Genomic DNA, 57671 nt, shown 5'->3' with positions numbered 1-57671 from the left:
CGTGGCAGAACTCAAGGACTTCCAGGTGCAGTCCTGGCAGGCCATCTTTGTGCCGGCTGGCACGCCCACGCCTGTGGTCACGCGCCTGCATGACGAGATCCGCAAGATCCTGGCCCAGCCCGACATGCAGACCCGCCTGAAGGGCTTTGGCATGGAGCCCGCCGACCTCAACACCACGCAGATCGCCGCTTTCCAGAAGGCCGAGGTGGAGAAGTGGGCCCAGGTGATCAAGGCGGCAAACATCAAGGTAGATTGAAGAAGGGGGCACCCCCTGAGTCGCTTCGCGCCTTCCCCCTCTCTCGCTGCGCGGGAGGGGGACGCCCCCTGCGCGGCGGGGCGGCCCTTGCGCGGGGGGCACTGGCCTGGGCCGCGCCAGTCTCTCGGGCCACGGGCGGTGCGTGGCGGGGCGACTATTTGGAAGAGGCAGTTTCCTTGCCGTCTGCCGCTTCTGGGCCGTGCGCGCTGTCTGGCCGCTTGTTGCGTTCCAAGTGGAAATCGGGGTGCTGGCCCGTCAGCAGCAGAAACATCGCAAACACCGGCCCCTGCATGTTGCGCTCGTCGCTCATGCTCTCCAGCGCCTGCCAGGTGCGCGACTGCACGCCGCCCCGGCTGCCGGTCTGCAGCGGGTAGCCCATGAGTTCGGCCGCCTGGGCCTGGCTCAGCCCCGCGGCAGTGCGGGCGGCCTTGAGCTGATCGCCGGTGGGCACAGACATGGCGAGAGCGAGGGCAGGGCGTGGCGGCTGGGACATAGGATTGCTATAAAAGTAGGAGCTATTTGGTCTTGGTGGACGAGCGCAGAGGCCCATTTTTACCCAAAACTGCGCGCCAACATCCGGGTGTGGTGCTGGTGCGTCACTGGACAAATTGGTGGGGTGCGCCTCTGGGGCATGGCGGGGGGCCGCTCCTAGAATTCGCTCGCACTTGACGAAAGACAACACCACAACACGTCGCGCACCCAGCGGCATCCGAGGAGGGACCTGTGAGCTACACCATCCAGATCTGGGAAAAGCCCGCCGATTGGCCCTGGCCCACCACCAAGGCCGAGGCGGACGCGCAGTACGAGCGTGCGGAGGCGGGCCCCCAGGTGCCGATGAACCCCAAGTTCACGGCCTGGGCCAAGGCCGTCGAGCAGCGCTCTCCCGGGTTCTGGGACATCTACCTTGGTGGCCCTGAAATGACCGACCCCACCTGGGGCGTGGGCATCAACACCCGCGCTTCGGATTGGGGCGCTCCGTTTGATGATGGCTGGGAGCAGGCAGTGCGCCTGGGCCTGAACCTGTACGACCCGCAAAGCGGCGTGCACTACCTGGGAAACGGCGATGCGCCCGAAGAGCCCGATCTGCCCGTGCAGCGTGCGGCGCGCGCCCGCAAGGCGGGCGACGACGCCACCGCCTGGGCCGAATACCGCCACTGGGCTGCGCGCGGCAACCCCCACGCCCTCTACGCCCTGGGCCGTGCGCTGCGCTTTGGCACCATGGGCCAGCGCAGGCACTTCGACCTGGCGGCCGCGCTGCAGTTGATGGGCGTCCACGACGCAGAGACCCGCAAGGATGCCCAAGCCTTCTATGGGCGCTTTCCGGAACAAGCCAAGGAGCGTGTACAGGCACTGATGGTGCGACTGAAGGCTGCCCCTGGGGAACAATTGCTGCGCATCGTGGACGAAGAGCGCAAGGCGGTGGACGACGCTGTGGCCCGCTGCGAACAGTTGGCGCTGTACTCGCGCAGGCGCATTGAAGCCACCGACGCCCTGGAGCCCGCCGCAGCACAGGGGCATGAGGTCGCGGCTTTCCTGCACGCGCTGGATGTCGTGATCGGCTGGGAGCAGCCCAACTACGAAAACGCCCGCACCTGGTGCCAGCGTGCGGCCGAATGGGATTACGAGCCCGCCAAGCGCCTCTTGGCCGTTATGCACGAGCGCGGTTGGGGTGGGCCAGTGGACACGCAGCAGACCGCGAAGTGGAACGCCGCCGCGCAAGAGCAGCGGCAGCAGGCGCTGAAAAAGAAGCAGGCCCAGGAAGCGTCAGAATCGCCGGGTGGCCTGAGCCTTGCGCCCATGACCCCGGCCGCGCCTGCGCCGGCGCCGGTGGTGTGGACCGGCAACCCCCTGCGCGACCTGCCGGGCTGGTACGCCCGCGAGGGCGATCCGCACGCCGCGTTTCACCTGGGCACCAGCGACGAACATGGCCGCTATGGCGGCCCCGTGAACCTGGCCGAGGCCCGCGCCTGGTATGCCCAGGCGGCCGAGGCAGGCCGCGCCGACGCCACGTACAACCTGGGCACCTTCGTCGAAAGCGGCAAGGGCGGCCCCAAAGACGCAATGGTGGCCAAGGCGTTGTTCATGCTGGCCAATACGCGTGGCACCACCATGCAGATTGCCGACCTGCGCATCAAGCCACAGGACCAGGGGCCTGTGCGGGCGGTGGTGACGGCCTTGCGCGAGCCGGGGCGGCTGCGCGCCGTGCTGCAGGAGCGTGGGCTGTCGCCCAGCATCGCAGCGCCTGGCGCCTCGTCATCTGCCGCAGTGGCTGGTGCAGTTGCTGCAGGACTGTCCGCCACGGAGTGGGGGCGGGCCGATGGTGCCCCTGCAGCCCCCGTAGCGCCTGCGCGTGCCCAGCCTTCCCAGCCGCCGTCGCCCAGCCGCTGGCGCAGCCGGGTGGACGATGAGGAGGAGGAAGACGACGGGCACAGGCACGGCGCACAGTCCTCGTTTTCCCTCCACCTGGGCCATGTTGCGCTGGCCATCGGCGTCGCCAATGCCGTGCTGCTCATCGCCTTCTTCAAGCCCGGTGCGAGCTTCCGCATGGGCATGTTTGGCCTGGGACTGGTCGCAGCCTTTGGTGCCTGGCGCACAGCGCGCGACTTTGACTGGTCGCCCCTGGCGCGCGCTGTGGTGGCCGTATTGGCCGCAGTGCCGATGGTGGGCATGGCCGTATGCCTGGGCCTGCTGTTCAAGGCGGTGCGCGAGCGCGGCTAAGCGCGTTCTTGACCGGTCGTTACCTCGTGCGCCAGCATCTGCGCAAAGTACGACTCGGGCTGGATGTTGGTGTAGTTAGGAATGTCTGCCGACAGCTCGGCCATCGTCGCCTTGGCGGCCGTTTGGGCCTGCTTCAGGTCGCTGAAGAATGCGTTGGTGAGCGCCACCACCTGTCCCGGGCGCGGCTCGCCAGGGTAGAGAACACGGTCGCTCTCCAGCCGCACCAGGCCCAGCGGCTGCAATGCTGCGCGGGCGATGCGCATGTGCTCGGAGTGGTAGTAGTCGTGGTTGAAGGTGGCGCCTTCACGCCAGCGGTAAACGGCGGTGACTTTGATCATTGGTGCGATTCCATCCGGTGGTTGAAACCCGCCACCGTAGGGACAACACACCCGCCGCACAGCCGCGTGCGCGACAGCGTGTCGCCCATGTGGCTCGTATCCGTCCTCGCCGACTCAGTCTTCTTCCGATTCGCCCAGGAACCCGCCGCTCTGGTGCCCCCACAGCCGGGCGTACACGCCGCCCTGGCCCAGCAGCTGGGCGTGGGTGCCTTCTTCGACGATGCGGCCTGCGTCCATCACGATGAGGCGGTCCATGGCGGCAATGGTGGACAGGCGGTGGGCAATGGCGATCACAGTCTTGCCTTGCATCAGCCCGTCCAGGCTTTGCTGAATGGCGGCTTCGACCTCGGAGTCGAGCGCGCTGGTGGCTTCGTCCAGCAGCAGGATGGGCGCGTCCTTGAGCATCACGCGTGCAATGGCCACGCGCTGGCGCTGGCCGCCCGAGAGTTTGACGCCGCGCTCGCCCACATGTGCCTCGTAGCCGGTGCGGCCCTGCAGGTCGGTGAGCGTGGCGATGAAATCCGCCGCCTCGGCGCGCTCGGCCGCCTGGTGCAGGTCGGCCTCGCTGGCGTCGGGGCGGCCATACAGGATGTTGTCGCGCATGGAGCGGTGCAGCAGCGAGGTGTCTTGCGTGACCATGCCGATGTTGCGGCGCAGGCTGTCCTGCGTGACATGGGCGATGTCCTGCCCGTCGATCAGGATGCGGCCCGACTGCACGTCATGAAAGCGCAGCAGCAGGTTGACCAGCGTGGACTTGCCCGCGCCCGAGCGGCCAATCAGGCCGATTTTCTCGCCGGGGCGGATGGTCAGGTTGAGCCGGTCGATGACCGGGCGGGCCCCGGGGCCGCTGCCGTAGGCAAAGGTCATGTCCTCAAAATGCACTTCGCCCTGCGTCACAACGAGTGGTTTAGCGTCGGGCGCGTCCACCACGGTGCGGGGTTTGGTCAGCGTATTGATGCCATCCTGGATGGTGCCCACGCTCTCGAACAGGGTGGTCATCTCCCACATCACCCAGTGGGCGTGGCCGGACACGCGCAGGGTCATGGCGGTGACGGCGGCCACGGCACCGGCACCGACTTCGCCCGCCGACCACAGCCACAGTGCGGTGCCGCAGGCGCTGAGGATCATGGCCACCACCAGGATGTGGTTCACGATCTCGAACCGGCTCACCAGGCGCATCTGGGCATAGCCCGTGAGCTTGAACGCGTCCATGGCGGCACGCGCAAATTCAGACTCGCGCCGCGTGTGCGAGAACAGCTTGACGGTGGCGATGTTGGTGTACGCGTCGGTGATGCGCCCGGTCATTACCGAGCGCGCATCGGCCTGCGCCTTGCCCACCTTGCCCAGGCGCGGCACAAAGTACCAGCAGGCCAGGCCATAGGCCACCATCCAAGCGGCAAAAGGCGCCAGCAGCCGTGCGTCAAACCCGGCCAGCAACACGAGGATGGTGACAAGGTAGATGCCCATGCCGATCACCACGTCGGTGGTCGTGAAGATCATGTCGCGCACGGCAAGGGCCGTCTGCATGATCTTGGTGGTGATGCGGCCCGCAAACTCGTCCGCGTAGAACGCCATGCTCTGGCCCAGCATCAGGCGGTGAAAGTTCCAGCGCAAGCGCAGTGGGAAGTTGATGGCCAGCACTTGGTGCTTGATGCTGGTCTGCACGGCCACCAGCAGCACCGAGGCCAGGAGCAGGGCGGTGATGCCAATCAACTCTCCTTTGCGCTCGGCCCACAGCGCACCTGGGGCTGTGCTGGAGATCCAGTCCACCACATGGCCGAGCACCGCAAACAGCAGCGCTTCATAGATGGCGATGGCCGCAGACAGGCCTGCCATGGCTGCTACATAGCCACGCAGGCCACGGGTGCCATCCCACACAAAGGCCATGAAGTCTTTGGGGGGCAGGTGAGGTTCGGCGGGGGGATAAGGGGGAAGGCGGCTTTCGAAAAAACGGAACAAAGTCAGAACTCCTTGTCCACCATGGTACGTGCGGTGGTACCGCTCTGTGGCGCACGGCCGCAATGCACTCAGGACCATGAGGGTCAGCACCACGGGTGGGGAATTGGGGTAGGAGCAGGCCCTTACGCCGACGGTTTGTAGACCACGCGGATGCGCGGCACCTGCTTCACGCCGGGCTGTTTGGTCAGAAAGCCGTACAGAAACTCGGTCAGGCTTTTTTCGCACAGCGCCAGCACGGCCGGATCGGACGCCATGGCCTCGCCCTGCTGGCGAGCGCGTTTGGCGGCCTCCTGGCTCAGCTTGATGACAGCGCCTTTGTTGTCGGTCAGCAGCCCGCCCGAGAGGATGCGGTGCTTCAGGTTGGTAACGGCTGGTGCGGCCACCAGCGCGGGGCGGTGGATGTGCACCTCGATGCCGCCGTTGGTGGCGTGCAGCTCGTAGCTTTCGGGGCGCAGGTCAAAGCCGAAGGCGTATTCGGCGGTGTAGGTGATGGCCACTACCCCGGTGGATGCGATGCCCAGCACCGATTTTTCGATGATCTGCGTGGCTCCTTCTTCGCGGACCACGGTGGCGGCGAGCAGCTTCATCTGCTCGGCCAGCGTCTGCTTGCCTGCGGTGAGGTAGCTGGTGTAGCGGGTATAGCCCAGCAGCGCATTGTTGAGTTCGGTCACTTGGCGCTGCAGTTGTGCCGTCTGTGCCAGGGCACTGTCAACGCGGTGCTGCGCCCACCAGCTGGCCGCGCCTGCGGTGAGCAGGCACACGGCCAGGGCCGCACAAGAGATCCAGGCAATGCGTTTCATCAATGGGGTACAGCGCAGGGCGTGTGGTGGCCAACAGGTCGCTTGCGGGCGCCCACCGTTAGACGAGCAGCGTGACCACCACGATCACCACGCCCAGGGCCAGATTCACGCCCACCCAGCTGCGGATGCTGCCCAGGGCCTTGCCGCCGGCGGGCCAGTCCGATGCAGCCACCGCCCGCTGCAGGCGTCGGAACAGCGCAAACCGGATGTGCCCGAAGATGACCATCATCGCCAGGCCCAGCGTGGCCATGATGGTCCAGTCCAGTGGCATGGCAAAGCTGCCCCCGGCCTGCACCGTTTGTTTGGCCACGCGGCCGATCATCCACAGCCCGCTGCCCAGCACCACCAGCACGGCCACTCCCACGGCGGCGAAAAAGCGCTGCAGCACATCGTGCATGAGCCGCACGCGCTGCGGGGGCTCCAGCGACTGCGCTGCGGGGCGCAAAAAGAAATGGGCAAACACCATGCCACCGATCCACACGATGATGGACAGGACATGGGCGAGCTGGAGCGCGTTGTAGAGCATGGCGTGGAACGTTTGGAATAAAGGGTTTGGGTGGGAGTAAAAGAGAGAGGGCGCGGCGGGTCTGCTCAGCAGGCTGGCGGTGCGGCAATCAGCGTCAAGGCACCAGCCCATCCCGGGGTGAAGCCACCCGCACCTGGTTGCCGCCGCTTTTCTTGGACAGGTACATCGCCTCGTCGGCATGGCCCAGCAACCGGTGTTCTTCGCCCCCATGCTCGGGGTAGATGGCCACGCCGATGCTCGGCTGGATGCTCAGGCGGATACCTTCCAGGTCAAATGGCTGGCCGAAGGCTGCCAAGATCTTGTCGGCCGCTGCGGCGGCGTGTTCGCGGGCATGGCCGCCTTCGAGCAGCACCACAAATTCGTCGCCGCCCAGGCGCGCGACGGTGTCCGAGCCGCGCACGCACTCCAGCAGCCGCTGGGCCACCCGCTGCAGCAGCAGGTCGCCCATGGCATGGCCCAGGCTGTCGTTGACCTGCTTGAAGTCGTCCAGGTCGAGGAACAGCAGCGACAGCAGGCTTTGGTCGCGCCGCGCGCGGGCCAGTGCGGTCTTGAGTCGGTCCAGAAACAGCTGGCGGTTGGGCAGGTGCGTGAGCTGGTCGTACTGCGCCATGTGCTCCAGGCGTTCGTGCATCTGCTTGCGCTCGATGGCGGCTGCGACCTGGGTGGAGACAAACTGCAGCAGCTCCTTGTCTTTTTCGGTGTAGCGGGCCTGCTCGGTGGTGCTTTGCAGCACCAGCGCACCGATGGCGCCTTTCTGGGTTTGTAGCGGCACGCCCAGCCAGTAGAGCGGTGCGTGTTCCTGGGGTAGCTGCCGACGCAGTTGCGCGGCGCGGGGGTCGGCGTTGTCGGGGGTATCGGGCGTCAACAGAAGGGTGCTGCCGCTGTGGATCACCTCGGCACACAGCGCATCCTGCACTGGCGCCGGGGGCGTGGGGGCGGCGCCCGGTTCGTTGACGTGGTACGGAAAACTCAATGAATCACTGCAGGCGTCGTAGAGCGCGACCGCGAAGTTGGTGGCAGGCAGCAGGCGCCCGATGATCTGGTGAATGTGCTGGAACAGCGCCTGCAGGTTGTGTGTGGTGTGAGCGGCTTCGGAGATGGCATAGATCACCGCCTGCATGGACTCGGTGAACTTGCGCTCGGTGATGTCGTGCGCCACCGCCAGCCGCCGCTGCTTGTCAGGCAACCAGCGCGCAGTCCAGCGGACGTGCGCGATGGAGCCATCCTTGCGCACATAGCGGTTTTCAAACTGCAACTGCAGATGGCCATCCATCACACGCTGCGCCTGGCTTTGGGTGACGGCCAGGTCTTCGGGGTGCACCAGGTCGAACATGCGCTTGCCAATGACTTCCTCGGGGGCGTAGCCAAAGATGCGCTCGAACGCCGGGCTTACAAACTCAATGGTGCTGTCCACATGGACGACGCAGACCGCGTCGAGCAGCAGGTCCACCACGTTCTCAGAAGGGATGCTTTGCATGAAGGGAAGCGCGCACAAGGTGCCAAGAAGACCCATTGTGCCGTGCGCCCCCTTGTTGTGCGGCATGGATGCAGCCCGCAACCCAAGGGATATCCATTAGGCGGTTGCTGAATGCTATCCAATTAATAGCTGTTAGCGCTTGTGGTTAAAGCGCTGGATGCACTTTTTATGTGTACTTTTCTTCCAGCGCATCCCAGGCCATTTTTTGCACCAGCCGCTGGCGCTCGGCAAACGGCGCCACCAGAGCGGGGTCTTCATCAATGCGTTGGGTGTCGCGCAGCACGGTCAGCGCCTTCTGCATGCCCGCCACCGCGCCCTGCAGCGCGGCGTTGGCGTACAGCACCAGGCCGTAGCCCAGGGCGGCCAGTTCTTCAGCGTTGGTGATGGGCGTCTTGCCGCCGATCACCATGTTCATCAGTTGGGGCGCGGCCAGCCGCTGGGGCAGGGCGCGGATCTCGTCCAGCGAGGTGACGGCCTCCACAAACAGGATGTCGGCCCCCGCCTCCTGAAAACGCTGGGCGCGCTCCACTGCCGCTTCAAAGCCCTGGGTGGCGCAGGCATCCGTGCGTGCCAGGATGAGGGTGTTTGCGTCGCGACGCGCGTCCACGGCGGCCTTGATCTTGCCCAGCATCTCGTCGGTGCTGATCACCTCCTTGCCGCTGAAATGCCCGCAGCGTTTGGGGCTGACCTGGTCTTCGAGCTGGATGCAGTCGGCGCCTGCGCGCTCCAGTGTTCGCACCGCATGGTAGGTGTTGAGGGCGTTGCCAAAACCGGTGTCGGCATCGACGATGAGCGGCAGGTGCTCCACCGCGTCGCGGATGCGGGCCGTGTGGTCGGCAATGTCGGTCAGCCCCATGAAGGCCTGGTCGGGCAAACCGAACCACATGTTGGTGACGCCTGCGCCGGTGATGTAAATGGCTTCAAACCCCAGGTCGGCCACCACGCGGGCGGAGAGGGCGTTGAAGGCGCCAGGCACGATGACGCCACGGCGGGCGTGGGCCAGGGCTTTGAGTTGTTGTTTGGTGTTCATGGATATTGGATAAAACGCTATATTTTTAGTAGCTTCTTGCGCTTTATGGGTAAGCGATAGAGGCAAAAATGGCTTAAAAACTGCTGATGGGAACCCGCACCCAGCCTTCCATGAGGATGCGGGCGCTGCGGCTCATGAGAGCTTTGGTGACTTGCCAATCGCCGGCGTCGTTCTGCCGGGCCTCGGCCCCCACGCGCAAGGTGCCCGAGGGGTGGCCAAACCGCACGCTGCTGCGCACACCACCACCCGCTGCCAGGTTGACCAGCGTGCCGGGGATGGCTGCCGCCGTGCCAATGGCCACCGCTGCCGTGCCCATCATGGCGTGGTGCAGCTGGCCCATGGAGAGAGCGCGCACCAGCAGGTCGATGTCTTTGGCGTCAATGGCTTTGCCGCTGGATGCGGTGTAGCTCGCAGGCGGCGCGACAAACGCGATCTTGGGCGTGTGCTGGCGCGTGGCGGCCTCGCTCACGTGCTGGATCAGGCCCATGCGCAGGGCGCCGTATGCACGGATCGTCTCGAAGCGCGCCAGTGCCGCTGCATCGCCGTTGATAGCCCGCTGCAGCTCGGTGCCGGTGTAACCCAGCTCTTGCGCATTGAGAAAGATGGTGGGGATGCCCGCGTTGATCAGCGTGGCGGCGAAGCTGCCGACCCCGGGCACCTCCAAGGTGTCCACCACGTTGCCCGTCGGGAATAACGCCCCCACGCTCCCCACTGCGTGTGGTTCGCTGCCCCGCGAGGGGGCCCTCGCCAGCTTGGGGCGGCCCGGCGCTGTCGAGATGACTCCCCCGTCATCGCCATCCTCCGCCGGGTCCATGAACTCCAGCGCCACCTCGGCGGCTGCAAAGGTCACGCCGTCCAGCTCGAAGTCGCCCGTCTCCTGCACCTGACCGTTGCTGATGGGCACATGCGCCACGATGGTTTTGCCGATGTTGGCCTGCCAGATGCGGATGGGGATGGTGCCGTCCTGCGGAATACGCGCCGCATCGATCAGCCCCATGTGGATGGCGCACGGCCCCACAGCGGCCGACAGGTTGCCGCAGTTGCCGCTCCAGTCCACGAACGGCTGGTCGATGGACACCTGGCCGAACAGGTAGTCCACGTCATGCCCTGCCCTCGTGCTGCGGGAGAGGATCACCGCCTTGCTGGTGCTGGACGAGGCATTGCCCATGCCGTCGATCTGCTTGCCATACGGGTCGGGGCTGCCCAGCACGCGCAGCAGCAGGGCGTCGCGGGCTGGGCCGGGTTGTTGGGCGGCGGCGGGCAAGTCCTGCAGTCGGAAGAACACGCCTTTGCTGGTGCCGCCACGCAGGTAGGTGGCCGGGACTCGAATTTGAGGAGATGGAAACATTGGGGGAAAGAAGGAGCAGGCCGGTGCAGCCGGATGGTGGTTGACGGCGGTTCAAAACAGCCGCAGTTGTGTGTTGGTGGGATCTGGCGGTGCGGGCTGCAATGGCCAACTGCCAATGGTTTCGTAGCTGTAGGTTTTGCCGTTGCCGCCCACGACCAGCAGAAGTTCATCGAGGGTCCAGGCAATCGGGTCCATCCGGGTGGGGCCCAGGCGGGTTGGCGCCCAGTAGCTGATCGTGCTGTGTGGTGTGTGGCCCGTTTCCGTTGCCAGTCCTTCTTCGTACAACGCTTGTCGGACGGCAACAAGCAAAGCATCGAAGCAGTGCGGCCTTCCACGAGCCCTAAAGGACCAGTGGATTGTGTTTTTGCCCTGTCCCTTGTGCACCCCGTCGCGGATCCGGTTGAGCACCAGCGTGCAGGCCTGCGCCCTCACGCGTGCGCCCGCGCGCAGCATTTTCTGGCGCACCTCCGGGGTGTCCCCATAGCGGTCTGACAGGGTCTGGTGCCAGTTGTCCTGGGGGGACAGGGTGCTGCTGTCCAGCCCATTGCGTGCAACGGTCTTCCACATCGCTGCGGCCACTTCAGGCGGTGGCTTGGCCACGAAGATCAATCGGGGGCCTTTCATGGCCTGTGCCTCGCTCCGCATGGCTGGCGGCCAGGAAGTCCTGCGCAAAGCGCTGCAGGACGCCACCGGCTTCGTAGATGGAAACCTCTTCGGCCGTATCCAGGCGGCAAGTCACAGGTACTTTGGCGCATCCCCCATTTTGACGGCGGATGACCAGCGTTAGACAGGCGCCTGGCGCGCGGTGGCCTTCCACGTCGTAGGTCTCCGTCCCATCCAGCCCCAGCGTGGTTCGGTTGACCCCCGCCTCAAACTCCAGCGGCAACACCCCCATGCCAATCAGGTTGGTGCGGTGGATGCGCTCGAAGCCCTCGACCACCACCACCTCCACTCCCGCAAGCCGCACGCCCTTGGCGGCCCAGTCGCGGCTGGACCCCTGGCCGTAGTCGGCACCGGCAATGATGATGAGCGGCTGGCGGCGGTTAAGGTACGTTTCCATGGCCTCCCACATGCGCATGACCTGGCCTTCGGGCTCCACGCGGGCGAGTGATCCTTTTTTCACTTTGCCATTCACTACGGCCATCTCGTTGACGAGCTGCGGGTTGGCAAACGTGGCGCGCATGGCCGTGAGGTGGTCGCCCCGGTGCGTGGCGTAGGAGTTGAAGTCCTCTTCGGGCACGCCCATGCGCGCCAGGTACTCGCCCGCTGCACTGTCCGGCAGGATGGCGTTGGATGGCGACAGGTGGTCGGTGGTGATGTTGTCGGGCAGGATGGCCAGCGGGCGCATGCCCTGCAGGGTGCGCGGTGTCGCGGCGAGTGCGCCGATGCCCTCAGTGTCCCAGTAGGGCGGGCGGCGGATGTAGGTGGACTGCGTTCGCCAGCCGTACTGCGGCGAGACGCGCTGGCCATCGTCGTGTCGGATGGCGAACATGGGTTCGTACACGGCGCGGTATTGCGCGGGCTTCACGGCAGTTTTCACCACGGCGTCGATTTCTTCATCGCTGGGCCACAGATCTTTCAAGCGAATCGCCTGGCCGTCCACCACGGCCAGCACGTCCTTCTCGATGTCAAAACGCACCGTGCCTGCAATGGCATAGGCCACCACCAGCGGGGGCGAGGCCAGAAACGCCTGCTTGGCATAGGGGTGGATGCGCCCGTCGAAATTGCGGTTGCCCGAGAGCACTGCGGTCGCGTACAGGTCGCGGTCGATGATCTCCTGCTGGATGGCAGGGTCCAGCGCGCCACTCATCCCGTTGCACGTGGTGCAGGCAAAGGCCACGATGCCAAAGCCCAGCTTTTCCAGGTCGGCCAGCAAACCCGCTTCCTTCAAATACAGCTCCACCGCCTTGGAGCCGGGCGCCAGCGAGGTCTTGACCCAGGGCTTGCGCGTGAGGCCCAGCCGGTTGGCGTTGCGCGCCAGCAGCGCTGCGGCGATCACGTTGCGCGGGTTGGAGGTGTTGGTGCAGCTGGTGATGGCGGCAATGACCACGGCGCCATCGGGCATCGTGCCGTCCTGTGGTGCGGGCATGGCCCAGGGGCCCGCGATGCCTTGGGCCGCCAGGTCGGACGTGGCAACGCGCGCATGCGGATTGGAGGGGCCGGCCAGGTTGCGCACCACGCTCGATAGATCGAACACCAGGTTGCGCGCGTACACCGCGTCTTTGAGGGTGTCGGACCACAATCCCGCTGCCTTGGCATAGGTCTCGATCAGCTTCACTTGTGCCGCCTCGCGGCCGGTCAGCGTCAGGTACTCCAGCGTCTGTTCGTCGATGCTGAACAAGGCCGCCGTGGCGCCGTATTCGGGCGCCATGTTCGAGATGGTGGCGCGGTCGCCAATCGTGAGCTTGGCTGCGCCTTCACCAAAGAACTCCAGGTAGGCACCCACCACCTTGGCCTTGCGCAAAAACTCGGTGAGCGCCAGCACCACATCGGTGGCGGTGATGCCGTCCTGGCGCTGGCCGGTCAGCTGCACGCCCACGATCTCGGGCAGCCGCATCATCGATGCGCGGCCCAGCATCACGTTCTCGGCCTCCAGGCCGCCCACGCCGATGGCGATCACGCCCAGGGCGTCCACATGCGGTGTGTGGCTGTCGGTGCCCACGCAGGTGTCGGGGTAGGCCACGCCCCGGTCGGCATGGACCACGGGCGACATTTTTTCCAGATTGATCTGGTGCATGATCCCGTTCCCCGCCGGGATCACATCCACATTGGCAAAGGCTTTTTTCGTCCACTCGATGAAGTGAAAGCGGTCTTCGTTGCGGCGGTCTTCGATGGCGCGGTTCTTGGCAAACGCATCGGGGTCGAACCCACCACATTCCACGGCCAGCGAGTGGTCCACGATGAGCTGCACTGGCACCACGGGGTTCACCTGGGCCGGGTCGCCACCCTCCTTGGCAATCGCATCGCGCAGGCCCGCCAGGTCCACCAGGGCCGTCTGACCCAGGATGTCGTGGCACACCACGCGTGCCGGGTACCAGGGGAAGTCGCGGTCGCTGCGCCGCTCGACGAGCTGGCGCAGGCAGTCGTTGACGGTGGCCGGATCGGCGCGGCGCACGATGTTTTCGGCAAACACGCGGGCGGTGTAGGGCAGGGTGGCCCAGGCGGCGGGTTGCAGGGCATTGACGGCCTCGCTGGCGTCGAAGTAGTCCAGCTGCGTGCCGGGCAGTTGCTTGCGGTACAGGGTGTTCATGGCCATGGGGCTGGGTACTGGGTCGTCTTGATTTTTATTTGCGGTCCTGGATCGGGACAAACGCCAGGTCTTCGGGCCCGGTGTAGTTCGCGCTGGGGCGGATGATCTTGTTGTCTATGCGTTGCTCGATGATGTGCGCCGCCCAGCCGCTGGTGCGCGCAATGACGAACAGCGGCGTGAACATGGCGGTGGGCACACCCATCATGTGGTAGCTCACGGCGCTGAACCAGTCGAGGTTGGGGAACATCTTTTTCACCTCCCACATCACGGTCTCCAGCCGCTCGGCAATGTCATACATCTTGGTGCTGCCAGCCTCTTGCGACAAGTTGTGCGCAACGCCTTTGATGACCACATTGCGCGGGTCGCTCACGGTGTAGACCGGGTGGCCGAAGCCAATGACCACCTCCTTGGCCTCCACGCGGCGGCGGATGTCGGCCTCGGCTTCGTCCGGGCTGTCGTAGCGCTTCTGGATCTCGAAAGCCACCTCGTTCGCGCCGCCATGCTTGGGGCCCCGCAGCGCACCGATGGCGCCGGTGATGGCCGAATACATGTCGCTGCCCGTGCCCGCCACCACGCGGGCGGTGAAGGTGCTGGCGTTGAACTCGTGCTCGGCGTACAGGTTCAGCGAGGTGTGCATCGCACGCTCCCACGCCGCGCTGGGCTTGGAGCCGTGCAGCAGGTGCAAGAAGTGCGCACCGATGGAGTCGTCATCGGTCTCCACCTCGATGCGACGGCCCGAGCTGGCCCAGTGGTGCCAATAGAGCAGCATGGAGCCCAGCGACGCCATCAACCGGTCGGCAATGTCGCGCGCTCCGGGCAGGTTGTGGTCGTCCTTTTCAGGCAGCGCACAGCCCAGGGCCGAGACGCCCGTGCGCATCACGTCCATGGGGTGGCTGGCGGCGGGCAGTTGCTCCAGCGCCTGCTTCACACTCATCGGCAGGCCGCGCAGCGCCTTGAGCTTGGCCTTGTAGGCGCGCAGTTCGGCGCGCGTGGGCAGCTTGCCATGCACCAGCAGGTGGGCGATTTCTTCGAATTCGCAGACCTCGGCAATGTCGAGGATGTCGTAGCCCCGGTAGTGCAGGTCGTTGCCCGTGCGGCCTACGGTGCACAGGGCGGTGTTGCCCGCCGTCACGCCTGAGAGCGCGACGGACTTCTTGGGCTTGAAGCCCGGGGTTTCAACGGTGGTAGTCATGCGGTCTCCTGGTTTACATATGTGTTGGTGATGGCAACGGGGCGGCCTTTGCCATCCACCGCCACCATTTCAAAAATCCCCTTCAGCACTTCGTCCTGGGGCGAGCCCAGCGTGGCGGCCAGACCGTTCACGCACACGGTGAGCGAGCTGCGCCCGATGCGGCTGACCCAGGCGCGCAGCGTGAGCACATGGCCCACGGGCACGGGGGCCAGAAAACGCACGTCGGTCACGCCCGCCATCACCACATCGCGCTGTGCTGCGCCGCGCGCTGCCAGAAACGCCGCCTTGGCCATGAGCTGCAGGGCGTTGCCGCCAAACAGCGTGCCGTAGTGGTTGGCTTCGGCGGGGAACACGATTTCCGTCAGCTCGACGGTGCCAGTGGGGGTTGTCATGCTTCGCAATTTACGCACAATGACATCCCTCTGTAAGTCCTGAATTGGCGAATGATTGCGAATAAAAAACCGTCAATTTGCAAATATTGCGAATGATGGTGAAGGTGCTGCGAAGCACCACTGAGAAAGATGGAATGAAAAAAACCTTCATGGGTGTGCGCTTGCGCCGCCTGCGCGAAGAGCGCGGCATGACCCAGGTGGCGCTGGCCCGGGCGCTGGACCTGTCGGCCAGCTACCTCAACCAGCTGGAGCAGAACCAGCGCCCGCTCACGGTGCCCGTTCTGCTCAAGATCAACGCCGTGTTCGGTGTGGATGTGCAGCGGTTTTCTGACGACGACGAGGCGCGTCTGATCACCGGCCTTCGAGAGGTGCTGGCTGACCTGCCTGCGGGTGTGGGCTGGGAGGGCGCGGGCGATGCCGTCTCGCTGGCCGAGATCCGCGAGCTGGCCGCAGGTATGCCTGCCGTCGCGCGCACACTACTGGCGCTCCACCAGCGGCACCGGCAGGCCCTGGAGCGGCTGGCGGCCCTGGGCAATGACCGCAGCGGCGAGGGCGTGTTGGCCCCGCACCCACCCATGGCCTATGAAGAAGTACGCGACTTCTTCTTTGCGCGCCAGAACCACATTGCCGAGCTGGACGACGCGGCCGAGCGATGTGCCGCCGACTGGGGCCTGCTGCCCGGCCGGGCCGATGAGGCGCTGGCCCAACGCCTGCTCGTGGCCCACGGGGTGCGCGTGGTGGATGTGGCCGACCTGCCTGGCCAGGCGCAGCGCGTGTTCCAGGCCGAGGCCGGGCTGCTGCAGCTGGCGGCGGGGCTGGAGCGCGGGCAGCGCGCGTTTCAGATGGCGACGCAGCTGGCGTTTCTGGAGCAGGGCGCGGAGCTGCAGCGCTTGGCCGACAGCGCCGGGCTGTCCAGCGACCAGGCCCGGGCGCTGGCGCGCATCGGTCTGGCCAACTACTTTGCGGGGGCGCTGGTGCTGCCCTACACGGCCTTTATGCAGGCGGCCGAAGCGGCGCGCTACGACATCGACCGACTGGGCCAGCAGTTTGGTGTCGGCTTCGAGACCGTGTGCCATCGCCTGTCCACCTTGCAGCGGCCCAGCGCGCGGGGCGTACCGTTCTTCTTCATCCGGGTGGACCGGGCGGGCAACATCAGCAAGCGGCAGTCGGCCACACACTTTCACTTCAGCAAGATCGGCGGCACCTGCCCGCTGTGGAATGTGTACGAGGCCTTTGCCCAGCCCGGCCGCACCGTGCCACAGGTGGCGCGCATGCCTGACGGCCGCGCCTACCTGTGGGTGGCGCGCACCGTAGCGCGCAGCGGGGGAGGGTGGGGCGTGCCCGGCAAGGAGTTCTCCGTGGCGTTGGGCTGCGACATCCGCCACGCACCGCAGCTGGTGTATTCGCGCGGGCTGGATCTGGCCGACCCGGATGCGGCAGTGCCGATTGGCATGGGCTGCAAGGTGTGTGAGCGCGACGGCTGCCCGCAGCGGGCGTTTCCCCCCATAGGGCGCGCGCTGGATGTGAACGAGAATCGAAGCCGCTTTGCGCCGTACCCGGTGGCGGGCCGCCCGGGGCAGACAGTCTCTTGACCTGGGTTATGAAAACCGCTCATCAATTCATAGCTGTCGACGCATGAGGGTGTTGCGCTGACGGCACTTTCTACCAAATAACTGATTGGTAACCAGTTGTTGTGCCGCCGCTTGCTCCAACGGATGGCAGATTGCCGCTATCCTGCGCTTTGCCCGAATCCTTGGTGCGGCTGCCATGGCACATACCCATAACGCAGGTACCTTTGTCCAGGCTCTGCTCTGATACCGAATGCCAACGCCCACCCGCCCCACGCCATGGCCCCACTGACGCAAAACGGTCGATACCGGCACTGGATGGCCGGGTTGGGCGTGGCTGTGCTCGGCGTGACGGTGAGCCTTTGGCTGGCCTGGCAGCAGGCCGACTCTGTGGCCCAGGTCGGGCGCGCGCGGTTCATGCAGGAGGCGCGCGGGTTTGCCGATGCGCTGAGCCAGCGCATCGAAGGGCATACCGAAGTCGTCAACGGCCTGCGCGGCCTGTTCACAGCGAATCCCCACCTCACGCGCCTGGAGTTTGAGCGCGCGGCCAGCGACCTGGAGGTGGGCCAGCGCTACCCCGGTGTGCGCAACCTGTCGTTCACCCGCTGGGTGCCTGGCGCCGAGCGGGCCGCCTACGAAGCCCGCGTGCGTGCCGACACTTCGCTGACCTCCCAGGGCTACCCCAACTTCACCATCCGGCCGCCGGGCGAACGGGCGGAATACTTTGTGGCCGAATACCTGTGGCCCATGGCAGGCAACGAAGGTGTGCTGGGCTTTGACATCAGCAGCCAGCCCACCAACCTGGCCGCCATGCAGTACAGCCGGGACAGCGGCCACACCGTGGTCTCTGCCCCGTTTGATTTGCTGCAGGAAGAAACACACCGCCAGGGATTCGTGATCCGCGTGCCGGTTTTCGACTACACGGCGGGCACGCCGGAGCCTCGTTTTCTGGGGGCTGTGGCATCCACCATCCGGGTGTATGACCTGGTGCAGGCGCTGGGCAGCCAGGGCCTGCTCAACGGGATCGTCGTTTCCATGGCCGACCATGGTTCGGTGCGGGCAGGCTCTGCCGACTCCACGGTGCGGCCCTTGCTGGCACAGTCATCGGCGGCATTGCCGGGGGCGCAGCCGTTTGTGCGCGACCTGCAGGTGCATGACCGGCGCTGGCGACTGACCTTCTACCCGGCGCGCTCGTTCCTGTCGCCCTCCGAGGCGCGGCTGCCTGTGCTGGTGGGGCTGGGCGGTGCGCTGGTCTCCTTGCTGCTCGCGTCTACCGTGGGCCTGCTGGTGCGCCAGCGCACGCTGGCCCTCGCACGGGCCCAGGTGTCCGAAGATGCCCGGCGCGAAGGCGAAGAACGGTTTCATGCCCTGTTCAACCAGGCCAGCGTGGGCGTGGCGCTGCTGGACACCACCACCGGCCGATTTCTGCGCGCCAACCAGCGCTATTGCGACATCGTGGGCTACAGCCCTGAGGAGATGGCTGCGCTCCATGTCCAGGCCCTCATCCATCCTGACGACCTGGAGGCCGACACACAGCACCTGGAACGCCTCAAGAAAGGCGAAGTGCCCGAGTACCGGCTCGAAAAGCGCTACCTCCACAAGAGCGGGCACATCGTGTGGGTGGACCTCACGGTGTCGCCCATGTGGGTACCCGGGGCCCGGCCTGACCACCACATCGCGGTGGTGCAGGACATCACCGCGCGCAAGCGCATGGAAGACACCCTGCGCAGCAACGAGCACCGGCTGCGCGGCATCCTGGAACGCCTGCCCATGGGCCTGTGCCTGGTCCAGACCGACGGCCGCATCAGTTTTCGCAACGACCGCTACGTGCAGGTCTGTGGCTACACGGCGCAAGACGTACCGGACGTGGAAACCTGGTGGCAGCGCGCTTACCCCGACGAATCTGAACGCACCGCTGTCCACGATGCCTGGCGCCAGGCCGCAAAGCAGGCCGTGGCGGGCGACGGGGTTATACCCGCCCGCGAATACACCATTCGCTGTGCCGATGGCACACGGCGGCCCGTCGAGGTGTCGGGGGTGGTGGTGGAGGGCGGGCACCTTGTCACCATGCAGGACCTGAGTCAGCGCAAGGCGGCCGAGGAAGAGATCAACAACCTGGCCTACTACGACCCGCTCACCCGCTTGCCCAACCGCCGCCTGCTCATGGACCGGTTGCAGCAGGCGTTGGCCACCAGTGCCCGCCACCAGCGCAGCGGCGCCTTGCTGCTGCTGGATCTGGACAATTTCAAGACACTGAACGAAACCCGGGGCCACGACAGCGGCGACAATCTGCTGCTGCAGGTGGCCCACCGGCTGCGCAATTGCGTGCACGAGGACGACACCGTGGCCCGCCAGGGGGGCGACGAGTTTGTGGTGGTGCTGGAAGACCTGGGCGACAACCCTGAGGAGGCTGCGGCCCGCAGCGAAGAGGTGGGTCAGCGCATCCTGACCGCCCTGCGCGAGCCCTACGTGCTCAACGGCGCGGCGCACCACAGCTCGCTGAGCATGGGGGTCACCATTTTCAGCGGCATGCGCGAGACGGTGGACGAGCTGCTCAAACGGGCCGACCTGGCGCTCTACCAGGCCAAAAATGCGGGCCGCGACACCCTGCGCTTTTACGACCCCCAGATGCAGGCTGCTGTCAGCGCGCGCGCCGCGCTGGAGCTGGACATGCGCATCGGCCTGGCGCAGGGCCAGTTCGAGCTGTACTACCAGCCGCAGATCGACCGAGGCCGCATCACGGGGGCCGAGGCGCTGCTGCGCTGGCGCCATCCTCGCGACGGGTTTGTCTCGCCTGCGCATTTCATCCCGCTGGCGGAAGAGACCGGCCTCATCCTTCCGCTGGGTGAATGGGTGCTCCAGGCGGCCTGCGCGCAACTGGCCCGCTGGGCGCGGCACGCCGACCTGGCGGGTTTGGGGCTGGCCGTGAACGTGAGCCCGCGCCAGTTCCACCAGGCCGGTTTTGTGGCCCAGGTGCTGGCAGCACTGGCCAGCTCAGGCGCGCAGGGGCCGCAGCTCAAGCTGGAACTGACCGAAGGCCTGCTGCTGCAGGACGTGGAAGACACGATCGAGAAGATGGGCCAGCTCAAGGGATATGGCGTGGGCTTCTCGCTGGACGACTTTGGCACCGGGTACTCGTCGCTGGCCTACCTCAAGCGCCTGCCGCTGGACCAGCTCAAGATCGACCAGAGTTTTGTGCGCGACGTGCTCACCGACCCCAACGACGCCGCCATCGCCCGCACCGTGGTAGCCCTGGGCACCAGCCTGGGCCTGCGGGTGATTGCCGAAGGCGTGGAAACCGAGGCCCAGCGCGAGTTTCTGGAGCGCCACAACTGCCACGCCTGGCAGGGCTACCTCTTCAGCCCGCCCGTGCCCGTGGCCGAGTTTGAGGCACTGGTGCGCAAAACCAATGGGGTGGATGCGCAAGACCCGCAGGACGTACACGACGCACACGGCGCGTAACCCAGGAACGCTGCCCCCATCCGGCCCCGGGCCTTGCTGGCACTGCGGCAGAATATCAATATTCATAGCGTGAAATCGTTGCTGGATAAGCGGTAGGGCCTGTTTTTTCCAAATGTTTCTGTCGCACCCTCGCTCTGGCGTCTGGGCATGCTGCCAAGGGCCCGTGGTCATCGGGCGGCGCGGTATCATTCCGCCCTTGCTGCGGCCTGCGTGTTCCGGCCCGGAACGTCCGTCTGGCGCCACTTTTTGCACCCCAGCCTTCTTCCTCTTTTTGCCCGCCCCCTGACCCGTGCGTCTCACCTCGATCAAGCTTTCCGGTTTCAAGTCGTTCGCTGAACCCACCAACTTCATGCTGCCCGGGCAACTGGTCGGCGTGGTGGGCCCGAACGGCTGCGGCAAGTCCAACATCATGGATGCGGTGCGCTGGGTGCTGGGCGAGAGCAAGGCCAGCGAGCTGCGTGGCGAGTCCATGCAGGACGTGATCTTCAGCGGCACCACTACCCGCAAGCAGGCCAGCCGCGCCAGTGTGGAGCTGGTCTTCGACAACTCCGACCACCGCGCGGGCGGGCAGTGGGGCCAGTACGGCGAGGTGGCCGTGCGCCGCGTGCTCACGCGTGACGGCACCAGCAGCTACTACCTCAACAACCAGCCCGTGCGCCGCCGCGACGTGCAGGACGTGTTCCTGGGTACGGGCCTGGGGCCCCGTGCCTACGCCATCATCGGCCAGGGCACCATCAGCCGCATCATCGAAAGCCGCCCTGAGGAACTGCGCCTGTTCCTCGAAGAGGCTGCGGGCGTCTCCAAATACAAGGAGCGTCGCCGCGAGACCGAAAACCGCCTGTCGGATACGCGCGAGAACCTCACGCGGGTTGAAGACATCCTGCGCGAGCTGAACGCCAACCTCGAAAAGCTCGAAAAGCAGGCCGAGGTGGCCGCCAAGTACAACACCCTGCAGGCCGACGCCACGCTCAAGCAGCACCAGCTGTGGTTTTTGAAGCGGGCCGAGGCTGAGGAGCAGCAGAACAAGGTGCGCCTGGACGGCCTGCAGGCCGTGAACGACCTGGAATCGCGCATGGCCGATCTGCGCGCGGTGGAGTCTGATCTCGAAACCATCCGCCAGGCCCACTACGCCGCTGGCGACCAGGTGAACCAGGCCCAGGGCAAGCTTTATGAAGCCACGGCCGAGGTCGGCAAGCTCGAAGCCGAGATCCGCTACGTGATAGAAGGCCGCCAGCGCGTGGAGCAGCGCCTGGTCACGCTGGCCGAGCAGATCGCCCAGTGGCAGGCCCGCAAGGAAGAGGCCGACATTGAGCTGGAAAACCTAGCCGGTGCCGGGGTGGACGCCGAAGAACGCGCCGAGATGCTGGCCGCCCAGGTCGAAGAACAGGCCATGCAGCTGCCCGACCTGGAAGAGGCCCTGCGCCAGGCGCAAAGCCGCACGACCGAGCAACGGACTGCCGTGGTGCAGGTGCAGCAGCAGATTGGCGTGCTCGCTGCCGAGCAGCGCAGCTTTGACGAGCAAAGCCGCCAGCTCGACGCCCGTTTCGAGCGCCTGCGCACCGACCGCAACGCGCTGGCCGCGCCCGACGAAGCCCGCCTGACCAAACTGCGCGAGCAGCTCGAAGAAGCGCAAGAGATCGCAGAAACGACCGAAGCCCGCCTGCACGAGCTGCAGGAGTCCGTACCCCAGCTCGACGACGACCGCCGCGCGCGCCAGCAGGCCGTCAACACCGAAAGCGCTCGCCAGGCCGACCTGTCGGCCCGCATGGAGGCCCTGAAGGCGCTGCAGGAAAAGGTCAAGACCGACGGCAAGCTGCGTCCCTGGCTTGCCAAACATGGGCTCGACGGCCTGCAAGGACTGTGGAGCCGCATCCACATCGAGCCCGGCTGGGAAAACGCGCTCGAGGCGGCCCTGCGCGAGCGACTGGCCGCGCTGGAAGTAGGGCGCCTGGACATGGTGCGCGGCTTCCTGGGTTCCGGCGGTAACGATGCGCCGCCCGCACGCCTGGCTTTCTACAGCGCCCCCGCTGCGGGCCACCCCGAAACATCGTCCCCCCACGCCCGCCTGTCGGACCTGCTGCGCCTGAACGATGCGGGCCTGCGTGCGGTGTTGGTGGACTGGCTGCAGGGGTGCTACACCGCTCCCACCCTGGACGACGCTCTGGCCCGCCGCAGCCAGCTGCAACCCGGCGAAGTGGTGTTTGTGCCCACGGGCCATGCTGTCAGCGCGCACAGCGTGAGCTTTTATGCACAGGACTCCGAGCAGTCGGGCATGCTGGCCCGCGCGCAGGAAATCGAGCACCTCGAAAAGGAGCTGCGCGCGCAGGCCCTGATCGCCGAAGAATCACGCACCGCCCTGGTCCGTGCCGAGGCCGCGTATGCCGATGCTTCCCAGCGCCTCGTGGCCGCACGCCGCGAAGCCACCGAAACACAAAGTCGTGCCCACGAGCTGCAAGTCGAAACCCTGCGCCTCACGCAGCTGGCCGAGCAGACCCGCGCACGCAGCCAGCAAATCGACGGCGATCTGGCCGAGGTGGAAGCCCAGCTGGCCGACCTGCAGGAGCGCCGCGTGGCCGCCGAGGCACGCTTTGAAGAACTGGACATGCAGCTGGCCGACAGCCAGGAGCGCGAGGCCCAGCTGGGCGACAAGGTCATCGAAGCCGAGCGCAAACTCACCGCCTGCCGCGAGCAGCAGCGCACGCTGGAGCGCCAGGCGCAAGAGGCCACGTTTTCGCAGCGCAGCCTGGAGGCGCGCCGGGGCGAACTCAACCGCTCCATCGAAACCGCCACCCAGCAGGCCAAGGCTCTGGCTGACGAAGAGCAGCGCGCACGCGATGAGCTTGCCCGCCTGTCGGATGCGGCTGCGCAAGGCGGCCTGCAGGCCGCGCTGGAAGTGAAGATGGAGCGCGAAAAGGCGCTCGCCGCCCAGCGCAGCGAATACGACGATCTGACGACCAAGCTGCGCGCCAGCGATGAACGCCGCATGCAGCTCGAACGTGCGCTCGACCCGCTGCGTGCGCGCATCACCGAATTCCAGCTCAAGGAGCAGGCCGCGCGCCTGGGCTTGGAGCAGTACACCACCTTGCTGACCGACGCCCAGGCCGACCTCGAAGCCGTGGCCCAGTCGATCACCGAAGGCAATGTGCGCGTGGGTGGCCTGCAAAGCGAAATTGACCGCCTGCACCGCGAGATTGCCGCCCTGGGCGCCGTGAACCTGGCAGCGCTGGACGAGCTCAAGCTCGCCAGCGAGCGCAAGATCTTCCTCGATGCGCAAACCGCCGACCTGACCGAGGCCATGAACACGCTGGAAGACGCGATCCGCAAGATCGATGGCGAAACACGCCAGCTGCTCTCGGGCACCTTTGACACCGTCAACGGCCACTTCGGGCGCATGTTCCCCGAGCTGTTCGGCGGCGGCCAGGCCAAGCTCATCATCACGGGCGACGAAATCCTTGATTCCGGCGTGCAGGTGATGGCCCAGCCACCCGGCAAGAAGAACCAGACCATTCACCTGCTGTCGGGGGGCGAAAAGGCCCTCACGGCCATCGCGCTGGTGTTTGCCATCTTCCAGCTCAACCCCGCGCCGTTCTGCCTGCTGGACGAGGTGGACGCGCCGCTGGACGACGCCAACACCGAACGCTATGCCAAGCTCGTGTCCAGCATGAGCAAGGGCACGCAGTTTTTGTTCATCAGCCACAACAAGATCGCGATGGAAATGGCCGAGCAACTGATCGGCGTGACCATGCAGGAGCAGGGCGTGTCGCGCATCGTAGCGGTGGACATGGAGTCCGCGCTTTCGATGGCCGACGCCTGAAAAACTCAAATTCTCTGAACCCATGAGCACATTGCAACTGAGTCTGGCCATCATCGGCGGTCTGGTGCTGGCCCTCATCGTGGCCTACAACACCTGGACCTCGCGCCGCAATGCGCCCAAGCGAGCGCTGCCGCAAGAGCCCGTGGATCCCGCCGGTGAGCCGGTCCAGCGCCAGGAGCCCGGCTTCGATGCGGGGGCTGCCGTGGCCGTACCGCCGGGTGAGTTTCACGGCCTCGACCGGGGCCCCGATCCCTCGGAGCATGCGGTCGATGCCGATGAGGCCCTGCAGCTGCCCGTGCCACCGTTTTCGCTGGAGCGCCGCCCCGGGCTCGATCCGCTCATCGATGTCATTGCATCGCTGCAGCCCGAGCATGTGGTGTCGGGCGATGCTGCTCTGGCCGCGCTGCCGCCGACCCGCCGCGCAGGCAGCAAGCCGTTCGCCATCGAAGGCCTCAACGAAGCGAACCAGCAGTGGGAAACCCCTGCACCGGGCCAGCGCTACCAGAGCTTCCAAGCCGGTGTGCAGCTGGCCAACCGCATGGGCGCGCTCAACGAGATCGAGTTCTCCGAGTTCGTCGTCAAGGCCCAGGCGTTTGCCGACGCGATCAATGCCGCCCCTGACTTCCCCGACATGCTGCAGGAAGTGGCCCGTGCGCGTGAGCTGGACCAGTTCGCCAGCGACCACGACGCCCAGCTCATGTTCATGCTGCGCGCCCGCCAGGCCGCCTGGAGCCCCGGCTACGTGCAGCAGAACGCCGCCCGCCTGGGCTTTGTGCCCGGTGCCATGCCCGGCCGCCTGGTGCTGCCTGCCAGCGCACAGGGCTTGCCGCCCCTGCTCACGCTGGGCTACGACACCCAGGCTGCGCTGGCCGAAGACCCCGACCAGTCCGCCATCCGCGACATCACTCTGAGCCTGGACGTGGCGCAAGTCCACCGTACCGAACAACCCTTTGCGCGCCTGCGCGACGTGGGGGCCGCGCTGTGCGAGGCCATGGACGGGGTGCTCTGCGACCAAAACGGCCAGCCGCTGCCCGCGATGGCCATGGATCCGATTGCTGCGGACCTGGAGCTGCTGTATGACCAGCTCGATGGACGGGATCTGTCGGCGGGGTCGGTGCTGGCGCGACGACTGTTCAGCTAGTGCAGCGCATGAGTGCAATGCAGGTCCGTCTGGCAACCGAAGCTGACCACGGCGCCGTCAAAGCTCTGTACAGAGAACTGCGGCCTCAGGACCCCGAGGTGGACAGTGATGCATCCTTGGCGCATTTTCGTGTCGTGTTGCAGTCTCCGCAGGCGCGCCTCGTCGTTGCGCTTTGCGAAGGCGAAGTCGGTGCCACCTGCATGCTGGCTTCGATCCCCAATTTCGCGAGTGCAGGAATGCCCATCGGTGTCATTGAGCACGTGATTACGGGCGAGCGCTTTCGTCGCCGGGGGCTGGCACTTGCTGCTCTGGAGTTCGCTCTGGATGCAGCTTGGACAATGAATTGCTGCAAGGTATTTCTTCTCTCGGGTGCTCAACGCAAGCAAGCGCACCGACTCTATGAATCTGCCGGCTTTGTTGGCAACCAGGAATTGGGCTTCGTCCAGAAGAACCCCAGGGCGGTCCGCCATGACTGAGCAATCTGATCTTTTTTCGGCTCCAGCGCCCGCAGATCAAGCGCAACCAGCTATCAAAATCAAAGCACTGCGCGACCAGCTCAACCACTGGGCGCACCAGTACTACGTGCTGGACGAACCCACGGTGCCCGATGCCGAATACGACCGTGTGTTCCGCGAGTTGCAGGCGCTGGAGGCCGCGCACCCCGACCTCGTCACCCCCGATTCGCCCACGCAGCGCGTGATTGGTGCGGTGATGGAGGGCTTGGCATCGGTGCGCCACGCGGTGCCCATGCTCAGCATCCACACCGAAACCGACACCGAGGCCACCGGCGCGCAGGCGTTTGATGCCCGCGTGCGGCGCGAGCTGGGCCTGTCGGAATCGGACCCAGCCATCGAATACGTGGCCGAGCCCAAGTTCGACGGCCTGGCCATGAGCCTGCGCTACGAAAACGGCCGCCTGGTGCAGGCCGCTACGCGCGGTGATGGCGAGGTGGGCGAGGACGTGACGCACAACATCCGCACGATCCGGCAGATACCCCTCACGCTGCCTGGCGGTGTACCGCCGCTGCTCGAAGTACGTGGCGAGGTCTACATGCGCCGTGCAGACTTTGATGCTCTCAACGAGCGCCAGCGTGAGCAGGGCGGTAAGACCTTTGTGAACCCACGCAACGCCGCAGCGGGTGCGGTGCGCCAGCTCGACTCCGGCATCACCGCCCAGCGCCCCTTGAGCTTTTTTGCCTATGGCCTGGGCGCCATCACGCCGCCCGGCGATGGCGGGCCGGTGTTCCGCACGCACTACGAGATGCTGCAGACGCTGAAGTTATGGGGTTTTCCGGTGGCAGCGCAGGTGCAGATTGCGGTAGGCGCTACTGAATTGGTAGCATTTCACCAGCGGGTGGGCGCCAGCCGCGATGCGCTGCCGTACGACATCGACGGTGTCGTCTACAAGGTCAATTCCCTGCAGCTGCAGCGCGACCTGGGATTCAAGACCCGCGAGCCGCGCTGGGCCGTGGCGCACAAGTACCCGGCCCAGGAGATGGCCACCAAGATCGAAGGCATCGACGTACAGGTAGGCCGCACCGGCAAGATCACGCCGGTCGCACGCCTGGCGCCAGTGTTTGTGGGCGGTGTCACCGTCACCAATGCCACGCTGCACAACCTGTTCGAGATTCGCAAGAAGGGCGTGCGCGTGGGCGACACCGTCATCGTGCGCCGCGCGGGCGATGTGATCCCCGAGGTGGTGGGCGTGATGCCGGGCAAGCGCACGGGGTATGTGCCCAACTTCCGCATGCCCGCAGCCTGCCCCGTGTGCGGTAGCGATGTGGTCCGCGAAAAGGGCGAAGCCAACCACCGCTGCACGGGTGGCCTGTTCTGCGCCGCGCAGCGCAAGGAGGCCATACTGCACTTTGCCGCGCGCCGCGCCATGGACATCGAAGGCCTGGGCGACAAGCTGGTGGACCAGCTGGTGGATGCCAACGTGATCCGCACGCTGCCCGACCTGTACCGGTTGGGCCTCACGTCGCTCATCGCGCTGGAGCGCATGGCCGAGAAGTCGGCCCAGAACGTGCTGGCTGCGCTCGAAAAATCCAAGCAGACCACCTTGCCGCGCTTCCTGTTCGGTCTGGGGCTGCGCCATGTGGGCGAGGCCACGGCCAAGGACCTCGCTCGGCACTTTGGCACGCTGGACGCCATCATGGATGCGAGCGTGGAGCAGTTGCTGGAGGTGAACGATGTGGGCCCCGTGGTGGCACAGAGCCTGCACACCTTCTTCCAGCAGCCGCACAACCGTGAGGTGGTCGAGCAACTGCGCGCCTGCGGCGTGACCTGGCCCGAAGGCCCGGTGGCCGAGCGTGCCCCGCAGATCCTGGCGGGCAAGACGGTGGTGCTGACCGGCACCTTGCCCACGCTCAGCCGTGATGCCGCCAAGGACATGCTGGAAGCCGCTGGCGCCAAGGTGGCCGGTTCGGTCAGCAAGAAGACCAGCTATGTGGTGGCGGGCGCCGAGGCCGGCAGCAAATTGGCCAAGGCCGAAGAGCTTGGCGTGCCCGTGCTGGACGAAGTCGGCATGCTGGCCCTGCTGTCGGGCACAGGCGCCTGAGGCAATCTCCCCTTTCTCTGAGTTTTTGATGCGCACATTGCTGCTTTCCTTTCAGGCCCGCGCGGCGGCCCTGTTCCGCTGGCTGGCCGGCCTGTTCGCCTGGATACCCCGCCCGCTGCGCCGCGCGCTGATGTGGGGAGCCCTGGCGGTGCCTGCCGCCGTGCTGGTCTACACGCTGGTGCTGATCCCGTTCACCCCCTCCATCAGTGACATCCGCAAGGCCAAAAGCGAGCTGCCCGCGCAGCTCATGTCGGTGGACGGCAAGCTGCTGGCCGAATACCGCTGGGCCAACCGCGAATGGGTGGAGCTGAGCCAGATATCGCCCAACGTGGTGGACGCCCTCATCGCCACCGAAGACCACCGTTTTTACGACCACTTTGGTCTGGACTGGCGGCGCACGGCATCGTCGGTGGTGCACACGCTGCGCGGGGACCCTCAGGGTGGCTCCACCATCACGCAGCAGCTGGCACGCAACCTGTTTCCGGAGGAGATCGGGCGCTCGCGCGTGTTCCCACAGGCCCTCACGCGCAAGCTCAAGGAGGCGATCACCGCGCTCAAGATCGAGGCGTCGTACACCAAGGACGAGATCCTGGAGACTTACCTCAACACCGTGCCGTTCCTCTACAACGCCTACGGTATCGAGATGGCCGCGCGCACGTATTTCGACAAGTCGGCCGACAAGCTCAACGTGCTGGAAAGCGCCACGCTGATCGGCATGCTCAAGGGCACGGCCTACTACAACCCCGTGCTCAACCCCGAGCGTGCCCAGGCACGGCGCAACACCGTGCTGTCGCAAATGGTCAAGCGCGGCAAGCTCGAAGAAAAGCAGCTGGAGGCCCTGCAAAAACGCCCGCTGCGCGTCAATTTCGAGCGCCAGACCGAGGTCATGGGCCCCGCGCCCCACTTTGCGATGCAGTTGCGCAAGCAGCTCATCGAGTGGGCCGACAGCCATGGCTACAACCTGTATGCCGATGGCCTGGTGATCCGCACCACCATCGACTCGCGCCTGCAGGCCATTGCCAACCAGGCCGTGGCGCGCCAGGGGCGCCAGCTGCAGGGCGTGGCCGACACCGCCTGGTCCCAGCGCAATGGCTGGGGCCCGAAGAGCGAGCTGGTACAGACGCTGGTGCGCGAAAGCCCCGAATACCGCAACGCCGTGGACAAGGGCCAGACCCCGGAAGAGGCATTGCAGGCGCTGCTGGATGACACCGCCTTCCTGCAGAAACTGCGCGCCGAGAAGACGCGCGTGCAGGCCGGTTTTCTGGCGCAGGACCCGGTCACTGGCCATGTGCTGGCGTGGGTGGGCAGCCGCGATTTTGCGCAAGACCCGTTCGACCATGTGCAGGCGGCGCGGCGCCAGCCCGGCTCCACGTTCAAGCCCTTTGTGTATGGCGCGGCGTTTGCCAGTGGCGCGTCGCCCAGCGATACGCTGATGGACGGGCCCGTAGAAATCCCCCTGGGTGGAGGCCGCGTCTGGCGCCCCACCGATGGTGGCCCGCCCAGCGACCAGCCCATGACGCTGGCCGATGGTCTGGCGTTTTCCAAGAACACCATCACCGCACAGGTCATGCAGCAGGTGGGCCCGGCCCGCGTGGCCGAGGTGGCCCGGGCCCTGGGGGTGCGCCAGTCGCCGCTGGAAGAGGTGCCATCTCTGGCGCTCGGCACCAGCCCGGTCACCCTGAAGGAAATGGTGACGGCCTACAGCTCCATCGCCAATCTGGGCCGCTATGTGGAGCCCGTGCTGATTACCCGCATCGAGGACCGCCACGGCAAGGTGCTGGAGACTTTTGCGCCGTCTGCCCCCGAAACGGTTTTCGAGCCACGCGCCGCGCAGACCTTGCGCAATACCATGCGCGGCGCCATCGACCGGGGCACGGCCACCGCAATCCGCACCCGCTATGGCATCCAGGCCGATGTGGCGGGCAAGACCGGCACCACGCAGGACAACACCGACGGCTGGTTCATCCTCATGCACGCGCGCGTTGTGGCGGGTGCCTGGGCGGGTTTCAACGACGGCCGCATCACGCTGCGCAGCGATGCGTGGGGGCAGGGGGCGCGCAGCGCGTTGCCCATGGTGGGCGAGTTCATGCAGCAGGCCATTCGCACCAGGGCGATCAACGGGAATGACCGCTTTGTAGACGAGTTTGTGGATACCCCCCCGCCACCGGCGGATGGATCACTGGGCGCGATGCGGGAATGGATCCGGGGCCTGTTCGGAGGGGATGCGCAATCCCCCTCTGCACCGGCCCCCTGGCCCGGAACTCCGCCACGGCCCAGCGGTGATGGGCTGCCACCGGTCACCACGGACCCTGCTGGTTCGTCCCGGCCGCCTGTGCCAGCCGAGGAGCGGGTCGGCGGGTAGGTGCGAAGCGGCGGGGTGGGCCTGCGCACCCCAAGCCACCGAAGCGTTGCACAACGCTGCCAACTTTGACGTTGTAGGACGGCATCGCCAGTCACTCGATGGTGCGGCTGGCGCCTGGCTTATGCGCGTAAACGAACAGACCTTTCATGGTGGGGCCCGCACATTGGCCCATGCAGTCGTTGTTGGACTGCATGCAACGCCAAAGGACTCACCATGAAAACGATTACCACCACCTTGCTTGTGCTGGCCACCCTCACCCTCGGCGCCTGCACCGGCCCCATGGGCCCCCCGGGAGCGCAGGGCAATACCGGCAATACGGGATATACCGGCAAGACCGGTGACACCGGCTATACCGGAGCCACTGGAGCCACGGGCAACCAGGGAAACACGGGTTACACAGGGGCTACGGGCAGCATGGGGTCCACAGGGGCCACAGGCGGGCAGGGCAGCACGGGTGCTACCGGCATGCAAGGCGCCACGGGCTACCAGGGGGATACAGGTGCCACGGGTGCCAAGGGCAACACCGGCAACACTGGTAGCAAGGGCAACACCGGTAATACCGGAACCTCGGGCGATGGCAGTACCGTCATCGTCATACCCGCCAAGCCGTGACACGGCGCGCTCGGCGGCTGACGGCCCGCGACCGGCGATGCGTCGGACGGGCGGAGGTCAGACCACTGTGCCAGGCCACACAATGGCCTGCGCCACGATCACGGTCTGGCCGTTGAACGTGGCGGCGGGGGATCCGTACAACCGGTAGCCCAGTGCCAGCGCGTCGCTGACACGGCGGCAAAAGCTGGCGTCATCAGGGCCTGTGAGCAAGCGGTAGGCTGGCAGGCCATCGGGAGGTGTGCTGGCCGGGGCAGGGGACGTGGAGGTGGTAGTGGCAGTCATCCCACGGCCTATTCGATGTCAATGAAGTGCATACCCATGGCGCCCGCCTTGCGGTCGGCAAAGTAGCATTCCAAGGTTTCCTTCACGGTGCGGAAGGCCAGCTCGTCCCAGGGCACCTCGTCTTCGGCAAACAGACGCGCCTCGATGGTCTCGTAGCCGGGGTTGAACTGGTCGCTCAGCAGCGTGGCGCGGTAAAACAGGTGTACCTGGCCCACACGGCGCACATTCAGCAGGCTGAACAGCGGGCCCATTTCAATCTGGGCGCCAGCCTCTTCGTCTGTTTCTCGCGCGGCGCCCTGGGCCGTGGTTTCGTCCAGCTCCATGAAGCCTGCGGGCAGGGTCCACTTGCCCCAGCGGGGTTCGATATTGCGCTTGCACAGCAGGATGCGGCCATCGGGCAGTGCGGGCACCGTGCCCACCACGTTGAGCGGGTTCTCGTAGTGCACCGTGTTGCAGACGGGGCACACTGCGCGCTGTTTGGTGTCGCCGTCGTCCGGCAGGCGGTAGACCACGGCGGTGCCACAGGCGCGGCAGTGTTTGATGGGGCTGCGGAAGGTCATCGGAGGATTTTTCAAATCAAATCGGCTGCCAGCGCTTGTTCTATAAGCGCAAGCAGCTATGAAAAGCATAGTGCAGGGGCTGTGCGTCCAGACTGGGGCCGCGCGGCGCCCCGGCCAGGGCGTTACACCACGCTCAAGCGCAGCGTGCCCAGGCCTTCGACACCACCCTCCAGCACATCGCCGCGCACCACGGCGCCCACGCCTTCGGGGGTGCCGGTGTAGATCAGGTCGCCGGGCTGCAGCTCCCACGCGGCCGAAAGGTGTTCGATGGTTTCGGCAATGTTCCAGATCAGCTGCGCCACACTGCTGCGCTGCTTGTCCGCTCCGTTGACCTGCAGCCAGATGGCCGCCTTGGCAACGTCGCCCGCCTGCGCTGCCGGGGTGATGGGCCCAATGGGCGCGCTGGCGTCAAAGCCTTTGCCGATGCACCAGGGGCGGCCCTGTTTTTTCATGTCGTTTTGCAGGTCGCGGCGTGTCATGTCCAGGCCCACGGCATAGCCGTAGATGTGTGCCAATGCGTCGGCGGCCTTGATGTTTTTGCCACCCTTACCGATGGCCACGACCAGTTCGATCTCGTGGTGCAGGTTGGCGGTGAGGCTGGGGTAGGGCAGCTGGCCCGTTTCGCCCGCGTTGACCACCACGATGGCATCGGCGGGCTTCATGAAGAAGAAGGGTGGCTCGCGGCCGGTGAAGCCCATTTCCTTGGCATGCTCTTCGTAGTTGCGGCCCACGCAATAAATGCGGTGTACGGGAAAGCGGTCGCCGCTGCCCACCACGGGCACGCTGGCCACGGGGGCGGGAGAAAACACGTAGCTCATGTCAGCCTCTCGAATTTCTGGGTTCAATGGAAATGAATGGTTGCCGGACGGCGCGGATGCCAGGGCAAGGACTGTGTCGCAAAACCCCGGGGTGGACCCTGCGCGCCCTCGGTGTGGCAGTGTGCCATGGGTGCGGGCCGCCTGCTGGGGGGCGCTACACTCGCGCCCATGGCAAAGAGCTTCGATTTCCACAACACGCCAGGCCACCTGGTGCGCCGTGCCCACCAGCGAACCGTGGCGCTTTTCATGGAAGAGACTGCGGGGTTTGACGTGACGCCGGTGCAGTTCGCCATCCTGCACGAGCTGCTGGCACGGCCCGGTGAAGACCAGGTCACCCTGGCGTCCCGCGTGGCGTTCGACGCTGCCACATCGGGCTCGGTAATTGGGCGGCTGGAAAAACGCGGCTGGATCCGCCGCGAGCCCGACACCCGCGACCGCCGCCGCAAACTGCTGTGGATCACCCCCGAGGGCGAGGTGGCCGCGCTGCAGATGCGTGATGCCGCCCAGCGTGTGCAGGAGCGGCTGATGGCGCCACTCAACGCGCAGGAGCGCGTCGATCTGATGGCCATCCTGTCCAAGGTTGTCTACAACCACCAGGACCCGGCAGGGGCCTCGGGCGCCTGACGGACCCGGGCGGCCCCGAGGCTTGCCCATTCAGCGCCCGCTGTAGTGTGGGGCCTCACTGCCACGCTTTGAAACGTCCCCTTTCACAACGCATTTTCTGCATGCAGCTCTACAACTACTTCCGTTCCTCCGCCTCGTTCCGTGTGCGCATCGCGCTGCAGATCAAGGGCTTGCCTTACGACTACATCCCCGTGCACCTCGTCAAGGGTGAGCACCAGGCCCCGGCGTACGCCAGCCGCATCGGCGATGCGCTGGTACCCACGCTGGTGACCGATGACGGCGCGGCGCTGTCCCAGTCGATGGCCATCATCGAATACCTGGAGGAAACCCACCCTACGCCCGCGCTGCTGCCTGCCACGCCCCTGGCGCGGGCACACGTGCGTGCGCTGGCGCAGATGGTGGCGTGCGAAATCCATCCCATCAACAACCTGCGCGTTCTCAAGTACCTGGTGCGCGAGCTGAAGGTGGACGAGGGGGCCAAGAACGCGTGGTACCACCACTGGGTGCGCAGCGGGCTGGAGGCCTTTGAGCGCCAGCTGGCACTGTTGGCGCAAGAGCGCGAAACCCAGGGCCTGCCTCCCTCCTTGCTGTGCTGGGGCGACACCCCCACGCTGGCCGACTGCTGCCTGGTGCCGCAAATCTTCAACGGCCAGCGTTTCAACGTGGACCTGGGTGGCCTGCCACTCACGATGGGGGCATTCGACGCCTGCATGGCGTTGCCCGCCTTCCAGAAGGCCCAGCCGTCCGCCTGCCCGGACCACGAAGCTTGACCCCGCACGAAGGCCCTCTGGCGGCGGCCGACTGCTTGGTGCCCGACTGGCCCGCGCCCGAGGGCGTGTTTGCACTGTGCACCACACGCACGGGGGGCGTGAGCCTGCCACCCTATGACAGCCTGAATCTGGGGACCCATGTGGGTGATGTCGCGGCCGCCGTGCACACCAACCGCATGCGGCTGCAATCCACGGTCGCTGCGGTGGCGAATGGCACACGGGCGGTGTTTCTGAACCAAGTACACGGCGATGGCGTGGTGCACCTGGACAGCAGCACACCCGATGGCATCGACGCCGATGCCTGCGTGGCCACCGCGCCCGGTGTGGCCTGCACCATCATGGTGGCGGACTGCCTGCCGGTGCTGCTCGCACACCGTTCAGGCCGTGTGGTGGCGGCGGCGCATGCAGGCTGGCGCGGGCTGGCCGGAGTGGGCGGGCAGGGAGTGCTGGAATCGGCTTTCAAGCGTTTTGAGGGCCTGGCGCTTGGTGGCAAAGCGCTAAATGCTATCAAAATAGAAGCAAACGATCCTGCCCAAACGTTCGCCCAGGACACCCTGGTCTGGCTGGGCCCCTGTATTGGCCCGCAGGCCTTTGAAGTGGGGGCCGAGGTGCGCGCGGCATTTTGCGAGGCGAACCCGGCTTCAGAGGCGTGTTTTGTGCCCAGCGGCAGTGCCAAAGGCAAATACCTGTGCGACCTGGCTGGACTGGCTCGACTGCGGCTGCAGGCGCTGGGGATCACCCACATCCACGGCAACGATGGCACATCGCCTTGGTGCACCGTGACCAACGCTTCACGGTTCTTTTCGCACCGCCGCGACAGTGGGGCTCTCGGCGCTAGCGGGCGCTTCGCCGCCTGCATCTGGCGCAGCTGACGCCGTGGCACTGGCTGCGGCTGCGGCTTGCTCCGCATCGTAGGCCGCCTGCTCTGCGGCCTCGCGTGCCTTGATCGCCCGCTTGCGCGAAGGAGTGCCAAGGATGTACACCAGAATGCCCATGGGCAGCATCCCATACAGCGCAAAGGTGATCACGGCGCCGAGCACGGTGCCGTTGGGGCTGGTGGCTTCGGCCACCGCCATCATGAGGGTGACGTAGGTCCAGGCGATGACGATGAGGTACATTGGTTTGTGTTCAGTGCAAGCGTTGAATCCGTTGCCATGTGCAAAGGGCTCGGCAACAATGAACCCGAGAGATAAAAAACCAGAAGCTTTGCCGCTGCGAGCGACCAATCACTGAGGAAAGAGCATGAATTCTGAATCACCCTGGGCCGAGAGCGCCGAGCAGTTCCAGAAGATTTTCGGGCAAAGCTGGTCGCAGGCGCTGCAGTCGTTCCAGAAGCTGGACATGGGCACCCAGGTTCCTGCAGCACCACCCCTGAAATTTTCGCCCACCAAGCTGCAGTCCCTGCAGCAGCAGTACCTGAAAGACGCGCAGGAACTCTGGGCCCAGGGCCTGCAGGGAACCCCCGAAGTCAAGGACCGCCGCTTCTCCGGCGAGGGCTGGGCGAGCAACCCCGTTGCTGCGTTCTCAGCCGCAGCCTACCTGCTCAATGCCCGCACCCTCATGGGGCTGGCCGACGCGGTGGAGGCTGACGAAAAGACCAAGGCCCGCATCCGCTTTGGCGTGGAGCAGTGGATGGCTGCCATGGCGCCCAGCAACTTCCTGGCCTTCAACGCCGAAGCACAGAAAAAAGCCATCGAGACCAAGGGCGAGAGCATTGCCAAAGGCATGCAGAACCTGCTGCACGACATCACACAGGGCCATGTGTCAATGACCGACGAAAGCCTGTTCGAGGTGGGGCGCAACGTGGCCACCACCGAAGGCGCGGTGGTGTACGAGAACGAACTGTTCCAGTTGCTCGAATACAAGCCGCTGACCGCCAAGGTGTACGAGCGGCCCTTCCTGCTCGTGCCGCCGTGCATCAACAAGTTCTACATCCTCGACCTGCAGCCCGAGAACTCTCTGATCCGCTACGCCGTGGAGCAAGGCCACCGGACCTTTGTGGTCAGCTGGCGCAACCCTGACGACAGCCTCGCCCACAAGACCTGGGACGATTACGTGGAAGACGGCGCCATGGCCGCCATCGACGTGGTGCAGAACATCACGGGCGCCGACCAGATCAATGCGCTGGGTTTTTGCGTAGGCGGCACCATCCTGAGCAATGCGCTGGCCGTGCTGGCCGCGCGCGGCGATGAGCCCGTGGCCAGCGCCACTTTCCTTACCACGCTGATCGACTTCACGGACACCGGCATCCTCGACGTTTTCATTGACGAGGCGTTTGTGAAATTCCGAGAGATGCAGATGGGCAAGGGCGGCCTCATGAAGGGGCAGGACCTGGCCTCGACCTTCAGCTTTCTGCGGCCCAATGACCTCGTGTGGAACTACGTGGTGGGCAACTACCTCAAGGGCGAAACGCCGCCCCCGTTCGACCTGCTGTACTGGAACAGCGACAGCACCAACCTGCCAGGCCCGTTTTACGCGTGGTACCTGCGCAATTTCTACCTTGAAAACAACCTCGTCCAACCGGGCAAGCTCACCGTGTGTGGCGAGAAAATGGATTTGGGCAACCTCGAGCTGCCTGTATACATCTACGGCTCGCGCGAGGACCACATCGTGCCCATCAATGCTGCGTATGCCTCCACCCAGGTGCTGCCCGGCAAGAAACGGTTTGTGATGGGGGCCTCGGGGCACATAGCGGGCGTCATCAACCCGCCTGCCAAAGGCAAGCGCAGCCACTGGATTCGCGCCGACGGCAAGCTGCCCGCCACGCTCGACCAATGGCTCCAAGGCGCGACCGAGCACCCTGGCAGTTGGTGGACCGACTGGTCTGGCTGGCTCAAGGGCCACGCGGGCAAGCAGATCGCGGCGCCCAAGGGCTATGGCAAGGGCACCAAGTTCAAGGCCTTGGAGCCCGCCCCCGGCAGCTACGTTAAGCAGAAATCCTGATACGCAAAAGTCCTGACCCGCTCTTGCTTTCTGCACCTCGAAAATTACCCAGCAACAACCTCCAACCACAAGGACATTCCATGGAAGACATCGTCATCGTTTCGGCCACCCGCACCGCTGTGGGCAAATTTGGTGGCGCACTGGCCAAGACGCCTGCGACCGAACTGGGCGCCATCGTGATCCGCGAAGCCATCGCGCGCGCGGGCCTGTCGTCCGACCAGATTGGTGAAGTCATCATGGGCCAGGTGCTGGCCGCTGGCGTGGGCCAGAACCCCGCCCGGCAGGCTTCCATGAAGGCCGGTGTGGCCAAGGAAACCCCTGCGCTCACGATCAACGCGGTGTGCGGCTCAGGCTTGAAGGCCGTGATGCTTGCTGCGCAGGCTGTTGCCTGGGGTGACAGTGAAATCGTCGTGGCTGGCGGCCAAGAGAGCATGAGCATGGCGCCCCACGTACTGCCCGGCTCGCGCGATGGCCAGCGCATGGGCGACTGGAAGCTCATCGACACCATGATCGTGGACGGCCTGTGGGACGTGTACAACCAGTACCACATGGGCATTACGGCGGAGAACGTTGCCAAGGCCTACGGCATCACCCGTGACATGCAGGACGCCCTGGCCCTGGGCAGCCAGCAAAAGGCTGCCGCAGCGCAAGATGCCGGCAAGTTCGTGGACGAAATCGTGGGTGTGAGCCTGGCGCAAAAGAAGGGCGACCCCATCCTTTTCAATGCGGATGAATACCTGAACCGCAAGACCAATGCCGAAGCGCTGGCAGGCCTGCGCCCCGCGTTTGACAAGGCGGGTAGCGTGACGGCGGGTAATGCATCCGGCCTGAACGATGGCGCTGCTGCCGTGGTGGTGATGAGCGCCAAGAAGGCGGCCGCCCTGGGTCTCAAGCCCCTGGCACGCATTGCGGCCTTCGGCACCAGTGGTCTGGACCCCGCCACCATGGGCATGGGCCCGGTGCCAGCGTCACGTAAGGCCCTGCAGCGCGCAGGCTGGAACGCTGCCGATGTGGACCTGTTCGAGCTGAACGAAGCCTTTGCCGCACAAGCCTGCGCGGTGAACAAGGAATTGGGGATTGACCCTGCCAAGGTGAACGTGAACGGCGGTGCCATCGCTATCGGCCACCCCATCGGCGCTTCCGGCTGCCGCATCCTGGTAACGCTGCTGCACGAAATGCAGCGTCGCGATGCCAAGAAGGGCTTGGCAGCGCTGTGTATTGGTGGCGGCATGGGCGTGTCCCTGGCCTTGGAGCGCTAGTAAGCCCCTGCGCTTGGCGGCACCTGCGGTTCAGCCGTTTCTCAGGTGCAAGGCCAAAAATCGAAGCCGCGTTACGACGCGGCTTTTTTATGTCTGGCTTCAGTGTGAACGTGTCGCCGCCGTGGTCCCACCTTAGCGCGCGCAGGTGGTTGCAAGATGTTTCTGTTGGGCCGTAGGAGGGCTGTGGCTTGCACCAAAACTGTGACTCTGCCGAGACACATAGCGCGTAAGGCGCATGACGCATGCCGATATGCCAAAAAGAAAAGGGCTTCAGTGTTTTCCTTCACGGCGGCGGTAGATTTCTTCGGTAGAGTGGCTGTTGAGCAAATCACCAACAAGGAGAAATCACATGAGCCAGAAAGTTGCATACGTCACCGGCGGCATGGGCGGCATCGGGACTGCCATTTGCCAGCGCCTGCACAAGGAGGGTTTCAAGGTCATCGCAGGTTGTGGCCCTACCCGTGACCATGCCAAGTGGCTGGCTGAGCAGAAAGCCCTGGGCTACACCTTCTATGCGTCGGTGGGCAATGTGGGCGACTGGGATTCCACGGTAGAAGCCTTTGGCAAGACCAAGGCCGAGCACGGCACCATCGACGTGCTGGTGAACAACGCCGGCATCACCCGCGACCGCATGTTCCTCAAGATGTCGCGCGAAGACTGGGACGCGGTGATTGAAACCAACCTCAACAGCATGTTCAACGTCACCAAGCAGGTGGTGGTCGACATGGTGGAAAAGGGCTGGGGCCGCATCATCAACATCAGTTCGGTGAATGGTGAGAAGGGCCAGGCGGGCCAGACCAACTACTCGGCGGCCAAGGCGGGCATGCATGGCTTTTCGATGGCTCTGGCGCAGGAGCTGGCCACCAAGGGCGTGACGGTCAATACGGTGAGCCCCGGCTACATCGGCACCGACATGGTCAAGGCGATCCGTCCCGATGTGCTCGAAAAGATCGTGGCCACGGTTCCCGTCAAGCGCCTCGGTGAACCCAGCGAAATCGCTTCCATCATTGCGTGGCTGGCTTCGGATGAGGGTGGCTACGCCACCGGTGCTGATTTCTCGGTTAACGGTGGCCTGCACATGGGTTGATGCCCGAAGGGTTGGAAAAACAAAAAACCCCGCAATGCGGGGTTTTTTGTTGGAGGAGCAAGAGGGAAGGGGCTGCCGGTTACCTTGCTTCGAGGAGCCTATGAAATGGGCCGTTCGGCAGAAACACAACCGGTACCTTGGTACGCTTTGTGCTTCGGTTTTGAGGCTGGCATTGGATGGGCGCTTGAAGCGGGAAAATGGCTGCCACGTCTTCAGAAGCGGGCGGGAGCGCGCTTGCGATCGCGTTCGTCTTCGGGCCAAGCGGACAAGATTGCGGTGGTATTCATGCTGGAAAACTCCTGTGATGTACCAACAACGCGGCCCATCTACTGTCCGTTGACAGCGTCTCGCAAAAAAATGCAACCGTAAGTGCCCGCAGGCTTACCTCTACACCGCTATCAAAAATAATAGCTAAAAATGATTGCTGGATAAGCGCAAAGGTCGAATAACGATCACTTTGTTATTACATGAATTTACATTTTTGGCCTATGCCGCTGCCGAGATTTCTTCCAGTTCCGAAGAAATTTCCAGCCAGCGTTCTTCCAGTTGGGCCGTCTCTTCATGGCCTGCCTTCAGGGCGCGGCCACACTCTGCGATCTCGGCCGGGGGCAGGGCCTGCGTGAGCTTGTGCTCGAGCGCAGCCCGTTCGCCAGCCAGCGTCGCCAGGCGCTTGTCGATCTGCTCCAGCTCTTTTTTGAGTGGCCGTGTTTTTTCGGCTTGTTGCTGGCGCGCCTGGGCATCCAGTTTGCGTTGTTCTCGCCCGTCCCTTGAAGGGGTTGTGGCGGAGGTCGGTGTGGGCACCGGGGCCGCGACAGGAGCGGGATTTGCTGCCGCTGAAGTTGCGTTGGCCTTGGGGGCCGTGGAGCTTGCCACCGAGACCTGTGCCTGCTCGGCCAGGCGTGCCTCTTCGCGAAGGCGTTTGGACTCTTCGAGCAGGTAGCGCTGGTAGTCGTCCAGATCGCCATCGAAGGGCCCCACAACGCCCCGGCCCACCATCCAGAAGTCTTCGCAGACCGAGCGCAGCAGCGAACGGTCGTGGCTGACCAGCATGACGGTGCCGTCGAAGTCGTTGAGCGCCATGGCCAGGGCTTCGCGGGTGGCTAAGTCCAGGTGGTTGGTAGGTTCGTCCAGCAGCAGCAGGTTGGGGCGTTGCCACACGATCATGGCCAACACCAAGCGGGCTTTTTCGCCACCGCTCATGGTGCCCACGGCTTGCTTGACCATGTCGCCCGTGAAGTTGAACGTGCCCAGATAGCTGCGCAGGTCTTGCTCGCGGCTGGGTTGCTTGATGTCGGGGCCCAGTTCCTTGGCCAGGCGGATCATGTGCTCCAGCGGGTTCTCGCCGGGGCGCAGCACGTCGAGTTCCTGCTGGGCGAAGTAGCCGATGTTCAGGCCCTTGCCTTCGGTCACGCTGCCGCCCAGGGGTTTCATGGTGCGGGCAATGGTTTTGACCAGCGTGGACTTGCCCTGGCCGTTGGCACCCAGAATGCCGATGCGCTGGCCCGCCAGCACCGAGCGGTTCACGCCGGTGAGGATGGTGGTGGGCGTGCCCTCGTCGTCCACATAGCCAAATGATGCATCGCTGATGGCCAGCATCGGGTTTGGCAGATTGGCGGGTTCCTTGAACTCGAAGGTGAAGTCCGCCTCGGCCAGCACGGGGCCAATCTTTTCCATGCGTTCGAGCTGCTTGACGCGGCTTTGCGCCTGCTTGGCCTTGCTGGCCTTGGCCTTGAAGCGGTCGATGAACTTCTGCAGATGGGCCATCTTCTCCTGCTGTTTGGAGAAGCTGGCCTGTTGCAGTTCAAGCTGCTGGGCGCGCAGCTCTTCGAACTTGCTGTAGTTTCCACCGTAGCGGTTCAACTCGCCTTGCTGGATTTGCAGGGTGACGTTGGTGATGGCATCCAGAAACTCGCGGTCATGGCTGATCACGATCATGGTGCCCGCGTAGCGCTTGAGCCAGGCTTCGAGCCAGACCAGGGCGTCCAAGTCCAAGTGGTTGGTGGGCTCGTCCAGCAGCAGCAAATCGCTGGGGCACATCAGCGCGCGCGCCAGTTGCAGGCGCATGCGCCAGCCGCCCGAAAAGCTGTTGACGGGCTGGTCGAGCTCGCTCACGCGAAAGCCCAGGCCCAGAATAAGTGCCTGCGCGCGTGCCACCGCATCATGGGCACCGGCGTCGTGCAGGTCCGAATAAGCATGGGCGATGGCCATGCCGTCGTCGCTGGCCTCTGCGTCCAGCAACTGTTGCTGGACCTCGGCCAGACGCGTGTCACCCTCCAACACAAAGTCAGTGGCCGACTGGTCGGTTTCGGGCATGTTCTGCGCGACCTCCGCCATGCGCCAGCTGGTGGGGATGTAAAAATCTCCCCCGTCTTCGTGCAGTTTGCCGCTGAGCAAGGCAAACAGGCTCGACTTGCCCGCGCCATTGCGGCCCACAAGGCCGACGCTTTCGCCGGGGTTGATGGTGGCGGAAACGCTGTCGAGCACGACTTTGGCGCCGCGTCGCAGGGTAACGTTCTTGAGGGTGATCATCCGGAACTCAGAAAAAAGCGCACCCGCACTGGGCGGGTGGCGTGAAAAAGCAGGGGGCCAAGGCTGTTGCAAACCATGCAACGGATGCAACAAGGCGGTGGCGCGCAACCCTCTATTGTGCCGTGAGCCGGCTTTGGGCGGCCAAGGCCTGCCGAGTCACCAGCAAAACCTGGTCTTCACCCGCACTGGTATCGAGCCAGAAAACAGGCAGTTGGGGGAAAGCGGCCTCGAAGTAAGCGCGTTCGTTACCGATCTCCAGAATGATCACTGCATCCTCACTCATGCAGGCGGGAGCAGCGGCAAACAGCTGGCGCACAAAGTCCATGCCATCGTTGCCTCCGGCCAGGGCCAGCTCGGGCTCGGCACGGTATTCGGCGGGCAAGGCGGCCATGCTGGCCGCATTCACGTAGGGCGGATTGCACAGGATCAGGTCCCAGGGGCCGGGCAGGGCAGCCAGGCCATCGGACAGCTGCAGCTGGATGCGGTCTTGCAGGCCGTGTTTGTCCACATTGATGCGGGCTACCGCCAGCGCGTCGGGCGATATGTCGGCGCCCGTCACTTGCACCTCGGGCCAGGCCATGGCCGCCAGCACGGCCAGGCTGCCGTTACCCGTGCACAGGTCCAGCACCTGGCGGGTGTGATCGCTCAGGTACTCGTCAGCCCCCCCATCGACCAGCAGTTCGGCAATGAAGCTGCGCGGCACGATGGCGCGTTCGTCCACGTAGAACGGTACACCCTGCAGCCAGGCCTCTTGTGTGAGATAGGCGGCGGGCTTGCGGGTGCGGATGCGCTCTTCAAAAAGAGTAGCTACCAGCGCTTGATCGGCGGGCGCTACGGGCTGATTCTTCATGGAATCGGGGGCTTCCGACAGATCACTGTCCAGCGGCAGCCCCAGACGCCAGAGCACCAGCCAAGCGGCTTCGTCGTGGGCATTGGTGGTACCGTGGCCAAAGGAGACGCCTGCTGCGGCAAGGCACTGCGCACCCGATTCGACCAGGGCACCCACGGTATCGCCCGCGACGGTGGGGTGCTGTTGTGGAGTGTTCATGCTGGCACTCCATAGGCGGCCAGGGCCTGCGCATGCAGGTTTTCCAGCGTGCGGCGGTAGATGTTCTTGAGGGGGTCAATGTCGGCCACCACGATGTGCTCGTCGATCTTGTGGATGCTGGCGTTGGGGGGGCCGAGTTCAATCACCTGGGGGCACACCTGGGCGATGAAACGGCCGTCGCTGGTTCCGCCCGTGGTGGAGAGTTCGGTGGTCAGCCCGGTCTCTGCAGTGATGGCCTGCTGCACGGCGCCCACCAGTTCGCCGGGGGTTGTCAAAAACGGCTGGCCGCCCAGCGTCCAGCGCAGGTCGTATTCCAGGCCATGGCGGTCTAGCACGGCGTGCACACGCTGCTGCAGGCCTTCGGCCGTGGATTCAGTCGAGAAGCGGAAGTTGAAGTCGATCACGACCTCTCCCGGGATCACATTGGTGGCACCCGTGCCGCCGTGCATGTTGCTGATCTGCCAGCTGGTGGGCGGGAAAAACGCGTTGCCCTGGTCCCACACCGTGGCCGCCAGCTCCGTGAGTGCGGGCAGGGCCTGGTGAATGGGGTTGCGGGCCAGTTGCGGGTAGGCAATGTGCCCCTGAATACCGCGCACCGTGAGCTTGCCGCTGAGCGTGCCGCGCCGCCCGTTCTTGATCATGTCGCCCGTTTTTTCGACGGAGGTAGGTTCTCCGACGATGCAGTAATCGAGCTTTTCACCACGCGCCTTGAGTTGCTCGACCACAACCTTGGTGCCATCCACCGAGGGGCCTTCCTCATCGCTGGTCAGAAGAAAGGCCAGCTCGATCAGGGGTGCTGGCGTGGTGGCCAGGAACTCTTCCACCGCCACGACAAAGGCGGCGATGGAAGTTTTCATATCGCTGGCACCACGGCCATACAGCTTACCGTCCTTGTGGGTGGGTACAAACGGGTCGCTGCTCCATTGGGCCAGCGGGCCTGTGGGTACGACATCGGTGTGGCCGGCAAACACTATGGTTTTAATAGCTGCTTGCGCTTTTCCATCAAGCGCTACAGGCCTTTTTGCCCACAAGTTGCTGACACGAAAGTCCGCCGGGCCGCTGTCCAGGCGCTCACACACAAACCCGAGCGGAGCCAGCCGCGCGGCCAGCAGGTCCAGGCAGCCCGCATCCTCGGGGGTGATGGAGGGCAGGGAAATGAGCTGTTCGGCGAGGTGCAGGGTACGGGACATTGGGGATTCGGTGGGATGGGGCCGTGCAGTCAGCTGTAGTTAGAGAGCGAAGCGTAAGCATCAGCGCGGCCTAGGCGAGAGACGGCAAGCCAAGGACCGCCCCGCAGCGAGGGCGTCGTCCCCCAGGGGGAAGGCGCCGCAGGCGACTCAGGGCGGAGACATTTCATGCCGCTGGTTTGACGTCCAGCACGATCTCGGTGAAGGAAGGCGCGTCGTCGGGTGCATCCCGCGCTTCCTTCTGCGCCTTGGCGGCATTGGCGGCCAGGGAGAAGTCGTTTTGCAAGCGCCACATGAGGTTGGTAGGCGAGTCAGCGTAGGCCATGCCTTCCTTGCGGTCGATCTTGGAGTCCATGATCAACCGGGCGAGGGCTTCCTCAAAGGTCAGCGAACCTTCGGCCATGGACTTCTCCATCGCTTCTTTGACGCCTGAGAAATCGCCTTTTTCGATCAGGTCGGACACCAGCTTGGTGTTGAGCATGACTTCCACCGCCGGAGCACGGCTGCCGTCGATGGTGCGCACCAGGCGTTGGGAGATGATGGCCTTCAGGGCGGATGCCAGGTCGCCCAGCATGGTGGGACGCACTTCGACGGGATAGAACGACAAGATGCGATTGAGCGCGTGGTAGCTGTTGTTGCCGTGCAGCGTGGCCAGACACAAGTGGCCGGACTGGGCGTAGGCAATGGCGGCCGACATGGTTTCGCGGTCGCGGATTTCGCCGATCAGGATCACATCCGGCGCCTGGCGCAGCGCGTTCTTGAGGGCGGTCTGCAGCGATTGGGTATCACTGCCGATCTCGCGCTGATTGACGATGGATTTCTTGTTCTTGAACTGGTACTCGACCGGGTCTTCGATGGTGAGGATGTGGCCGGTGAGTGCTTCGTTGCGGGTGTCGATCATCGACGCCAGGGATGTGCTCTTGCCCGAGCCCGTGGCGCCGACCATCAGGATCAGGCCCCGCTTTTCCATGATGAGTTCGCGCATCACGGGTGGAAGGCCCAGCGAGTCGAATTCGGGAATCTGCTGCGAGATGAAACGGATCACCACCGCGTAGCTGCCGCGCTGGCGCATGGCACTGATACGGAAGCGGCCCACACCGCTGAGCGGCACGCCCATGTTCAGCTCGCCGGTTTCCTCCAGTTCTTCGATGCGATCTGGAGGAACCACTTCGGAGAGCAGGTTGCGCGGCGCATCGGGCGGCAGGATCTGGTTGTTGATCGGGATGCATTCGCCGTTGATCTTGATCAGCGCCGGGGCATTGGCCGACAGGTAGACGTCTGATGCCTTCTTTTCGCTCATCAGGCGAAGAATCCGCTCCATCGTGCTCATGGTGTTTCCCTCTTGTTGTCGGTGTCTGTCGGCGGGCAGGCGGGATGGCCTGCCCCGGCCTTGAATGCGATCAGTCGCGCAGCAGGTCGTTGATGCTGGTCTTGGAGCGCGTCTGCGCGTCCACCTGCTTGACGATGATGGCGGCGTACATGCTGTAGGGCGTGCCGTTGGCGGCCGTCTTGGGCAGGTTGCCGCTGACCACCACCGAGCCCGAGGGCACGCGGCCATAGCTGATCTCGCCCGTGGCGCGGTTGAAGATGGGGGTGCTCTGGCCCAGGTACACGCCCATGCCCAGCACGGAGTTTTCTTCCACCACCACGCCTTCAACTACCTCGGAGCGGGCGCCGATGAAGCAGTTGTCTTCGATGATGGTGGGGCCGGCCTGCAGAGGCTCCAGCACGCCACCAATGCCCACGCCGCCCGACAGGTGCACGTTGGCGCCGATCTGTGCGCACGAACCCACGGTGGCCCAGGTGTCGACCATGGTGCCTTCGCCCACATAGGCGCCGATGTTCACGTACGAAGGCATCAGGATCGCGCCCTTGGCGATGAAGCTGCCACGGCGGGCGACGGCGGGTGGCACCACACGCACCCCGGTGGCCTTCATTTCTTCTTCAGACAAGTGGGCAAACTTGGTCTGCACCTTGTCGTAAAAACCCAGGTCACCGGCCTTGACGACCTCGTTGTCCTTCAGGCGGAACGACAGCAGCACGGCCTTCTTGATCCACTGGTGCACTGTCCACTGGCCCACACCATCGCGCGTGGCGACGCGCAGCGTGCCGTTGTTCAGCTCGGCGATCACATGCTCGACAGCGTCCTGGATCTCCTTGGGGGCGGCGGAGGGCGAAAGGCTGGCGCGGTTGTCCCAGGCGTTGTCGATGAGGGTTTGCAGTTGTTGGGTCATGTTGTTGTCTGTCAGTCTGTGGATCAGGAATCAGAAATCAGGCAGTGCGGGACTGGATGAATTGCACGATGCGCAACGCAGCCTCCGCGCACTCTTCGGTTTCGGCCACCAGGGCCATGCGCACGCGCTGGGCACCGGGGTTGCTGCCCTGGGCCTCGCGGGCCAGGTAGCTGCCAGGGAGCACCGTAACATTGTATTGAGCCAGAAGAGCCCGCGCGAACTCGGCGTCGTCCATGGCAAGCTGCTCGGGGACCTTGGCCCAGAGGTAGAAACCTGCATCGGGAAGGGCTACTTCCATGACACCCGCCAGCAGCGGCGTGACTTGGGCGAACTTCTTGCGGTAGCGCGTGCGGTTTTCCACCACATGCTGCTCGTCACCCCAGGCTGCAATGCTGGCGGCCTGCACGATGGGGCTCATGGCGCTGCCGTGGTACGTGCGGTACAGCAGGAAGGCCTTGATCAGGGCCGCATCTCCCGCCACAAAACCACTGCGCATGCCGGGCACGTTGCTGCGCTTGGAGAGACTGGTGAAGGAGATCAGGTTCTTGTAGTCGCTGCGGCCGAGCTTGTCTGCAGCCTGCAGGCCGCCCAACGGCGGTTCGTCGCGGAAGTAGATTTCGCTGTAGCACTCGTCCGAGGCAATCACAAAACCATACTGGTCGCTCAGTTCAAACAACTTCTTCCACTCCGTCAGCGGCATGACGGCGCCGGTGGGGTTGCCAGGGGAGCAAACAAAAAGCAACTGCGTCCGCTGCCACACGGAGTCCGGCACCGCGTCCCAATTCACGGCGAAATTGCGTGCCGGGTCGCTGGCCGCGTAGTAAGGGGCCGCGCCCGCCAGCAGGGCTGCACCTTCATAGATCTGGTAGAACGGATTGGGGCAGACTACCAGCGGCTGGCCTTTTGAAGGATCGATGATGGTTTGGGCAAACGAAAAAAGTGCTTCCCGAGAACCATTCACGGGAAGGACCTGGGTGGCCGGATCCAGCGTGATGGCATAGCGCAAATTCAGCCAGCGGGTGAAGGCCTCGCGCAAGCCCAACTCGCCAGCGGTGGCGGGGTAACTCGCCAGGCCACTGAGGTTGTTACTGAGTGCATCTTTGATGAACTGCGGTGTAGGATGGCGTGGCTCACCCATGCCCAGGCTGATGGGGCTGTAGGCTGCCGGGGGCACCACCCCCGCAAAGAGCTGCCGCAGCCGCTCGAAGGGGTAGGGCTGGAGATGGGAAAGCAGGGGATTCATGGGGCGCCATTATGGGCGATCACCTCAGATCAGTCGGCGCTGGATCGGCCATGGTTTAGCGGATCGTGACCGGAGCTGACCTCAATGCGTCGATGGGCCCGTGGTCTGTCAATCCGCTGTAAGGGATGTCCTGCATAACCCTTGCGAGTCGGTGGTAGTGCGGATCGGGATAGGCCGCAAGGCGTCTTTTTGCAGCCAATAGCTGGGCTATTGGCAAGAAAAGCAACGCAGCGGACTGCCCGAGGCCGCGCTATCACAGACCGCAGGGAGTTATGCAGGACATCCTAAATGCGTGTACCTAGTATTCAGGCCGTTTGATCAGAACAATAGAGGAGACACGATGTCAGGATTCCTACCGCTGCGTCCGGGGCTCTGGTGGATGCGCAGGTGGCATTTGCCTGGCAAGCTGCTCTCGCTGAGTCTTCTGGTGGGGGCGGCACTTGCCATTGCTGCGTTTGGGGCGCCTTTGTGGGCGCTTGCCTTGGCCGTAGTGGTGGTGTCGTACGCTCTGCTCGTGCTTTACCTCAGTCTGGCCACCGACCTTGCGGGTCTGGCGCAAACCATAGAGCTGACCCAGGCCGGGGATCTGCGGGCGCAGCCCCGTCGCGACTACGGACAAGACGAAGTGGCCGAGATGGCGCAGTCGCTCGACCGCATGGTGATCACGCTCTCCTCCATGGTGGCTGACATCCGTAGCAATGCGGCGCTGGTCGCGCATGCTGGGCAGAGCCTGGCCGAGGGCAATCGCTCGCTGGCCGACCGCACCGAGCAGCAGGCGGCCAACCTGGAGCAGACGGCCGCCAGTGTGGAGCAACTGTCTTCAGCGGTGCAGAACAACGCCCAGACCGCGCACAGTGCAGATGCCAGGGCGGCGCAGGTGCGTGACGCAGCCGATGTGGGCGCCCAGGCCATGGCACGTGCCGTGCAATCGGTCGAGGCCATCCAGCAAGGTGCGCGGCGCATGACCGAAATCATCGGTGTGATCGACAGCATTGCTTTTCAGACCAATATCCTTGCCCTGAACGCAGCCGTTGAGGCTGCTCGCGCCGGAGAGCAGGGCCGTGGGTTTGCCGTGGTGGCAGCAGAGGTGCGCACGCTGGCCAAGCGGTCCAGCGATGCCGCGCACGAAATTCGTGAACTGATCGGTGCCTCGGTCAGTCAGGTCGAAACCAGTGCGGGCCTGATTCGGTCGGCCGGGGAGGGGATCTCGGACATGGCGGGGGGCATTCGCAGCGTGGCAGCCAGCATGAGCGAAATCTCCGGATCGAGCGCCGAGCAAAGCACCGGCCTGCGCGAGGTGAGCGCCGCCGTGCAGCAACTGGACCAGATCACCCAGCACAACGCCCAGATGGTGGGCCATGCCGTGCAACAGGCAGAGGCCCTGGAAAGCCGTGCATCCACCCTGTCGCGCGCGGTCTCCGCATTCCGCCTGCAGCAGGGCACGGCCGAGGAGGCAGTGGTGCTGGTGGGCAAGGCCATGGCGCTGCACAAGAGTACCTCGCGCGACCAGTTCCTGCGCAGCATCACTGACAAGAATCAGCCCTACTACGACCGCGACATGTATGTGTTTGTCCTCGACCCCGCAGGCACCTACCTGGCCTTTGGGGGCAACACCGCCAAGGTGGGAACGCGGGTGCAGGACATTCCTGGCATTGCGGGCGACCGGCTGGTGAACGACATCGTTTCCCAGGCGGACCGTGAGCCGGGCTGGGTGGAGTACGACATCACCAACCCTGCCACGGGTGCGGTGCAGACGAAGATGTCTTACGTCAGCCGCGCGGGCGATCTGTATGTGGGGTGTGGGGTGTACAAGACGCTGGCAGCGCGTTGATCCCTTAACCCGCAGGCACTGGCCCAGAGCGTGGGTTCTGATAGCGCCCGACCGACTACTGCGGCCCCTGTAGCCGTCGCTGTCGGGCTCGCTCCATCGCTGCAGCGATGACGGCTTGGCGCGCGGCTTGGGCATTCTCTGCGGCAGCGGGGGAGACCACCTGGGCTGAAGATGCAGCGCCGTCCTTGGCCGACGCTCCGGGCGCTTCTTCTTCCTCTCCTTCGTCCATTACCGGATCCAGCGGAAGACGTTCGCGATGGGCCTGGTAGCGCTGGCGCGCCTGCTGCGCCAGCGGGGCAGACCATCCCGCCCATCCGGTGGCGCTGCCGCTAGCGTTTTCGAGCTGTATGCAGTCTACGGGGCATACGGGGATGCACAGTTCGCACCCGGTGCAATAGGGCTCGATGACGGTGTGCATTTTTTTGTGGGAGCCCACGATGGCATCGGTGGGGCAGGCCTTGATGCACAGCGTGCAGCCGATACACCAGGCTTCGTCGATGTGCGCCACGGTGCGTGGGGCTTCCACACCATGCTCCGCACTCAGCGGCAGCGGTGCTTGACCCGTGATGGCTGCGAGGCGGGCGATGCCCTCAGCGCCCCCCGGGGGGCACTGGTTGATGGGCACACCCTCTTCGGCAATGGCCCGGGCGTATGTGGCGCAGTCGGGATATCCGCAGCGTGTGCACTGCGTCTGGGGCAAGGCCGCGTCGATCCGCGCCGCAAGCGTGGAGACGGCGGCAGTTGATGCAAAAGCTGGCCGGGGGGCGCTCAAGCCTTGCGCACCGCATTGCGGCGGGTGCGGGCAGATGCTGCGGCGGTCACCGTAGTCTTCGCTGGCGTGGCAACGCTCACATCAGCGGGTGCGGCAGCGCCGGTGGGCTTGCTGGTGGTGGCAGCGGGTGCAGGTGCCACCCAGCGGGTGGCCACCGCCGCAGGCGCCTTGGCCGTAGGCTTGATTGGCGTTTTGGCGGCTGCTTTGACGGGCGTTTTTACAGCCGCTGTGGCGACGGGTTTGACGAGTGGCTTGGCGGCTGCCTTGGGAACAGGCGCTACGGCTTTTGTTGCTGCTGCTGCTGCTGCTGCTGCTGCTGTGCGCTGGGGCGGGTTATCGTCCGGCGTTTCCGTGACGGGGACTGCGATTTTCGCCTGGGGCTTTTCGTGCTCCAGGATGAAAGCGCGCACCTGGGGGTAGACCACTTCGCGCCAGCGCCGACCGCTGAAGATGCCATAGTGGCCCGCGCCCTTGGCCTCCAGGTGGCGCTGTTCCTTGCGCACGATGCCGCTGCACAGATCGTGCGCGGCTTCGGTCTGGCCCGAGCCGGAGATGTCGTCAAGCTCGCCTTCCACCGTGAACAGTGCGGTGGTGGTGATGTCCTGCGGGCGCACGCGCTCGATCTTGCCGTCGGGGGAGCGCACATCCCAGGTGCCGTGCACCAGTTTGTAGTCCTGGAACACGGTCTGGATGGTTTCCAGGTAGTAGTCGGCGTCCATGTCGAGCACGGCGTTGTACTCGTCGTAGAACTTGCGGTGAGCCTCGACACTGGCGTCGTCGCCCTTGATCAGGTCCTTGAAGTAGTCGTAGTGGCTGCTGGCGTGGCGGTCCGGGTTCATGGCCACGAAGCCGGTGTACTGCAGAAAACCAGGGTACACGCGCCGCCCTGCGCCAGGGAAGTTCTCGGGCACGCGGTAGATCACGTTGTTCTCGAACCACTCGAAGCTGCGATTCGTCGCCAGGTTGTTCACCGAGGTCGGGGATTTGCGGGCGTCGATGGGGCCGCCCATCATGGTCATCGTCAGCGGCGTGGTTTCGCCACGGCTGGCCATCAGGGACACGGCTGCCAGCACGGGCACAGTGGGCTGGCACACGCTGATCACATGGCAGTTGCCATAGATGCCCTGCAGGTGGCGGATGAACTCCTGCACGTAATTCACGTAGTCGTCGAGGTGGAACTCACCATCCGCCAGAGGGACCAGCCGGGCATTCTTCCAGTCGGTGATGTAGACCTTGTGGTCCTTGAGCATGGTGCGCACGGTGTCGCGCAGCAAAGTGGCGTAGTGCCCCGACAAGGGCGCCACGATCAGCACCACAGGCTGCGTCTTGAGCTTGGTCAAGGTGGCGGTGTCGTCCGAGAAGCGCTTGAAGCGGCGCAGTTCGCAGAACGGCTTGTCCATCTCGATGCGTTCATGCACCGCCACACCAACGCCGTCCACATCCACCGAATGGATCTCGAAAGCGGGCTTTTCGTAGTCCTTGCCCAGGCGGTACAGCAGTTCGTAGCCCGCAGACATGCGCTGCGCCAGCGGGCTTTCGCTGAAGGGGGACATGGGGTTGCTGAACAGCTTGGCAGCAGCCTGCGCGAAATCGGTAAAGGGCTCCATCAGGGAGCGCTGGGTTTCGTAGATGTGATACAGCATGGGCGAAACTCCGTTATGTTGCAGTGCAATATAACAGCACTTCGTAACAAGCGCATGGAGGAAAACCACCAATGCCAAGTCACCTATGCGACAGATCAAGGCGACTCACTTGGATCTTGTCCAATGAGCCGATGCCAGTCAAATTGCTATTGAATAGATAGCTGTAAATTTAATGTGGACTAGCGGTAGGGCCCAATTTTTCTCAAATTACTGCAGCTTTGGCTCAGCCTGCTCCTGCAGCCACGCCTCGAACGACTCCCGGGCTGAGTTGCGCAGGGCGGGGCGGAACGCGGTCTTGTTACTCAGGTACAGGCAATGCCGGATCACGGTATACGGATTGAAGCTGGCCTGTGGGTTTTGTTCTTCGAAGTGCTGCTTGTAGCGCTTGACCACGCCCACGGTCTCGCGCATCAGCGCATTGAAGCGGGCTCGCGTCATGCCACGGGACCACGCCTGAATGTCGTCCACAAAACCGTCTACCTTGGAAGGCTCGAACTCAAAATCCTTGAAGAAGTGCGTTGCAATCTTGAGGAAGGTGAACGCGTTGAGCTCGCTGCTGGGGGCTTGGGCCTTGCTGGGGGCCTGCGGGTTGTCGGCGGTGGCAGGGTCGGGCAGCGGCTCGGCGGTTTCGTCGGGGGCTTGCAGCAGTTCGGCGGCCGTGGCGTCGCGGATCTGGCGGAACTCGCGGTCGGCCAGCTCGAACAGGGCTGACAGCACATTGATGCGGCGCTTGAGTTCGCCTGGGATCGATTTCTTGTACTTGATTCGATGGTCCAGCACGCTCCAGGAGTCCTGGATGATGGTGCGCACCTGCAGCTCGAACGGCAGGTGGGCATAGGCTGCATGCTCAGGCTGCGTGCGTTCGGCATGGCTGAGCTTGAGGTCCAGATGCAGGCCTTTGTAGCCAAATGAGGCCTCGGTGCTTTCCACCGCCGTCACCTTGTCGGTGACATCGATCACGGCAAAGTGCCCGCGCACGATGGCCGCAATTTTCTCCAGCTCGTCCTCGTACAGGCACACCACACGCACGCCGACCAGGTCGGTGATGTAGTGCTGGATCTCGTAGGGCGTGTTGTTTTCCTCCAGTGCCGGGCGGTATTTGCGCACGAACTTGCGGATGCACTCATCCACATCCTTGACGCGGCCCTCCACCTTGGCGATCTCTACCCCACCCGACTGCGTGACCACTGCGGCCACCATGGCGGTGAAGGCGGTGCAGGCGGTGTCCAGCGCAGCGGATTGCTCTGCGTAGAACGCGCGGAAATGGGATTCCTCCAGGTCGAAATCAAGCGATGGCATGCTGGTTCTTTGGTGTGCGAGGGTGGTGGGTGGGGGGCGTGCTCAGGCCCCTGGTGCGGTGTTGAGGATGGTGCGCAGGGAGCATATCCAACAATGCCCGCCCAGCGTTGCCCTGTGTGCAAAGTGTGTGGGCAAATTCTGCTTTCTTGTGCCGGACAGATGCCCATAATGGTGCAGATCGCCACGGCGGTGGCTTTTGCCCACCGTGGCGCGTACATCACCCAGAACGCCATGACCCAACATTCTCCGGCAGGGATCGTCGATGCAGCCGCTGGGTCCACACCCTTGGCGCCTTCCCCTGGAGGAGGGAAGGGGACCACCAGCCACCGGTGGGTTCCCGTGGTGCTGCCGCCTCTGGTGGGGCTGCTGACCCTGGGGCTGACGTTCTTGTACTGGCAGAGCGCCGAGAGCGGTGCCCGCGCCAAGCAGGAGCAGAACTTTCAGGTTGCGGCCGACCAGATCGCCTACAACCTCAAGGACCGGATGGCCACCTACGAGGTGGTGCTTCGCGGAGTCAAGGGGTATTTTGAAGGGTCCGAGCGCATCGACCGGGCCGAGTTTCAGGCCTATGTGGGGGCGCTCCAGCTGCGTGAAACGCGCCCTGGCCTGCAGGGGGTTTCGCTCGTCATGCAGCTACCCGCTTCGGCGCTGGCGGCACACCTGGATGACATGCGCCAGCGCGGTTTTGCCCAATACACCGTGCGCCCCGAAGGTGCGCGCGAGGTGCTGGCGCCCATCACCCACATCGAGCCCTTGGAGGGCAACAACCTCAAGGCGCTGGGATTCGATGTGCTGACACTTCCCCCAGCAAAGGAAGCACTGGACCGGGCCCGTGACACCGGAGAGCTCGCCTTGTCCGGCCAGTTGACGCTGCTGCAAAACAGCAGCCCGGGGCTGGTCATGTACATGCCGCTGTATGGCGCGGGCGTCGATACACGCGCGGTGCATGGTCGGCGTGCAGGCCTTGCCGGCTGGGTGTCTGCGCCGTTCCTCCTGGAAGACGTGATCCACGGCATGTCGCGCGAGTTTGATGCCGACATCGGCTTTCGGATCACCGACGACACCAGCGCAGGCGCTCAAACCCTGCTATTTAGCAACGTTGTGCACCAGGCCGCTGTGCAGGGAGATGCCCCCTCGGGTCTGCAGGCACGGCGTGTGCTGGAACTGGGTGGCCGCCGCTGGGTGTTGCAGATGTCGCCCCTGCCTGCGTTTGCAGCGCGTTTTCAGGATGAGGGGCACCACCCTGTGGCCCTGATGGGCACGGTGCTGAGCCTGTTGCTCGCCTGGTTCACCTGGATCTTGGCCACGGGGCGCGAGCGGGCCGTGGCACTGGCACGCGACATGACGGCGGAGCTGCGCGCCACGCGCGATGACCTGGAGAGCACGCTCAACGCCATCCCCGACCTGTTGTTCGAGGTGGGGCTGGATGGCTGCATCTACCACTACCGGTCGGCGAGGTCCGAAGCACTGGCCGTGCCGCCCGAGATGTTTCTGGGTCGCCTGCTGCGCGACGTGGTCCCGCCCGAAGCCGCCGCTGGCTGCCATGCAGCGCTGGAGGCCGCGCACCGCACGGGCTATTCGGCGGGCCACCAGTACCGCCTGGAACTCCAGGGTACTACGCACTGGTTTGAGTTGTCCATTGCCCGCAAGGAAAGCGCCACTTCGGGCGATGAACCCCGGTTTATCGCGCTCTCGCGCGACATCACCGAGCGCAAGCAGGCCGAGGCGCGCACGCACCAGCTGGCATATTTCGACGCGCTCACCGGCCTGCCCAACCGGCGCATGCTCCTGGACCGCATGGAGCACGCCTTGCGCAGCGCCCAGCAAACGGCGCAGGTGGGCGCCGTGCTGTACATCGACCTCGACAACTTCAAGCAGATCAACGACGCGCGGGGGCACACGCTGGGTGACACGCTGCTCATGCAGGTGGCGCAGCGCCTCGCGCAGCAGCTGCGCCCCGGCGACACCGTGGCCCGCCTGGGTGGGGACGAGTTTGTGGTGCTGGCGCACAACGTGGCGACCGATATGGAGGCCGCCGGGCGCCAGGCCCTGCTGGTGGCCGAAGAAATCCGCACTGCGCTGGAAGCGCCATATACCATCGACACGCACCTCTACAGCACCACGGGCAGCATCGGCATTACGCTGTTCCCCAAGCGCGGCGAAGGCGTGGAAGATCTGCTGCGCGAGGCCGACACCGCCATGTACCGCGCCAAGGACCTGGGCCGCAACCGCATCCGCTTTTATGAGGCGGCCATGCAGGCCGATGTGCAGGAACGTCTGGCGCTGGAGCAGGACCTGAAGAAAGCCCACGCTCTGGGCCAGTTGGCTGCATTCGTGCAGAGTCAGGTGGACGCATCCGGCACCGTGGTGGGCGGCGAGTTGCTGATGCGCTGGGACCACCCCACGCGCGGCAATGTGCCGCCCGGCCGCTTCATCCCCATCGCCGAGGCCTCGGGTCTCATCCTGCGCATGGGCGACTGGATGATCCAGCAGGCCTGCGAAACCCTGGCCCGCCTGCAGGCTGCGGGGCGCGAGCTGTCGCTGTCGGTCAACGTGAGCGAGCGGCAGTTCCGCCAGGATGACTTTGTCGAGCGTGTGCGCCACATGCTGGCCCACACCGGCGCCCATCCAGCCAACCTGATCCTCGAAGTGACCGAGAGCCTGCTCATCGAGGATCTGGACGACACCATCGCCCGCATGACCGAAATCGTGGGCCTGGGCGTGCGCTTTTCCATCGACGACTTCGGCACTGGTTATTCGAGCCTGGCCTACCTCAAGCGGCTGCCGCTGTACGAGCTCAAGATCGACAAAAGTTTTGTGGACGACACCCCTGACGACCCCAGCGACACCGCCATCGTGCAGTCCATCATCTCGGTCGCCAGCCACCTGAACCTGCGCGTGGTGGCCGAGGGTGTGGAAACCCGTGCACAAGCAGATTTTCTGGTGGCGAGCCAGTGTGACTGCCTGCAGGGCTACCTGTTCGGGCGGCCGGAGCCGCTGGCGGCGTGGCTCGGTAGGCTGACTTCACCGCAATGATGCGCTGCCCGCTTGGTGAAAGTGCTGCACCGCCCGATCAGGAGCCGAAGGTGGCTCAATGGGCCACGAACGCCCAGCGTTCATGGTCCCGCCAGCGGCCATTGATCTTGAGGTAGCGGGGCGAAAAGCCTTCTTGCCGGAAGCCACAAGCCCGCACCAGCGCAATGGACGCTGCGTTGCCGGGCTGGATGTTCGCCTCCAGCCGGTGCAGCTTCAGTGGCCCAAAGGCGTGGCGCAGCAGCTGTTGCATGCCCGCACGCATCAGGCCCTGGCGCTCGTAACCGGCGAAGACGTAGTAGCCCAGGTAAGCGCTGCGAAAGTTGCCCATCACGATCTGTGAGAGATTGAAGACGCCCGCGATCTGTTCGCCTTCGCCCGCTTTGGGCGGCCGGCACACCAGAAAACCCTGGTTCGCAGGCGTGTCCAGCTGCGCCAGATATGCTGCAAACGACTCGGGGGTCGATGGCGCCGAGGTCTAGGGTGTATGCAGGGCCTGGCTGCGCTGGGCCAAAGTGACAAAGCGCTCTGCATCCGCTGCCACGGGTGCGCGCAAGGCGACGGGCGCGGTGGCTTGGGTTTTTACGCGCACTTGCACACGCTTTGGTTCTGCCCGCAAGCCATCACCCCGCTGCGCGGCGTCAGGCAGCCAGGGCCTGGGCTGCTGGGTCTGCAGAAGATTCAGGCGCGTTGGCATACGCCTGCATCGCCAGCGCATGCACCTCGCGCGCAGGGCGGTCCTTGAGCAAATGGTTGCTCCACACCTGGCGCCAGATGCGGGCGCCAGGCAAGCTGTGGCGCAGGCCCAGCATGTGGCGGGCGATGTGGGGCCAGGGGATGCCGTACTGGGCAGCCTCGCGCTCCATGTACTCGACCATCTTGAGTTCGACCTCTTCGCGCGTCAGGGGGCAGGGCATACCACCTTGTTCGCCGTAGTAGAGCTGGTCCCAGCGGGCCAGCCACCAGGGGTTGTGGTAGGCCTCGCGACCGATCATCACACCGTCCAGGTGCGTGAGCTGCTCTTGCACCACCGCATCGGTGGTGATGCCGCCGTTGATGGCGATGGTGAACTGCGGAAACTCGGCCTTGAGCTGGTGCACCACCTCGTAGCGCAGGGGCGGGACATCGCGGTTTTCCTTGGGAGAGAGGCCTTGCAGCCAGGCGTTGCGCGCATGCACGATGAACACGGTACACCCGGCGTCGGCCACGGTGCCGATGAAGTCGCGCACAAAACCGTAGTCCTCCACCTTGTCGATGCCGATGCGGTGCTTGACGGTGACGGGCACGCTGACCACGTCCTTCATGGCCTTCACGCAGTCGGCCACCAGCTGAGGCGATTTCATCAGACTGGCGCCAAACGCGCCGCGCTGCACCCGGTCGCTGGGGCAGCCGCAGTTGAGGTTGATTTCGCCGTAGCCCCATTGCGCGCCCAGGCGCGCAGCCTCGGCCAGCTTGTCGGGCTCGTTGCCGCCCAATTGCAGGGCCACAGGGTGCTCTTCGGCGTTGAAGCGCAGGTGCCGCTCGGTGCCGCCATGGATGATGGCGCCCGCGTTCACCATCTCGGTGTACAACAGGGTCTGGCGGGTCAGCAGCCGGTGAAAGTAACGGCAGTGGCGGTCGGTCCAGTCCATCATCGGGGCGACGGACATGCGCCAGGGGCTCAGGGTGGTTTCCACGGGCAAACTAGAAAAGCGGGGAGGGTGGGGGT

At 64.8% G+C, this 57671-nt stretch carries 44 protein-coding genes and 1 pseudogene (1 of these 45 running past the window's edge); 18 read left to right on the top strand and 27 right to left on the bottom strand.

Features of this window, described 5'->3' with window-relative positions:
- Nucleotides 1-256 carry the final stretch of a Bug family tripartite tricarboxylate transporter substrate binding protein gene (locus tag NFX52_RS05775; RefSeq protein ID WP_055397805.1) on the top strand. 743 nt of this gene lie to the left of the window's left edge, so 256 of the gene's 999 nt are visible here — the last part of the coding sequence; the start codon falls outside the window, past its left edge; its stop codon occupies nt 254-256.
- Nucleotides 257-410: 154 nt separating this feature from the next.
- Here the strand turns inward: NFX52_RS05775 and NFX52_RS05770 are convergent, their stop codons facing one another.
- A complete protein-coding gene (locus NFX52_RS05770) occupies nt 411-713 on the bottom strand; it encodes a helix-turn-helix domain-containing protein (RefSeq protein WP_238385581.1) in 303 nt (100 codons plus the stop codon).
- Between the two features lie 266 nt (nt 714-979).
- Between NFX52_RS05770 and NFX52_RS31065 the strand changes: the two genes are divergently transcribed.
- Nucleotides 980-2974, top strand: coding sequence for a tetratricopeptide repeat protein (locus tag NFX52_RS31065; RefSeq protein WP_252635573.1), 1995 nt, complete (start codon nt 980-982; stop codon nt 2972-2974).
- Here the strand turns inward: NFX52_RS31065 and NFX52_RS05760 are convergent.
- The 11 genes from NFX52_RS05760 to NFX52_RS05710 form a co-directional block, all read right to left on the bottom strand.
- Nucleotides 2971-3312 (bottom strand): EthD family reductase, encoded by a 342-nt coding sequence (locus NFX52_RS05760; RefSeq protein WP_055397811.1) that lies wholly within the window; start codon nt 3310-3312, stop codon nt 2971-2973. The genes NFX52_RS31065 and NFX52_RS05760 overlap by 4 nt on opposite strands.
- 114 nt (nt 3313-3426) lie before the next feature.
- Nucleotides 3427-5271 carry an ABC transporter ATP-binding protein gene (locus NFX52_RS05755; protein ID WP_055397816.1) on the bottom strand — a complete coding sequence of 615 codons (1845 nt, stop codon included), beginning with the start codon at nt 5269-5271 and terminating at the stop codon, nt 3427-3429.
- Nucleotides 5272-5393: 122 nt separating this feature from the next.
- A complete protein-coding gene (locus NFX52_RS05750; protein ID WP_055397818.1) occupies nt 5394-6071 on the bottom strand; it encodes a hypothetical protein in 678 nt (225 codons plus the stop codon).
- Nucleotides 6072-6129: 58 nt separating this feature from the next.
- Entirely contained in the window at nt 6130-6597 is a 468-nt protein-coding gene (locus NFX52_RS05745) for a CopD family protein (RefSeq protein WP_055397820.1), read from the bottom strand.
- Between the two features lie 94 nt (nt 6598-6691).
- Complete coding sequence (locus NFX52_RS05740; protein ID WP_055397822.1) at nt 6692-8074, bottom strand: sensor domain-containing protein; 1383 nt, start codon at nt 8072-8074, stop codon at nt 6692-6694.
- 166 nt (nt 8075-8240) lie between these two features.
- Complete coding sequence (locus tag NFX52_RS05735) at nt 8241-9104, bottom strand: isocitrate lyase/PEP mutase family protein (RefSeq protein WP_055397823.1); 864 nt, start codon at nt 9102-9104, stop codon at nt 8241-8243.
- 73 nt (nt 9105-9177) lie between these two features.
- On the bottom strand, nt 9178-10452 hold the full coding sequence (locus NFX52_RS05730) for a PrpF domain-containing protein (RefSeq protein WP_055397824.1): 1275 nt from the start codon (nt 10450-10452) through the stop codon (nt 9178-9180).
- 51 nt (nt 10453-10503) lie between these two features.
- Nucleotides 10504-11076 (bottom strand): hypothetical protein, encoded by a 573-nt coding sequence (locus NFX52_RS05725; protein ID WP_082437411.1) that lies wholly within the window; start codon nt 11074-11076, stop codon nt 10504-10506.
- Nucleotides 11033-13702 carry a Fe/S-dependent 2-methylisocitrate dehydratase AcnD gene (acnD, locus tag NFX52_RS05720; RefSeq protein ID WP_252635577.1) on the bottom strand — a complete coding sequence of 890 codons (2670 nt, stop codon included), beginning with the start codon at nt 13700-13702 and terminating at the stop codon, nt 11033-11035. Before acnD ends, NFX52_RS05725 begins: the two co-directional genes overlap by 44 nt.
- A 34-nt stretch (nt 13703-13736) precedes the next feature.
- Complete coding sequence (prpC, locus tag NFX52_RS05715) at nt 13737-14894, bottom strand: bifunctional 2-methylcitrate synthase/citrate synthase (RefSeq protein ID WP_055397826.1); 1158 nt, start codon at nt 14892-14894, stop codon at nt 13737-13739.
- Nucleotides 14891-15286 carry an acyl-CoA thioesterase gene (locus NFX52_RS05710; RefSeq protein WP_055397827.1) on the bottom strand — a complete coding sequence of 132 codons (396 nt, stop codon included), beginning with the start codon at nt 15284-15286 and terminating at the stop codon, nt 14891-14893. Before NFX52_RS05710 ends, prpC begins: the two co-directional genes overlap by 4 nt.
- A gap of 134 nt (nt 15287-15420) precedes the next feature.
- Here NFX52_RS05710 and NFX52_RS05705 point away from each other — a divergent pair, with 134 nt between their 5' ends.
- The 8 genes from NFX52_RS05705 to NFX52_RS05670 all read left to right on the top strand — a co-directional run bounded on the left by NFX52_RS05705 (nt 15421) and on the right by NFX52_RS05670 (nt 30801).
- Nucleotides 15421-16878, top strand: coding sequence for a short-chain fatty acyl-CoA regulator family protein (locus NFX52_RS05705; protein WP_055397944.1), 1458 nt, complete (start codon nt 15421-15423; stop codon nt 16876-16878).
- Between the two features lie 255 nt (nt 16879-17133).
- Nucleotides 17134-20316: a bifunctional diguanylate cyclase/phosphodiesterase gene (locus tag NFX52_RS05700; protein ID WP_252635572.1), complete on the top strand. Its 3183-nt coding sequence runs from the start codon at nt 17134-17136 to the stop codon at nt 20314-20316.
- Between the two features lie 289 nt (nt 20317-20605).
- Nucleotides 20606-24130 (top strand): chromosome segregation protein SMC, encoded by a 3525-nt coding sequence (smc, locus tag NFX52_RS05695; protein ID WP_207401862.1) that lies wholly within the window; start codon nt 20606-20608, stop codon nt 24128-24130.
- Nucleotides 24131-24152: 22 nt separating this feature from the next.
- Nucleotides 24153-25271 (top strand): hypothetical protein, encoded by a 1119-nt coding sequence (locus NFX52_RS05690; RefSeq protein WP_055397831.1) that lies wholly within the window; start codon nt 24153-24155, stop codon nt 25269-25271.
- A 17-nt stretch (nt 25272-25288) separates the two neighbouring features.
- Complete coding sequence (locus NFX52_RS05685; RefSeq protein ID WP_238385582.1) at nt 25289-25747, top strand: GNAT family N-acetyltransferase; 459 nt, start codon at nt 25289-25291, stop codon at nt 25745-25747.
- Complete coding sequence (ligA, locus tag NFX52_RS05680) at nt 25740-27827, top strand: NAD-dependent DNA ligase LigA (protein WP_055397833.1); 2088 nt, start codon at nt 25740-25742, stop codon at nt 27825-27827. Before NFX52_RS05685 ends, ligA begins: the two co-directional genes overlap by 8 nt.
- 28 nt (nt 27828-27855) lie before the next feature.
- Nucleotides 27856-30189 carry a penicillin-binding protein 1A gene (locus NFX52_RS05675; protein ID WP_207401861.1) on the top strand — a complete coding sequence of 778 codons (2334 nt, stop codon included), beginning with the start codon at nt 27856-27858 and terminating at the stop codon, nt 30187-30189.
- A 213-nt stretch (nt 30190-30402) separates the two neighbouring features.
- Nucleotides 30403-30801, top strand: coding sequence for a collagen-like domain-containing protein (locus NFX52_RS05670; RefSeq protein ID WP_055397836.1), 399 nt, complete (start codon nt 30403-30405; stop codon nt 30799-30801).
- Between the two features lie 57 nt (nt 30802-30858).
- Here the strand turns inward: NFX52_RS05670 and NFX52_RS05665 are convergent, their stop codons facing one another.
- From NFX52_RS05665 to NFX52_RS05655, 3 genes are all read right to left on the bottom strand, one after another.
- The gene (locus NFX52_RS05665; protein WP_055397837.1) at nt 30859-31083 is read right to left on the bottom strand and encodes a DUF1737 domain-containing protein; all 225 of its coding nucleotides are present in this window, start codon (nt 31081-31083) and stop codon (nt 30859-30861) included.
- 8 nt (nt 31084-31091) lie between these two features.
- Nucleotides 31092-31643 carry an NUDIX hydrolase gene (locus NFX52_RS05660; protein ID WP_055397838.1) on the bottom strand — a complete coding sequence of 184 codons (552 nt, stop codon included), beginning with the start codon at nt 31641-31643 and terminating at the stop codon, nt 31092-31094.
- A 122-nt stretch (nt 31644-31765) separates the two neighbouring features.
- Nucleotides 31766-32461 carry a fumarylacetoacetate hydrolase family protein gene (locus NFX52_RS05655; RefSeq protein WP_055397839.1) on the bottom strand — a complete coding sequence of 232 codons (696 nt, stop codon included), beginning with the start codon at nt 32459-32461 and terminating at the stop codon, nt 31766-31768.
- Between the two features lie 168 nt (nt 32462-32629).
- Here NFX52_RS05655 and NFX52_RS05650 point away from each other — a divergent pair, with 168 nt between their 5' ends.
- The 3 genes from NFX52_RS05650 (at nt 32630) to NFX52_RS05640 (ending at nt 34727) form a co-directional block, all read left to right on the top strand.
- The gene (locus tag NFX52_RS05650) at nt 32630-33085 is read left to right on the top strand and encodes a MarR family winged helix-turn-helix transcriptional regulator (protein ID WP_055397946.1); all 456 of its coding nucleotides are present in this window, start codon (nt 32630-32632) and stop codon (nt 33083-33085) included.
- Between the two features lie 101 nt (nt 33086-33186).
- Nucleotides 33187-33855 (top strand): maleylacetoacetate isomerase, encoded by a 669-nt coding sequence (gene maiA, locus NFX52_RS05645; protein ID WP_055397840.1) that lies wholly within the window; start codon nt 33187-33189, stop codon nt 33853-33855.
- The gene (locus NFX52_RS05640) at nt 33852-34727 is read left to right on the top strand and encodes a purine nucleoside phosphorylase YfiH/LACC1 family protein (RefSeq protein WP_055397841.1); all 876 of its coding nucleotides are present in this window, start codon (nt 33852-33854) and stop codon (nt 34725-34727) included. Before maiA ends, NFX52_RS05640 begins: the two co-directional genes overlap by 4 nt.
- On the opposite strand, the gene NFX52_RS05635 is transcribed toward NFX52_RS05640, so the two are convergent.
- Nucleotides 34647-34973 (bottom strand): hypothetical protein, encoded by a 327-nt coding sequence (locus tag NFX52_RS05635; protein ID WP_055397843.1) that lies wholly within the window; start codon nt 34971-34973, stop codon nt 34647-34649. The genes NFX52_RS05640 and NFX52_RS05635 overlap by 81 nt on opposite strands.
- Nucleotides 34974-35097: 124 nt before the next feature.
- Here NFX52_RS05635 and NFX52_RS05630 point away from each other — a divergent pair, with 124 nt between their 5' ends.
- The 3 genes from NFX52_RS05630 (at nt 35098) to phbB (ending at nt 39144) form a co-directional block, all read left to right on the top strand.
- Nucleotides 35098-36798: a PHA/PHB synthase family protein gene (locus NFX52_RS05630; RefSeq protein ID WP_055397844.1), complete on the top strand. Its 1701-nt coding sequence runs from the start codon at nt 35098-35100 to the stop codon at nt 36796-36798.
- Nucleotides 36799-36878: 80 nt separating this feature from the next.
- Nucleotides 36879-38057, top strand: a complete 1179-nt coding sequence (locus tag NFX52_RS05625; RefSeq protein ID WP_055397845.1) for an acetyl-CoA C-acetyltransferase — start codon at nt 36879-36881, stop codon at nt 38055-38057.
- A gap of 349 nt (nt 38058-38406) precedes the next feature.
- The gene (gene phbB, locus NFX52_RS05620) at nt 38407-39144 is read left to right on the top strand and encodes an acetoacetyl-CoA reductase (protein WP_055397846.1); all 738 of its coding nucleotides are present in this window, start codon (nt 38407-38409) and stop codon (nt 39142-39144) included.
- A gap of 486 nt (nt 39145-39630) precedes the next feature.
- Here the strand turns inward: phbB and NFX52_RS05615 are convergent, their stop codons facing one another.
- The 6 genes from NFX52_RS05615 to dapC form a co-directional block, all read right to left on the bottom strand.
- Nucleotides 39631-41673 (bottom strand): ABC-F family ATP-binding cassette domain-containing protein, encoded by a 2043-nt coding sequence (locus tag NFX52_RS05615; protein WP_055397847.1) that lies wholly within the window; start codon nt 41671-41673, stop codon nt 39631-39633.
- Between the two features lie 112 nt (nt 41674-41785).
- Nucleotides 41786-42721 (bottom strand): 50S ribosomal protein L3 N(5)-glutamine methyltransferase, encoded by a 936-nt coding sequence (gene prmB, locus NFX52_RS05610; RefSeq protein WP_055397848.1) that lies wholly within the window; start codon nt 42719-42721, stop codon nt 41786-41788.
- Nucleotides 42718-43911 (bottom strand): succinyl-diaminopimelate desuccinylase, encoded by a 1194-nt coding sequence (gene dapE, locus NFX52_RS05605; RefSeq protein WP_055397850.1) that lies wholly within the window; start codon nt 43909-43911, stop codon nt 42718-42720. The genes prmB and dapE overlap by 4 nt, the downstream gene beginning before the upstream one ends.
- A 163-nt stretch (nt 43912-44074) precedes the next feature.
- Nucleotides 44075-45238, bottom strand: coding sequence for a PilT/PilU family type 4a pilus ATPase (locus NFX52_RS05600; protein ID WP_055397852.1), 1164 nt, complete (start codon nt 45236-45238; stop codon nt 44075-44077).
- A gap of 70 nt (nt 45239-45308) precedes the next feature.
- Complete coding sequence (dapD, locus tag NFX52_RS05595) at nt 45309-46142, bottom strand: 2,3,4,5-tetrahydropyridine-2,6-dicarboxylate N-succinyltransferase (RefSeq protein ID WP_055397853.1); 834 nt, start codon at nt 46140-46142, stop codon at nt 45309-45311.
- Nucleotides 46143-46179: 37 nt separating this feature from the next.
- A complete protein-coding gene (dapC, locus tag NFX52_RS05590) occupies nt 46180-47385 on the bottom strand; it encodes a succinyldiaminopimelate transaminase (protein ID WP_055397854.1) in 1206 nt (401 codons plus the stop codon).
- A 340-nt stretch (nt 47386-47725) separates the two neighbouring features.
- Between dapC and NFX52_RS05585 the strand changes: the two genes are divergently transcribed.
- A complete protein-coding gene (locus NFX52_RS05585; protein ID WP_055397855.1) occupies nt 47726-49216 on the top strand; it encodes a methyl-accepting chemotaxis protein in 1491 nt (496 codons plus the stop codon).
- Between the two features lie 55 nt (nt 49217-49271).
- Here NFX52_RS05585 and rsxB read toward each other — a convergent pair whose 3' ends face one another.
- From rsxB to NFX52_RS05570, 3 genes are all read right to left on the bottom strand, one after another.
- Nucleotides 49272-49988: an electron transport complex subunit RsxB gene (gene rsxB, locus NFX52_RS05580; protein ID WP_055397856.1), complete on the bottom strand. Its 717-nt coding sequence runs from the start codon at nt 49986-49988 to the stop codon at nt 49272-49274.
- Nucleotides 49985-51631, bottom strand: a complete 1647-nt coding sequence (locus NFX52_RS05575) for a polyhydroxyalkanoate depolymerase (protein WP_207401860.1) — start codon at nt 51629-51631, stop codon at nt 49985-49987. The genes rsxB and NFX52_RS05575 overlap by 4 nt, the downstream gene beginning before the upstream one ends.
- Before the next feature lie 207 nt (nt 51632-51838).
- Nucleotides 51839-52930 carry a GTP pyrophosphokinase gene (locus NFX52_RS05570; RefSeq protein WP_055397858.1) on the bottom strand — a complete coding sequence of 364 codons (1092 nt, stop codon included), beginning with the start codon at nt 52928-52930 and terminating at the stop codon, nt 51839-51841.
- 231 nt (nt 52931-53161) lie between these two features.
- Between NFX52_RS05570 and NFX52_RS05565 the strand changes: the two genes are divergently transcribed.
- Nucleotides 53162-55966 (top strand): bifunctional diguanylate cyclase/phosphodiesterase, encoded by a 2805-nt coding sequence (locus tag NFX52_RS05565; RefSeq protein WP_082437420.1) that lies wholly within the window; start codon nt 53162-53164, stop codon nt 55964-55966.
- A gap of 55 nt (nt 55967-56021) precedes the next feature.
- Here NFX52_RS05565 and NFX52_RS05560 read toward each other — a convergent pair.
- Together NFX52_RS05560 and dusA are read right to left on the bottom strand one after the other, a co-directional pair.
- Nucleotides 56022-56420: pseudogene (locus tag NFX52_RS05560) on the bottom strand (GNAT family N-acetyltransferase); the annotation flags it as partial.
- A gap of 184 nt (nt 56421-56604) precedes the next feature.
- Complete coding sequence (gene dusA, locus NFX52_RS05555; protein ID WP_252635576.1) at nt 56605-57597, bottom strand: tRNA dihydrouridine(20/20a) synthase DusA; 993 nt, start codon at nt 57595-57597, stop codon at nt 56605-56607.
- Nucleotides 57598-57671: the final 74 nt, after the last annotated feature.

Origin of the sequence: Acidovorax facilis, assembly GCF_023913775.1 — a bacterium.
Classification (GTDB): domain Bacteria; phylum Pseudomonadota; class Gammaproteobacteria; order Burkholderiales; family Burkholderiaceae_C; genus Acidovorax; species Acidovorax facilis.
Note: the sequence above shows the minus strand (reverse complement) of the source record. Positions and strands in the feature narration are given on the sequence as shown.

Coding starts and splice junctions, on each gene's coding strand:
- ligA (WP_055397833.1), top strand. CDS start 25,740: ATGACTGAGCAATCTGATCTTTTTTCGGCTCCAGCGCCCGCAGATCAA.
- NFX52_RS05675 (WP_207401861.1), top strand. CDS start 27,856: ATGCGCACATTGCTGCTTTCCTTTCAGGCCCGCGCGGCGGCCCTGTTC.
- NFX52_RS05760 (WP_055397811.1), bottom strand. CDS start 3,312: ATGATCAAAGTCACCGCCGTTTACCGCTGGCGTGAAGGCGCCACCTTC.
- dusA (WP_252635576.1), bottom strand. CDS start 57,597: ATGATGGACTGGACCGACCGCCACTGCCGTTACTTTCACCGGCTGCTG.
- NFX52_RS05705 (WP_055397944.1), top strand. CDS start 15,421: ATGAAAAAAACCTTCATGGGTGTGCGCTTGCGCCGCCTGCGCGAAGAG.
- dapE (WP_055397850.1), bottom strand. CDS start 43,911: ATGTCCCGTACCCTGCACCTCGCCGAACAGCTCATTTCCCTGCCCTCC.
- NFX52_RS05670 (WP_055397836.1), top strand. CDS start 30,403: ATGAAAACGATTACCACCACCTTGCTTGTGCTGGCCACCCTCACCCTC.
- NFX52_RS05575 (WP_207401860.1), bottom strand. CDS start 51,631: ATGCTGTATCACATCTACGAAACCCAGCGCTCCCTGATGGAGCCCTTT.
- NFX52_RS05655 (WP_055397839.1), bottom strand. CDS start 32,461: ATGAGCTACGTGTTTTCTCCCGCCCCCGTGGCCAGCGTGCCCGTGGTG.
- NFX52_RS05685 (WP_238385582.1), top strand. CDS start 25,289: ATGCAGGTCCGTCTGGCAACCGAAGCTGACCACGGCGCCGTCAAAGCT.
- NFX52_RS05710 (WP_055397827.1), bottom strand. CDS start 15,286: ATGACAACCCCCACTGGCACCGTCGAGCTGACGGAAATCGTGTTCCCC.
- maiA (WP_055397840.1), top strand. CDS start 33,187: ATGCAGCTCTACAACTACTTCCGTTCCTCCGCCTCGTTCCGTGTGCGC.
- NFX52_RS05650 (WP_055397946.1), top strand. CDS start 32,630: ATGGCAAAGAGCTTCGATTTCCACAACACGCCAGGCCACCTGGTGCGC.
- dapC (WP_055397854.1), bottom strand. CDS start 47,385: ATGAATCCCCTGCTTTCCCATCTCCAGCCCTACCCCTTCGAGCGGCTG.
- dapD (WP_055397853.1), bottom strand. CDS start 46,142: ATGACCCAACAACTGCAAACCCTCATCGACAACGCCTGGGACAACCGC.
- NFX52_RS05750 (WP_055397818.1), bottom strand. CDS start 6,071: ATGAAACGCATTGCCTGGATCTCTTGTGCGGCCCTGGCCGTGTGCCTG.
- NFX52_RS05630 (WP_055397844.1), top strand. CDS start 35,098: ATGAATTCTGAATCACCCTGGGCCGAGAGCGCCGAGCAGTTCCAGAAG.
- prpC (WP_055397826.1), bottom strand. CDS start 14,894: ATGACTACCACCGTTGAAACCCCGGGCTTCAAGCCCAAGAAGTCCGTC.
- NFX52_RS05625 (WP_055397845.1), top strand. CDS start 36,879: ATGGAAGACATCGTCATCGTTTCGGCCACCCGCACCGCTGTGGGCAAA.
- NFX52_RS05660 (WP_055397838.1), bottom strand. CDS start 31,643: ATGACCTTCCGCAGCCCCATCAAACACTGCCGCGCCTGTGGCACCGCC.
- phbB (WP_055397846.1), top strand. CDS start 38,407: ATGAGCCAGAAAGTTGCATACGTCACCGGCGGCATGGGCGGCATCGGG.
- prmB (WP_055397848.1), bottom strand. CDS start 42,721: ATGAACACTCCACAACAGCACCCCACCGTCGCGGGCGATACCGTGGGT.
- NFX52_RS05690 (WP_055397831.1), top strand. CDS start 24,153: ATGAGCACATTGCAACTGAGTCTGGCCATCATCGGCGGTCTGGTGCTG.
- NFX52_RS05570 (WP_055397858.1), bottom strand. CDS start 52,930: ATGCCATCGCTTGATTTCGACCTGGAGGAATCCCATTTCCGCGCGTTC.
- NFX52_RS05615 (WP_055397847.1), bottom strand. CDS start 41,673: ATGATCACCCTCAAGAACGTTACCCTGCGACGCGGCGCCAAAGTCGTG.
- NFX52_RS05725 (WP_082437411.1), bottom strand. CDS start 11,076: ATGAAAGGCCCCCGATTGATCTTCGTGGCCAAGCCACCGCCTGAAGTG.
- NFX52_RS05585 (WP_055397855.1), top strand. CDS start 47,726: ATGTCAGGATTCCTACCGCTGCGTCCGGGGCTCTGGTGGATGCGCAGG.
- NFX52_RS05770 (WP_238385581.1), bottom strand. CDS start 713: ATGTCTGTGCCCACCGGCGATCAGCTCAAGGCCGCCCGCACTGCCGCG.
- NFX52_RS05665 (WP_055397837.1), bottom strand. CDS start 31,083: ATGACTGCCACTACCACCTCCACGTCCCCTGCCCCGGCCAGCACACCT.
- NFX52_RS05745 (WP_055397820.1), bottom strand. CDS start 6,597: ATGCTCTACAACGCGCTCCAGCTCGCCCATGTCCTGTCCATCATCGTG.
- NFX52_RS05700 (WP_252635572.1), top strand. CDS start 17,134: ATGGCCCCACTGACGCAAAACGGTCGATACCGGCACTGGATGGCCGGG.
- NFX52_RS05730 (WP_055397824.1), bottom strand. CDS start 10,452: ATGTTTCCATCTCCTCAAATTCGAGTCCCGGCCACCTACCTGCGTGGC.
- acnD (WP_252635577.1), bottom strand. CDS start 13,702: ATGAACACCCTGTACCGCAAGCAACTGCCCGGCACGCAGCTGGACTAC.
- NFX52_RS05600 (WP_055397852.1), bottom strand. CDS start 45,238: ATGAGCACGATGGAGCGGATTCTTCGCCTGATGAGCGAAAAGAAGGCA.
- NFX52_RS05635 (WP_055397843.1), bottom strand. CDS start 34,973: ATGTACCTCATCGTCATCGCCTGGACCTACGTCACCCTCATGATGGCG.
- NFX52_RS05565 (WP_082437420.1), top strand. CDS start 53,162: ATGACCCAACATTCTCCGGCAGGGATCGTCGATGCAGCCGCTGGGTCC.
- NFX52_RS05740 (WP_055397822.1), bottom strand. CDS start 8,074: ATGCAAAGCATCCCTTCTGAGAACGTGGTGGACCTGCTGCTCGACGCG.
- NFX52_RS05735 (WP_055397823.1), bottom strand. CDS start 9,104: ATGAACACCAAACAACAACTCAAAGCCCTGGCCCACGCCCGCCGTGGC.